Annotated in this window: 49 protein-coding genes, 2 rRNA genes and 6 pseudogenes; 8 read left to right on the top strand and 49 right to left on the bottom strand. The window is 37.8% G+C overall.

The window, feature by feature from the left end:
- The 10 genes from AC1TO6_RS20100 to AC1TO6_RS20055 all read right to left on the bottom strand — a co-directional run.
- Window positions 1-90, bottom strand: a 16S ribosomal RNA gene (locus AC1TO6_RS20100); the annotation flags it as partial.
- A 767-nt stretch (window positions 91-857) separates the two neighbouring features.
- A complete protein-coding gene (locus AC1TO6_RS20095; RefSeq protein ID WP_482103374.1) occupies window positions 858-1,115 on the bottom strand; it encodes a DUF3006 domain-containing protein in 258 nt (85 codons plus the stop codon).
- Window positions 1,112-1,186 (bottom strand): excalibur calcium-binding domain-containing protein, encoded by a 75-nt coding sequence (locus tag AC1TO6_RS20090; RefSeq protein ID WP_482103375.1) that lies wholly within the window; start codon window positions 1,184-1,186, stop codon window positions 1,112-1,114. Before AC1TO6_RS20090 ends, AC1TO6_RS20095 begins: the two co-directional genes overlap by 4 nt.
- Before the next feature lie 353 nt (window positions 1,187-1,539).
- Window positions 1,540-2,145 carry a M15 family metallopeptidase gene (locus AC1TO6_RS20085; RefSeq protein ID WP_482103373.1) on the bottom strand — a complete coding sequence of 202 codons (606 nt, stop codon included), beginning with the start codon at window positions 2,143-2,145 and terminating at the stop codon, window positions 1,540-1,542.
- Window positions 2,146-2,710: 565 nt separating this feature from the next.
- Window positions 2,711-3,196, bottom strand: coding sequence for a hypothetical protein (locus AC1TO6_RS20080; protein WP_482103372.1), 486 nt, complete (start codon window positions 3,194-3,196; stop codon window positions 2,711-2,713).
- A gap of 981 nt (window positions 3,197-4,177) precedes the next feature.
- On the bottom strand, window positions 4,178-4,660 hold the full coding sequence (locus AC1TO6_RS20075; RefSeq protein WP_482103371.1) for a nucleoside deaminase: 483 nt from the start codon (window positions 4,658-4,660) through the stop codon (window positions 4,178-4,180).
- 527 nt (window positions 4,661-5,187) lie between these two features.
- Window positions 5,188-5,346: a hypothetical protein gene (locus AC1TO6_RS20070; protein WP_482103370.1), complete on the bottom strand. Its 159-nt coding sequence runs from the start codon at window positions 5,344-5,346 to the stop codon at window positions 5,188-5,190.
- A 121-nt stretch (window positions 5,347-5,467) separates the two neighbouring features.
- Entirely contained in the window at window positions 5,468-5,764 is a 297-nt protein-coding gene (locus AC1TO6_RS20065; protein ID WP_482103369.1) for a DNA-binding protein, read from the bottom strand.
- 653 nt (window positions 5,765-6,417) lie between these two features.
- Complete coding sequence (locus AC1TO6_RS20060) at window positions 6,418-6,519, bottom strand: DUF3986 family protein (protein WP_482103368.1); 102 nt, start codon at window positions 6,517-6,519, stop codon at window positions 6,418-6,420.
- 1,405 nt (window positions 6,520-7,924) lie between these two features.
- Window positions 7,925-8,059: a hypothetical protein gene (locus AC1TO6_RS20055; RefSeq protein WP_482103367.1), complete on the bottom strand. Its 135-nt coding sequence runs from the start codon at window positions 8,057-8,059 to the stop codon at window positions 7,925-7,927.
- A 264-nt stretch (window positions 8,060-8,323) separates the two neighbouring features.
- On the opposite strand from AC1TO6_RS20055, the pseudogene AC1TO6_RS20050 reads away from it, so the two are divergent.
- A pseudogene (locus AC1TO6_RS20050) lies at window positions 8,324-8,425 on the top strand (SMI1/KNR4 family protein); the annotation flags it as partial.
- A gap of 396 nt (window positions 8,426-8,821) precedes the next feature.
- Window positions 8,822-8,962, top strand: coding sequence for a hypothetical protein (locus tag AC1TO6_RS20045; RefSeq protein ID WP_482103366.1), 141 nt, complete (start codon window positions 8,822-8,824; stop codon window positions 8,960-8,962).
- Between the two features lie 814 nt (window positions 8,963-9,776).
- Here AC1TO6_RS20045 and AC1TO6_RS20040 read toward each other — a convergent pair.
- Together AC1TO6_RS20040 and AC1TO6_RS20035 are read right to left on the bottom strand one after the other, a co-directional pair.
- Window positions 9,777-10,031: a hypothetical protein gene (locus AC1TO6_RS20040; RefSeq protein ID WP_482103365.1), complete on the bottom strand. Its 255-nt coding sequence runs from the start codon at window positions 10,029-10,031 to the stop codon at window positions 9,777-9,779.
- A 317-nt stretch (window positions 10,032-10,348) separates the two neighbouring features.
- Window positions 10,349-10,480, bottom strand: a complete 132-nt coding sequence (locus AC1TO6_RS20035) for a hypothetical protein (protein ID WP_482103364.1) — start codon at window positions 10,478-10,480, stop codon at window positions 10,349-10,351.
- A gap of 181 nt (window positions 10,481-10,661) precedes the next feature.
- Between AC1TO6_RS20035 and AC1TO6_RS20030 the strand changes: the two genes are divergently transcribed.
- Window positions 10,662-10,907 (top strand): helix-turn-helix domain-containing protein, encoded by a 246-nt coding sequence (locus AC1TO6_RS20030; RefSeq protein ID WP_482103363.1) that lies wholly within the window; start codon window positions 10,662-10,664, stop codon window positions 10,905-10,907.
- A gap of 115 nt (window positions 10,908-11,022) precedes the next feature.
- Here AC1TO6_RS20030 and AC1TO6_RS20025 read toward each other — a convergent pair whose 3' ends face one another.
- From AC1TO6_RS20025 to AC1TO6_RS20015, 3 genes are all read right to left on the bottom strand, one after another.
- Window positions 11,023-11,688 carry a hypothetical protein gene (locus tag AC1TO6_RS20025; protein ID WP_482103362.1) on the bottom strand — a complete coding sequence of 222 codons (666 nt, stop codon included), beginning with the start codon at window positions 11,686-11,688 and terminating at the stop codon, window positions 11,023-11,025.
- Window positions 11,689-11,756: 68 nt separating this feature from the next.
- Window positions 11,757-11,990 carry a hypothetical protein gene (locus AC1TO6_RS20020; protein WP_482103361.1) on the bottom strand — a complete coding sequence of 78 codons (234 nt, stop codon included), beginning with the start codon at window positions 11,988-11,990 and terminating at the stop codon, window positions 11,757-11,759.
- Between the two features lie 642 nt (window positions 11,991-12,632).
- Window positions 12,633-13,184: a tyrosine-type recombinase/integrase gene (locus tag AC1TO6_RS20015; RefSeq protein WP_482103360.1), complete on the bottom strand. Its 552-nt coding sequence runs from the start codon at window positions 13,182-13,184 to the stop codon at window positions 12,633-12,635.
- 713 nt (window positions 13,185-13,897) lie between these two features.
- Between AC1TO6_RS20015 and AC1TO6_RS20010 the strand changes: the two genes are divergently transcribed.
- Complete coding sequence (locus tag AC1TO6_RS20010; RefSeq protein WP_482103359.1) at window positions 13,898-14,239, top strand: STAS domain-containing protein; 342 nt, start codon at window positions 13,898-13,900, stop codon at window positions 14,237-14,239.
- 449 nt (window positions 14,240-14,688) lie between these two features.
- Window positions 14,689-15,513, top strand: a complete 825-nt coding sequence (locus AC1TO6_RS20005; RefSeq protein WP_482103358.1) for an STAS domain-containing protein — start codon at window positions 14,689-14,691, stop codon at window positions 15,511-15,513.
- Window positions 15,514-15,804: 291 nt separating this feature from the next.
- On the opposite strand, the pseudogene AC1TO6_RS20000 reads toward AC1TO6_RS20005, so the two are convergent.
- The 10 genes and pseudogenes from AC1TO6_RS20000 to AC1TO6_RS19955 all read right to left on the bottom strand — a co-directional run.
- A pseudogene (locus AC1TO6_RS20000) lies at window positions 15,805-16,665 on the bottom strand (IS3 family transposase); the annotation flags it as partial.
- Window positions 16,632-17,201, bottom strand: coding sequence for a transposase (locus AC1TO6_RS19995; RefSeq protein ID WP_482103357.1), 570 nt, complete (start codon window positions 17,199-17,201; stop codon window positions 16,632-16,634). The pseudogene AC1TO6_RS20000 and the gene AC1TO6_RS19995, both read right to left, overlap by 34 nt.
- Window positions 17,202-17,683: 482 nt before the next feature.
- The gene (locus AC1TO6_RS19990) at window positions 17,684-18,229 is read right to left on the bottom strand and encodes a DUF2441 domain-containing protein (protein ID WP_482103356.1); all 546 of its coding nucleotides are present in this window, start codon (window positions 18,227-18,229) and stop codon (window positions 17,684-17,686) included.
- Between the two features lie 132 nt (window positions 18,230-18,361).
- Window positions 18,362-19,492, bottom strand: a complete 1,131-nt coding sequence (locus AC1TO6_RS19985; RefSeq protein WP_482103355.1) for a Gfo/Idh/MocA family protein — start codon at window positions 19,490-19,492, stop codon at window positions 18,362-18,364.
- 236 nt (window positions 19,493-19,728) lie between these two features.
- Window positions 19,729-20,730, bottom strand: a complete 1,002-nt coding sequence (locus AC1TO6_RS19980) for an LLM class flavin-dependent oxidoreductase (RefSeq protein WP_482103354.1) — start codon at window positions 20,728-20,730, stop codon at window positions 19,729-19,731.
- A 150-nt stretch (window positions 20,731-20,880) separates the two neighbouring features.
- Window positions 20,881-21,540 carry an SDR family oxidoreductase gene (locus AC1TO6_RS19975; protein WP_482103353.1) on the bottom strand — a complete coding sequence of 220 codons (660 nt, stop codon included), beginning with the start codon at window positions 21,538-21,540 and terminating at the stop codon, window positions 20,881-20,883.
- 230 nt (window positions 21,541-21,770) lie between these two features.
- Window positions 21,771-21,941, bottom strand: coding sequence for a hypothetical protein (locus AC1TO6_RS19970; protein ID WP_482103352.1), 171 nt, complete (start codon window positions 21,939-21,941; stop codon window positions 21,771-21,773).
- Between the two features lie 485 nt (window positions 21,942-22,426).
- Window positions 22,427-23,551 carry an NtaA/DmoA family FMN-dependent monooxygenase gene (locus AC1TO6_RS19965; protein WP_482103351.1) on the bottom strand — a complete coding sequence of 375 codons (1,125 nt, stop codon included), beginning with the start codon at window positions 23,549-23,551 and terminating at the stop codon, window positions 22,427-22,429.
- Between the two features lie 197 nt (window positions 23,552-23,748).
- The gene (locus tag AC1TO6_RS19960; protein WP_482103350.1) at window positions 23,749-24,033 is read right to left on the bottom strand and encodes an ArsR/SmtB family transcription factor; all 285 of its coding nucleotides are present in this window, start codon (window positions 24,031-24,033) and stop codon (window positions 23,749-23,751) included.
- 598 nt (window positions 24,034-24,631) lie between these two features.
- Window positions 24,632-26,176: a hypothetical protein gene (locus tag AC1TO6_RS19955; RefSeq protein ID WP_482103349.1), complete on the bottom strand. Its 1,545-nt coding sequence runs from the start codon at window positions 26,174-26,176 to the stop codon at window positions 24,632-24,634.
- A 407-nt stretch (window positions 26,177-26,583) separates the two neighbouring features.
- On the opposite strand from AC1TO6_RS19955, the gene AC1TO6_RS19950 reads away from it, so the two are divergent.
- A complete protein-coding gene (locus AC1TO6_RS19950) occupies window positions 26,584-27,321 on the top strand; it encodes a hypothetical protein (RefSeq protein WP_482103348.1) in 738 nt (245 codons plus the stop codon).
- Window positions 27,322-27,951: 630 nt separating this feature from the next.
- On the opposite strand, the gene AC1TO6_RS19945 is transcribed toward AC1TO6_RS19950, so the two are convergent.
- The 14 genes and pseudogenes from AC1TO6_RS19945 to AC1TO6_RS19880 form a co-directional block, all read right to left on the bottom strand.
- A complete protein-coding gene (locus AC1TO6_RS19945) occupies window positions 27,952-28,131 on the bottom strand; it encodes a hypothetical protein (RefSeq protein WP_482103347.1) in 180 nt (59 codons plus the stop codon).
- Window positions 28,132-28,410: 279 nt separating this feature from the next.
- Entirely contained in the window at window positions 28,411-28,596 is a 186-nt protein-coding gene (locus AC1TO6_RS19940; RefSeq protein ID WP_482103346.1) for a hypothetical protein, read from the bottom strand.
- Between the two features lie 392 nt (window positions 28,597-28,988).
- Window positions 28,989-29,243: a hypothetical protein gene (locus tag AC1TO6_RS19935; protein ID WP_482103345.1), complete on the bottom strand. Its 255-nt coding sequence runs from the start codon at window positions 29,241-29,243 to the stop codon at window positions 28,989-28,991.
- Between the two features lie 30 nt (window positions 29,244-29,273).
- Complete coding sequence (locus AC1TO6_RS19930; protein WP_482103344.1) at window positions 29,274-30,164, bottom strand: acyl-ACP desaturase; 891 nt, start codon at window positions 30,162-30,164, stop codon at window positions 29,274-29,276.
- Window positions 30,165-30,449: 285 nt separating this feature from the next.
- Window positions 30,450-31,114, bottom strand: a pseudogene (gene radC, locus AC1TO6_RS19925) (RadC family protein).
- Window positions 31,115-31,233: 119 nt separating this feature from the next.
- On the bottom strand, window positions 31,234-31,596 hold the full coding sequence (locus AC1TO6_RS19920) for a hypothetical protein (RefSeq protein WP_482103343.1): 363 nt from the start codon (window positions 31,594-31,596) through the stop codon (window positions 31,234-31,236).
- Window positions 31,597-31,611: 15 nt separating this feature from the next.
- Window positions 31,612-31,860, bottom strand: coding sequence for a hypothetical protein (locus AC1TO6_RS19915; RefSeq protein ID WP_482103342.1), 249 nt, complete (start codon window positions 31,858-31,860; stop codon window positions 31,612-31,614).
- 682 nt (window positions 31,861-32,542) lie between these two features.
- On the bottom strand, window positions 32,543-32,998 hold the full coding sequence (locus AC1TO6_RS19910; protein ID WP_482103341.1) for a PaaI family thioesterase: 456 nt from the start codon (window positions 32,996-32,998) through the stop codon (window positions 32,543-32,545).
- Between the two features lie 336 nt (window positions 32,999-33,334).
- On the bottom strand, window positions 33,335-33,529 hold the full coding sequence (locus tag AC1TO6_RS19905) for a hypothetical protein (RefSeq protein WP_482103340.1): 195 nt from the start codon (window positions 33,527-33,529) through the stop codon (window positions 33,335-33,337).
- A 14-nt stretch (window positions 33,530-33,543) separates the two neighbouring features.
- Entirely contained in the window at window positions 33,544-34,542 is a 999-nt protein-coding gene (locus AC1TO6_RS19900; RefSeq protein WP_482103339.1) for an NADP-dependent oxidoreductase, read from the bottom strand.
- Window positions 34,543-34,628: 86 nt separating this feature from the next.
- Window positions 34,629-35,702, bottom strand: a complete 1,074-nt coding sequence (locus AC1TO6_RS19895; protein ID WP_482103338.1) for an alkene reductase — start codon at window positions 35,700-35,702, stop codon at window positions 34,629-34,631.
- 92 nt (window positions 35,703-35,794) lie between these two features.
- Window positions 35,795-36,640: an alpha/beta fold hydrolase gene (locus tag AC1TO6_RS19890; RefSeq protein ID WP_482103337.1), complete on the bottom strand. Its 846-nt coding sequence runs from the start codon at window positions 36,638-36,640 to the stop codon at window positions 35,795-35,797.
- 114 nt (window positions 36,641-36,754) lie between these two features.
- Window positions 36,755-37,330, bottom strand: a complete 576-nt coding sequence (locus tag AC1TO6_RS19885) for a TetR/AcrR family transcriptional regulator (RefSeq protein WP_482103336.1) — start codon at window positions 37,328-37,330, stop codon at window positions 36,755-36,757.
- A 132-nt stretch (window positions 37,331-37,462) separates the two neighbouring features.
- Window positions 37,463-37,705, bottom strand: coding sequence for a helix-turn-helix domain-containing protein (locus tag AC1TO6_RS19880; RefSeq protein ID WP_482103335.1), 243 nt, complete (start codon window positions 37,703-37,705; stop codon window positions 37,463-37,465).
- Between the two features lie 197 nt (window positions 37,706-37,902).
- Between AC1TO6_RS19880 and AC1TO6_RS19875 the strand changes: the two are divergent.
- Window positions 37,903-38,497 (top strand): annotated as a pseudogene (locus AC1TO6_RS19875) (toprim domain-containing protein); the annotation flags it as partial.
- 620 nt (window positions 38,498-39,117) lie between these two features.
- Here the strand turns inward: AC1TO6_RS19875 and AC1TO6_RS19870 are convergent.
- From AC1TO6_RS19870 to AC1TO6_RS19835, 8 genes are all read right to left on the bottom strand, one after another.
- Window positions 39,118-39,558 carry a PD-(D/E)XK nuclease family protein gene (locus tag AC1TO6_RS19870; protein ID WP_482103334.1) on the bottom strand — a complete coding sequence of 147 codons (441 nt, stop codon included), beginning with the start codon at window positions 39,556-39,558 and terminating at the stop codon, window positions 39,118-39,120.
- Window positions 39,559-39,636: 78 nt separating this feature from the next.
- Window positions 39,637-40,104: a single-stranded DNA-binding protein gene (locus AC1TO6_RS19865; RefSeq protein ID WP_482103333.1), complete on the bottom strand. Its 468-nt coding sequence runs from the start codon at window positions 40,102-40,104 to the stop codon at window positions 39,637-39,639.
- Between the two features lie 72 nt (window positions 40,105-40,176).
- Complete coding sequence (locus AC1TO6_RS19860; protein WP_482103332.1) at window positions 40,177-40,962, bottom strand: hypothetical protein; 786 nt, start codon at window positions 40,960-40,962, stop codon at window positions 40,177-40,179.
- A 2-nt stretch (window positions 40,963-40,964) separates the two neighbouring features.
- Window positions 40,965-41,750: a hypothetical protein gene (locus tag AC1TO6_RS19855; RefSeq protein ID WP_482103331.1), complete on the bottom strand. Its 786-nt coding sequence runs from the start codon at window positions 41,748-41,750 to the stop codon at window positions 40,965-40,967.
- Window positions 41,751-41,783: 33 nt separating this feature from the next.
- Window positions 41,784-42,242: a recombinase RecT gene (locus AC1TO6_RS19850; RefSeq protein WP_482103330.1), complete on the bottom strand. Its 459-nt coding sequence runs from the start codon at window positions 42,240-42,242 to the stop codon at window positions 41,784-41,786.
- A gap of 587 nt (window positions 42,243-42,829) precedes the next feature.
- A complete protein-coding gene (locus AC1TO6_RS19845; protein ID WP_482103329.1) occupies window positions 42,830-43,690 on the bottom strand; it encodes an amidohydrolase family protein in 861 nt (286 codons plus the stop codon).
- 933 nt (window positions 43,691-44,623) lie between these two features.
- Window positions 44,624-45,004 carry a hypothetical protein gene (locus tag AC1TO6_RS19840; RefSeq protein WP_482103328.1) on the bottom strand — a complete coding sequence of 127 codons (381 nt, stop codon included), beginning with the start codon at window positions 45,002-45,004 and terminating at the stop codon, window positions 44,624-44,626.
- A 21-nt stretch (window positions 45,005-45,025) separates the two neighbouring features.
- The gene (locus AC1TO6_RS19835; protein WP_482103327.1) at window positions 45,026-45,439 is read right to left on the bottom strand and encodes a hypothetical protein; all 414 of its coding nucleotides are present in this window, start codon (window positions 45,437-45,439) and stop codon (window positions 45,026-45,028) included.
- Window positions 45,440-45,569: 130 nt separating this feature from the next.
- Here AC1TO6_RS19835 and AC1TO6_RS19830 point away from each other — a divergent pair.
- Window positions 45,570-46,469 (top strand): annotated as a pseudogene (locus AC1TO6_RS19830) (IS110 family RNA-guided transposase); the annotation flags it as partial.
- A 230-nt stretch (window positions 46,470-46,699) separates the two neighbouring features.
- On the opposite strand, the pseudogene AC1TO6_RS19825 reads toward AC1TO6_RS19830, so the two are convergent.
- A pseudogene (locus tag AC1TO6_RS19825) lies at window positions 46,700-46,849 on the bottom strand (VOC family protein); the annotation flags it as partial.
- A 407-nt stretch (window positions 46,850-47,256) separates the two neighbouring features.
- A 5S ribosomal RNA gene (gene rrf, locus AC1TO6_RS19820) occupies window positions 47,257-47,348 on the bottom strand; the annotation flags it as partial.

The raw sequence follows: 47,348 nt of genomic DNA, 5'->3' as shown, positions 1-47,348 counted from the left end.
AGAGAGCAAGCTCTCTAACTTTCGCTCGACTTGCATGTATTAGGCATGCCGCCAGCGTTCGTCCTGAGCCAGGATCAAACTCTCCATAAGAACTATTTCTAAAAAGAAATAGTTTTCCATAAAGAAATCGAATAGCTCATTTCTGCTGACTTAGGAGGAATAGAATTGCATTCCTCCCTGAATCCGTAGATTCTTGTGTGTGTTTCTATTCAACCAACCGAAGCTAGCTTACATTAGAAACGTTTAGCTCAAGTGCGTTCACACTCTCGCGATATCTCATTGATGTTTTGCTGTTCAGTTTTCAAGGTTCATGTCAGAAGAATCAACTTGCATCCTTCGTCTTTAGTAGTTGTCGTTTTTTTGGAGACAACTTTTACATCATAACATTTCGTTCATTTCGTGTCAACAACTAATTTCACTCTCTATTTTCGTTGTTTTCATCGTGTCGCAAAAGCAACTTTATAAATATATCATTTCATCTCATGAAATGCAAGTCTTATTTGAAATAGTTTTCATTTCTATTTCAACGGTATTGAGGTGTACTATCTCAATCCTTTTTATCATTAAAAATTAAACATTTTCTATTCCAATACCTTCCAATAGCAAGTTGACGATTCCTAGTCAAATCCAATGATCCATCTACACTCTTCTTTACCATTGGACGTAATCTTCATCAAGCGGCAGCTTCGCCATCAACCCAATTTATGTTTTGGTCTTATTACTTTCGATATACAACAAAAATACAATCGAGCATACCTGAATCTAATCGGAGTCCAATCTAGTTGAAGTATGTTAATGAATAAGTTGTACAGAGCATTGATAACACCATTCTTCGCTATACAAAAAACAACCATCCGCTAAATCGAGATGGTTGTTTTTTTATTCAACTTTTCGAGCAAGCTGCTAACTTTATCTCGCATGTCTTCAGTTTCTTCATCTATTATCACTATTGCATGAACTGAATCTTCGTTGCTGATTAATACGATGTCACCTTCCGTAACTTCGGCTGGGACTTCATTCTTTGGAATGAGGAACTGATTTTCTTCGTTAGGATATTCCAGGAATACATACTGACCATCTTCGATTCTATCAAGTGTGTATTTTACTTTTGTCATTCGCAAGCCCACCCATCCTTGTCACGATCCATTTTCGACTGGTATGCAGCATGACCATACGGGACGCCGATGGGATGTACTGTCTTTAATTTTGTACAGTTTTTAAAATTAATGGAGCTTTGATAGATAAGGGATTCGAGGATTCAATTGAACTACACCATTATATTTTGAGTTCCATCAATAATCATTCGAAATTTCTCTACCTCTATAGAAGAAAGATTTTACAGGATGACCGGAAATGATGTCCACCGAGGGCAAGTGCGGTTGTTGCAGACTAATAATAAGAGGGACTATTTTTACGACAATACAGAAAAAAAAACGGTGAAACGTAACATGGAAATTGTGAAATTCGAGGAGGTACAATTCTGCAATCGTTATTTTTAGGCATAAAAAATTTAAAAATCGTCTATTTTTGGTATGGCTATTAAGATTCGTTAAAAACCGAACGTTTTTCAGTGCCCTCTTTTATTAGCTGGGGTGTTTTGGGACGTTTTCCTTCTTGCAGATTGTTAATGGTTAAGCCAAAATCCATCTGAAGATGAGGATAATCTTTAAAGCCGTGCCAGTCTCCTCCCCATTGAAAGCCCAGCTCCTTTGCAATTTCTGCAACCTCAAACCAGTCTGATTGACCATTTCCGTTCCCATCATATTCAGTATCCCAGATCACATTACCATTCTTAAGCTGAAGAGCAAAATCGACTGCAAGGCCAAAGTTGTGATAGGATTCGCCTCCCTCCGAATGAGTAACCACTTTTCCGGGAGTTCTTCTGCCCTTATCATAAAGCTTGTCTTGCTCCTCAAACGAACGATAATCATCTGTGATTAGGATTGCAATCTCTCTTTCTGCTGTTTTTTCTAATAAAATCCCCACTTTCTCTGCTACAACGGGGTGCAGTTCAGTTGGTAGAGTCTCTGCATTTACTTCGTATTCAACCTGGTCCGATGAACCAGGATTTCCCTTTAATAATAAAGATTGATAGGCAACAAATGCAAAGAGGAATAACAGCATTAATTTCAGTAGTTTCTTCACAAGTTGTTATCCACTCCTTCTTAAAGATTTTCGATAAAATCTATGTTTAATTTAACATGAAAAGGACAAAAATTGCACGAACTTAGTCGCAAAAAGGTAAACTACCATACTGGTAAAGAGGGTTTATCAACGCTAGTGTCAATGGTGTTAGTGACGTTGATGAAACTTTACCTGTTACATCTTAGAATGACGTTTTGAATTCACCATTCACTTTTGCTACAGTGATCTCGATAACTTTGTAGATGTGGTTCAAGATGAAGAAGATGTAACTCAAGAAGAAGAGACTGGGCCATTGAAGTTGTTGACAAACAATTAGAGAATAAAAGATTCAGATAAAATAAACAGCCATTGGCTCTCTTCCCCCCACTTACTGACTCTAACGTCCGCAATACTGAGTTTTTGTGTTGGACTGTTATTTTCTCTTTTTTCACAATCGGCCGAGTAGGTAATATTTCATAAGTATTTATTCTCATTATAACCTTATAAGTTATAATTATAGGAACGATTTTTAGAACATAGCTTTTAAAATTTAAAAAACCGACTATTAAAGTCGGCTGAATGTGTTTTATTCATAATATTTATTAAGAATTTCAATTATTTCATCGTTATTTTTATTCAGTAGCTCTTTCCCGTTAAATACCCACTTAGTTACTTCGACAATGTTATCATCATTAATACCAGTAGCTCCAGGATCTACTTCTAATATTTTTTGTATTATCGTAGTACCTTCAATCACTTTATTCTTAAGTTTTTTGGTATCATCATATTTTAGTTCAAAACCAGGTATTGTTAATTTGATATCTTTAATTTGGCTTTCAATGTCAGCTTTATTGCATTTAAATTTTTTATCTGGTGGTGAAGAATAAACGCAACTGTATACTTCCTCCTGAACAAGGAAGAATGTCTTGTCCAAATGCTCGCGGAATGCCCACATTTCTTTTGTTTTATTACTATCGTTAATAGCGCAAATTACAAAAATAACAATAGCTAATACAACAGCAAGTATGATGCCTAAAACAATAGGTCTTTTTTTTTTTTTCGAAACTTCCAAAATAAAGCTCTCCTCTGCTACTCTCTGACGTCTTCTACTAATACATAACTTTATAGTTTTCGGATAAATATGCTAATAATTTTTGCAATTCTTTGCACGTTGGTGATTTTACTTCATACTACGGACTATGACAATACCAATAAGTTTCCATCAAAAGAAAAAAAGCTCAAAAAGAGGTATTGTTACCTTGACATTTGTTCCCTGAAGTCGACATCTTCCAGTTACCCCTTTGACTTTAATTCCTTTCTTTTGACCATGTGCGAATGATTAGTTTGTAAAAGTACGCCTTTACGAACCGCTTTATTGAAATGAAATACATTAAAGAATCTCGTTCGTAAATATATAAAATCACTTTTCGAACGTTCACTCATATACTAGTAACTTCGCGAACGGATTTATAAACTTTAAGAAACAAACGTTCTAAAAGGAGTATTCTATTTTTGGAGTCACGAAAATTTGTTATATCCGATTATGAACTAAAATCATGTAAATAAAAAAGCTACTCGTGGGAGTAGCAAATCATTTTTAAAAAGTAATTGTGAAAGTTAGGTTTAGTATTTTCAGTGTGTTTGTAAAATTAACAGCACGCGCGTTTCTTGTCGCTATGTGCGATTTCCCGGGAAAAGATTATGTGGACTGCCTCTCAGCAACCTTCACGGCGATTTCGGCATTTGGAAACCCCTTTACTGCTCCTACTGCTGCTCTGATAATTCCTTCAAATACTTTTTATCCATCTAAATTATCCCCAAGTAACTTCTATAGCATTATACCAAGGTGAAAACTTCATTTTTTCTGAGCATCCATTCCCCTATTCTGCTCCGCTTCCATACATAGTTACATAGTTCTTAGCCGTTTCGTTTTCGGATAGGAATGGGATGAATTCAATCTTCTTATCCAACGTGATAACTCCCACTTCCCTATTACTTTAGTGCAGTGGGAAACTGATACTATGACAGTTTTAAACATCAGGGTCCGATATGTTCAACGTCTCCTTGCGTAAAACTGACGATGGAGTTGACGAACTTGCTCCGCTAGTTCAGGAACAGGGCCCTCTATTGTGGTATCACGAATAACATCATGAATGGGAAGATTTCGAACGCGCGATGGAGTAGCCCCCATTTCATTCAACCATAGTACCAACTGTTCAGACGAACTTGCAAAAACGATCCGACCTAAACCAACCCAACCATGGGCCGCAGCGCACATAGGGCAATGTTCGCCGGCGGTATATACTGTCGCCTTTGTTCTTTCTTCGGGTGTCATGTTACTGGCTGCCCATCGCGCCAAAGCAAATTCTGGATGTTGAGTATGGTCACCACCCGCAACGTGGTTATGGTCTTCTGCAAGCACCTCTCCTTTGGGTGAGACAAGTACTGAACCAAATGGCTCATCACCTTTCTCCAGTGCAGTTTTTGCTAATTCAACACAACGTCGCAGGTGCTTCAAATCTGAATCACTTATCATAATTGTATCCTCCTCGCCCTTTTCCTTCAAATTTGCTATTTTGACTTTCAATAAATATATTAGAAGTCCTTAATCCTATTTTTTGTGTAACAATTGTATTAATTAATTCTTATCCATCATTTGGATTCAACTCCTGTTTTTTGATTAATCTGTTTCAAAGTTACATACCGATTTAAATTTAGGCTAGGTTAAAGTTATTGGTTGATTTTGAATAAAGTATCATTTGTAGTATCCTGACTGTATTAATAACAAAAGGGGCAATTCAAACGACTTTAGCAAACAATACTGACGGTTAATTAAACAAGGAATTAGATCGCTGAACGAGTTTTTATAGGATATACACACCAGGTTAACATAACTCCAGTTCACGGCAGTAGTTTACTCCATTATTCAATAAGAAAAGCTGCCCTGTAAAGGCAGCTGATTGTTCAACTATGCACCCGTTTGTTGAATAATCTCTGGTTATAATCTCAATTCTATTAAGGTAAGAGAATTATAAAACCAAATCTATCTACTTTAATATATGATTATTTTAAATTACCTGGATTGATATATTTCTTTAATATACTTGGGTTTACGAACCTTATTGAAACTACCTCCCCACAATCCAAACAGACAGTTAGTACTTTTTCAAATTCTGGTACTTTTACAAATGAATTTCCACCACAGTTTTTACATTTTTGCATTTCATATCTCCCTTGTAAAGTTAATTGTCTTTCGTTAACTAATAAATTCGATATAAAAAAGACCGCCAACAGACAATCCCCTGTTGTTCAACTAATGCACCCTTTTTTGAACAACATAAGTTCACTCCCCAACATTCAATAACCATTTACGCAATTTCGCCTTCGGGTAGTACACTTTACTGTTTATAATAATATGTGGAATATCTGTATGCTCTTGAATTAAAGATTTTGTATCTTCTTTCGATATACCCATAAAATAATGCACATCATTTTCTTTAATCATTTCGTGTACATCTTCTTCGTTTAAAGAATCAACAAGATTTTTTGCATTTGGATTCTTAAAATTTTTTAGTCCATCTCCAATAAAATATCCTGCGACTGCAATTCCTACGCCTAACCAAATAAAAGACCAATCCATTATTTTCTCCCCCTAAAATAAATGTTCATTCTATCTACGATTAAACACCAAAAATGTATTCAATATTCCTTCTGTTTTTTAACTAACCCGTTAGCCATACATGTAGCGCAAAGTCAGCGCTACACCACAGAGGATGAAAATATATGCAGAACGGGTATTGGATACTACGGCTGGCGAAGAAGGTCGATGAACTATGGTGCCATAGAGCCCATCCGTTAGTCTGACTCCAACGACCACGGTGCATCACAGACTGTCGCACTCTATACGAGTAGCACTCATGGGAGATTAATCCTACTCTGGTTATTGCACCAGCCTGCCTTTATTCTATGAAGAATGGAGTTGGTTACTGATTAACTTTCAACTTAATATAATCATTTTGAAGGCTCAGCCTTTTTTTAAAAAAACTTTTTCTGAGCTTTTTTTGTTATGCAGTTTTATAGATTTTGAGCGTTTTTTAATTTTCATGGGAGTTCAACAAGAAACTAGATTCTATCACTTTTAAAAGAAAAGAAATTATATTACATTTTCTTTTTCTAAAAAAAGTTTTAAATATAATGTGCCTTTTTGATCAATCATCTCTTCTTCATTTAAATCGTACTTACCAACAAGTGTTCCAAATTCACCAGTTGATGGGTATGAGCTTTCTGAAAGAGTTATTTGATAAAAATCATTTTCAAAAAATAAACACCTTCATAATCACAATTGTTTTCATAATAACCTACATGTAAATGATATCTTTCATCGAAATTAAACATTAAATCCAACATACTTTCATTATAATATTTTTAAATTTAATAACATGATGGTTTTTAAGATTTGGGGGAACATGATAATGTAGATATGATTTTCCACCGTGCTTAACTGGAAAATAATCTAATCAATTACAACTTAATTCTTTCAACTAATTGATTCGCTTCAAAGATAGTTTCATTATTTTTCAATATTAAGCCTCCCCAAACTTTATTTGTTCTGTTTATGTGATTTTCCTTATTCATAGGAATAGGTAAGGCTTTGAAGTTATCGCCACCTTTTCCCCTCCTTCACACCGTACGTGCGACTTTCACCGCATACGGCGTTCCAACTAATCCAATTCAATTAATCATCGACACTTCTGATATAACAATATAGCCCAGGTGTCTCAATTCTTCCGTTTCAATAAGTCGGTGCCTCCCTTGGGAGGTGAACCTCTTTTAGTCTCACGAGAACCTTATTAACCGGTAAAGATTTGCCTTGCATGATTAAGTGATTCTTCATTAGTCTAGTGGCTATCCCTCCATGTGTATTAGACATTTCATCGGTACTGTACCACCACTTTCACTGATATAAAAATAAGTTATACAATAACTAGTCTCATTATTGTTTTCCTTATTACCGTTTCTTCGGGAGTAAGCCCTCCGCGTTATCAGCTTACAACGTTGAATTATATCTATTATAGAATGAACTTAGATGTTTCCTGTGAGCCTGTTAGCTATGCATATGCCTGTAACATAAGGTGGATTTTCATATTAGTTATTCTTACTCGTCCACAACTAACCTCACATTAAGTGAGATACACATTTCTATGTATTGCAGGTCTAGACCCGTACATTCGGAAATTCGTCAGCTTACCAATATCTTGTTTTGTGGCATATAGCATTCTCACCATATTCATTCAACTCAAGCATCATGATTTACACCACCCCCTCGGGTAGGATTTCGTCAGCCGTTACACTGTTACGGTAAATTCTCACGCCTTTTTGCCGAGCTTATAACACTATTATCCTTACTAAATCCAGTGCTAATCGACTAAGAGAGAGCCCTTCAAGACGTTACTCTGTCATTTGACTCTTCGATATAATCCTTCAGTTCCAATGGAACTGTCTAGCCTTTACCTGAGAGATGTGACCATCCCCAATTTAAGCTAGAAACATTTCGCACAAATAACCTGCCTCGTTAGTTGAATAACATTATTTCGCAATCTTCAATATACTTCAGCATAGATTTCTCAACTTCCTTCTATATTTTTCTTTCCAATATCCAATTAGTAAGTGTTTTAACAACGAAATTAACAAAGGCACATATATTTATGCGCTGCTGTTAATTCCTGTGCCAATTGTGGTACCAATTCATCAATATAAAGCATCTAAATGCTGATACAACAACAAAAACAGGGACACCAATTCATATGTGAATTGTGTCCTTGTTTTTTAATGTTTTCTCCCCATCTACCGAACCCGTTAAATAATTATTACTACTTTTTATTAGCAGCACATCTCTAGCATCGAGTTTTAATTCAGTTGCTTGCTCTGCTTTCATACGTTCGATTTCTCTTTCCCAATTAGGTACATCACATCAAAAAAGAAAAAGGATGCATCCGAATAAAGCGGTGGAAGAGGCTTTTGATGAGTCGAATGAACTGACTGAAAAACAAAGGCGTTTTTGTATTCAATACATTAAAGCTTCAATGCTACAAAGACTTATCAGAAGGCCGATGGATGTGCTTATTCGACCACCCTCCACGTAGTAAAACCTTTTGTGAAATTGCTATCCAAACGAGGTTGTTACACTTTCTATCCTACATACGTATCTATTGCAGAAAATGGTGGAGGTGATTACCTTACCATTGATACAGAACCATCTGAATCAGGCGTGGTAGGACAAGTTATAAATTATTGGCATGATTAGGGAAATCGTTCTGTTGAAGCAAAGAACCTCTATTAATTCGAAGTACTTAAATTAACCATAAACTAACAGTGTTGACCTTTCAATCACTTGGATTCTAGCAATCGCGGTCAGTATGCGGGTGACGATGATATCAGAGGAGTGGTTATTGTGGAGTAGTCCTGTTCGACTCGTGTATAGTGATATTGTTGCTGTGGTTGAAATTACAGTAAAGGAGGTGGGTCATTTTGCTTCACGGATATATTGTTAAACGCAATTATATTTTAGGGAGGAAGTGATCCGCTATCTCGGTTCCTTGTCCCGTTATGCAACTGGTCTTTGAGCACAGACCTAAAAGACGCTTATTTATTTTGCCCTTATAGGTGAGAACTATAAGGGCAAAAGGAGGAATTATCAATGAATTTAGAAGAAATCAAAGCATGGCTCTTAGCCAGTAAAGACAACATCGATGTAAAAACGTACCTCGGAGAACTTTCAACGCCTACAGTTGAGGGAGCGGAAGGGTATTTCCAACGAAGTATTAGATTATCAGCGTAATAAAAGGCATTTGCAGCTTTCGATTAGTGCTAAAAGACTGCTATTAAATGAATACAAGGTTGAACAACAAGAAGAAGAGGAAACTTTAGAACTTCATTCGCCCCGAAATTTTTCGTAATTGCTACATCGGATTACAACTACCTATTACGTTCTGTGTAATAAATCCGTAATTCGGACGACTTATTATTTACCCACAGTAAAAACGTGAATATGGGACATTAGATTTTACCGCCTCACATTAGAAGGGGGCACAGCAAGGGAATTCGGACCAACTATTACATTCACACAGTAAAACTCTGAAATTGCAACATCGGATTTTACCACATACTATACACGCACCGGTAAACGCGAAATTCGGACCACCGAAATTGCCCCCTTACTATATTTGCCCCTAAACTTCTGAATTTGGGACATCGGATTACAACTTCCTATCGTATTATATACAAACGAAGCCAATTCCGCACACTTTTTTCGCCTCCCTACTTAGGTATAGACACTAGAGGCGACGAATTCGGACCATCTATTTATAAGTACGACCAGAAAATGCGAAATTACAACATCTACTGTCTTATATACAAGAAAAGTAGATTTCACACGCTTTTTCACCTTTCTATTAATCAATACATAAATGAAAACGGTAATTGCGACATTTCTCGTATACTTTAGAAGGGGACGGTCTCCCTGGCAATCGGGACAAATCCACCGAATCTTTTCCGCCCCTCATTACTAATAACGTTTTAGAAAGCAAAGTGCGGAGTATTTCGGCATACAAAAATGCGAACTCGTTAAAGTACACCCCTGTTCTTTCGTTTTATTAAAGACTTAATTTAGCTTTTTCGTAAAATTCTTCGAAGCTTGGCAGACCATGAAACCACTCTTTCAAACTAATGTTATAAGCACTTCCGTCGTAGCCAATTTTAAATTCATACGCTTCATGTGGTTCATATAAGCCCGAATTCATAATTAGTATTGTCATATCCGTGACATAATGGATTTGGCAAAGACGTAAAAAACCATCCTTGATATCGCCAGAAACTAAATTTAGATATCTATTTTCAAATTCATTCATCGTACAATCCACCCTCGTATGTAATATCGTAAATAGCGACCATCGCGAAATAATCGCCCTTCTACGGAATCTGCACCGACAGACCCCGTTATATATATGTAAAAACCATTCTCCCTACTGCCCGCCGTCACCGTTCCATTCTGCCACGATTTCCTTTAAACGGATCGCAGTCATCGAGTCTCCCAAACCTTCCGCCTGCATCCGCTCAAAGTATTCTCGACCGCCCACCAAATATCCGCAGCATTTTTTCGTGTGCATACAATCGTTACCTCATTATCGCCGGTAAATAATTGCTTCATATAATCGCCCCATCCCGATTAATAAACTGATAGTACCGTAAATAGCGTAATTATGATAGGGACGCCGTAGCCTACAGTCATCCATACATAATCCGACGGGCATACTGCTTCGTCATCGTCGGCCATGAAGTAGCGACGCAAGGCCATCATACGCGAACCCTCCCGAGTTCGTCGAAATTGTGAATTACGCTAGTGCCTGCTGCTTTTAGTCGTTCAATAGCGCTGATTTCTACTGCGATTGTCATAATATACCCTCTCCATTCCGTATAGTTTATTACGTAATAAGTCTTACTTTCAACGTAATACATAATATGTAGAACGGAGTGAAACGATGCAAGCAAACGTAAAAATAACACTCGGCCAAACGCTCGAAGATGCGGGCATAACGCGCAACGCCGTAGCTGTCGAGGGCAAGATTCGCCCGGCAACGATAAGCGAGCTCTGCAACGGTGGTAGCAAGTCGATTAGCTTCGACACACTAGAACGGATTGTAAACGCCTTGAATACGCTCGATAAGGACGACAACGGCAAGCTGTACGGAATACAAGACGTAATGATAATTGAATACGGAGAATAACCGAAAAGGGCTGGCGCTTGATTGCGCGGCTCTTTTTATGTTGTGCGATATCCGGCTAAACGTAAAAAAGACCCAACGCTAATTTGCGCAAGGCCTTCCGATTCCTTCTATATAGTTACCGTTTAATATCGTAACCTCCGAATACCTTTTCCTTCGCAAGCACTTTATCGTAAGCATCGTAGAAATGTACGAGCATCGCCTCGCCGTTCGTCGCAAGCTTAACCGCGCCGCCCACCGTTTCAGCAAAGCGTTCCTTCTCGTGTTCCGCCGAATTGTACCACGCGTCGGATACGATCACCCACGTTGTTTCAAAACTGCCGTCACCGTGCGGACTCGGCATAATATCGGTTACAACGCCGTCTAACAACGCTATGAGCGCTTTCAAATCTACGAGGACAGTTTCAGCCGCAGCCGCCTTTTCCGCTATCTTCTTAGCGGCAGTCTCCGCTTTCTTTGCATCCGCAGCTACTTTCGCTTTAGCGTCAGATTCGGCTTTAACCTTCGTCGCTTCGGCCGCCTTGACCGCGTTCTCTTTCTCTATCTCGGCAATACGTGCGACATCTTCCTCCGCTGCCGCAATCTCTTCCGCCGACTTAACCGCGACCACTGGCGCTTTCTTCTCCACCTTCGCGACTTCCATAGACTTCTCAATTTCCGCAGGAAATTCCGGCTCAATCTCTTCCGGCGAAAACATTCCGATTACCACAATCACCGCAAACGTACCGCCCCATACTTTCCAACGCTTATACAATGGCTTTTTCAATAAAATCCCCCCCGACAAGATTATGTTTCCTGATTATTCCAACTATATACGTTTCCAAATATTTCCGCTATAACAAAATAACTATTTTAATAAACTGCAAATTCAACCGGCACTTTAAAGCATGGCTGAACGTCGAACTCTTTGAATAAATTGCTAAATAACGCTTTGTCGATTAATTCGCGAAGCACTCCGTCGTAATATCCAGTTAAATTACGTTGCTTCTTCCTCTTAGTTGCTTGCGTGGTAATATGTAGCGCCTGCATTGCTAAATCCTCGGATAAATCAACTGCGACCGAAAGCGCCGGCTTTTTCTTCGACACAAAAAACGCCTCCTAACTCCGTAGTGGAATCGGTGATAATACGGATGTTGACCGTATCACTCTACGTGTTAAAAGGCGTTCATATCGGGCTTTATCACCCTATTTCGGTATATCCCAGGAGGACGTGTAAATGTGTTGATTAACCTTGTAGATATCACATTTCTAAATACCATGTGTTGTATTTGTGTTGTGTTTGATTAAGAACCAAGGCTTCCAACAATCTATTATGCTGGACAGAAATTAAAATAGAGTTCAATTTACGGGGTTATATGGAAGTTCGTTAACAAAGACAGATACTGAGTTTTCATGGAACAAAAACACAGTTTACAATGTAATTTTGATACGGCGAATATTTTACGGGTGGGAACGGTTATTGCTATTGACGCCCCGAGTTCAAAAAGTTGTACGCTAATTTGTATCGGGTTAGATGAATAGGTATAAAGCCCTAAACATTAAATTATCGCGCGTAAGTAGCATTGACCAGCCGCGGCGATATTGAAGGGGGCACTTGGGGGTAGCCGGATTCCCCCGTCGTACCTATCGCCATGCACGTAAATAACGGCTATCAATACGCTTTGTTTCAAGCGTTAATAACGGCGTTGTTTCGTCTGCTTATATACGTTACATCGAGGCGCTGTCCGCTCAGAACATGTCTAGACCACGGACAGACTCGCGTATCTCTTCATCACGTATACCGATATAACGGCGCGTCATTCGCTGCGATGAATGATTAAGTATTTCCGATAATGTTACGATGTCTTTCGTCTTCTTATAGTAGAAATAGCCGAATGTTTTACGTAGAGAATGCGTTCCGATGAAATCCCAGCCGAGCAAATCAGCGGCCTTGGCGAGCGCCCTATAGCCCTGTGTAGTCGATATGTGCCCACCCTTGGCCGACGCGAATAGGTAGCCCTCCGACGGCTGTCCGTCTAGGTAGTCGGTTATCTCCGGCATGATGTCGTCAAGATAGACCTCGCGCATCTTCTTCGTCTTACCTTCCTTGACGAGAACGCTACTACGCCCCTTAACGTCTTCGATACGCATCTGTACGATATCGCCTATTCGTAGCCCCGTTGTTATTCCGAGTTTGAATAGAAGAACGTTGCGATCCGCTGTCATCGGTGAAGCTAGAATTATTGCCTTGATGAATTTCTCGATATCCTCGGTCGTTCTAATCGGCTGTACTTTTTGCATGAATTTCGCTCCTCTTTAGATGTACGGTTATGTATTTTTATTGACTATACCATACGTCTAAATGGAACACAACTACTAAATGCGATATCTACGCGATTTCCGATGTATCCTTTTGTCTAAAGCTTACATCAGCGATTAGCCAAAAGATATGCGATTAATCGGAAGTAAACCCAAATACAAATACAAATACAAATACAAATACCGCGAAGTCTGAATGACCTAACACCTTGCTGACGAGTTCTAAGTCGCCTTTGCTACGCTTGTATATGTCTTTTGCGAAGCCTCGACGTAGCCCGTAAGGATTTATGTTTCGAATTCCATACGTCCGCTTATAATAATTTAGATGCTACGCTATTGCGTTGGACTTCGGCGCATTAGGATTAATAATGCCCTCGGCCTGCTGCGTGATAAATACGTAATCATTAACTACACCCTTCTCTTCTCGGATGATCCGGTTCTGCTCGAATAGTACCTCGAGTATTTTCTGTAACCGTCCGTCAATAGGAAGTAGAATGACTTTTAAAAGAGGAGGGAACGGATGTGCGTGTTGAATTGATTAAGTCGATGGATCGGAATTATGCAGAAATTTTAATCTCATTTAGACGTGCATTTTCTAAGATATAATTATTGAAAAGGTTTAATTTTTATAATAATGGATACCCTATTTCATAGTATGCGTTATCATAAAAATAAAGAAATTCGGAGGTATGAATATGGATTTGCAAGTTGAGTTATTAGAAGAGAATAGTGTTCAGCGTTTCAAAATTGTCGGTGAGATTGACGCCTTCACAGCACCAATGTTAAGAGAACGTCTTGCAACTGTTGAAAAAGCAAAAGATACACAAGCTGAATTAGATTTGTCCGAAGTTAATTATATGGATAGTACAGGACTGGGTGTTTTTGTTGGTTTTTATAAAGTTGTCAAGGCAAATGGAGGACATGTTAAAATTGTTGGCGTTAACACACGTCTGAAAAGGCTTTTTGATATAACTGGCTTAGGAGAAGTTATGGATATTGAAATGGAAGAAAGCGGGAACGAAGATGCAACCGTATGATTATATTGAAATTCGAGTTCCCGCAAAAGCTCAATATGTTGGTGTAGCCCAAATTCGTCTTTATTGTTAGTACTTGGATTGTTATATTTCCAATTAATCGCTGCTGCGAACAAATCCGCAAATTGTAAAAATATACTCTTATGAGACTCCATCCGGATTAATTGATCCATTACTAATTGATCTTCATTATGAAGTTTAAAATTATCAATTTCAATTCTCTTAAAAGTGCCTGTGCATCAAACAAAGACAAACAACTCACGCATCTGAATAAAAATACAAAAAAGCAGTAATTAGCCAAATTTTCTGTCCTTTATTCTGTTATTATACAATTTTAGTTAATTGCCTGATGTTCAGATAGCGTTTTAATTGTTGGTATAAATATTTTTTCAGTTTAAAGTGTACATATATGGAAAAAAATTCGGTGGATATCAATCTTAGGGGGAAGAGTTTTGGATAAGGCATGGATAGATGAGGAAATTAAACAGTATATTAAAGATCATAAAAAAGCTTTCGAAAACCAATTATTAGGTCAAGCTGGAAATGTAAGAGATAAAATTGACGATATCTTAAGATTTGGGGAAGTTGACCTCATTAACAATGCACATAAACTAGTTAATTATGTCATTGATGGCGATAAACTTACGGAACTTCAGTTATTTGCTAAACAAGAAGGAATAGCATGGGCTACCCATTCCATTGCTTTAACTTTTAAACTGGAATGGGTACAAGCGATTCGCAGGACTCTTTGGAACTTCATACAAGAATATAACAAGGATGAGAAAAAGTTCACGATTGATATGGTTTTTATATTGGAAAAACAATTTAATAGTCAAATTGATGACTTTTTAAATTCATTCTTTATTAGCTATTCTACATTTAAAGATTCATTGATTTCGGCTCAAAGGGAAATAGTTGCAAACTTATCTGTCCCTATTATTCCAATAACACCAAGCATATGTATACTTCCCTTAATTGGCGCAATGGACTCATTTAGAACAACTATCCTAGAGGAAAAGGTTTTAGAAGAGGTTAACAGACTTCATGTTCAAACATTAATCATTGACTTATCTGGCATAGCAAGTATGGAAAGTGATGGAATTGAATATCTTATGACAACGATTTACAGTACTTCCTTGATGGGATGTCGCACAATCATTACTGGTTTGCGTCCAGATGTTGTTAGACAGTTGAATAGTTCAGGTATTAATTTTAATAAAGAAACGAAAACCTTTGGTACTTTACAACAAGCATTAAATGAATTCTTACTAAAATAATAAAGTTAGAAAATCGAGGACGACTAAGAAGAAAGTAAGCTTCGCACAATAATTCGCTTTCTTAATAATGGAGATGCTAATAATGAGCACAGAGTTTATATTAAGTACAGGTAGTATTGATGGTGACGATTTACCTTTTGAAATCAAGATAAAAGGAAATGAAGACAGTGATTTAGATACGGTATTAAAGTAAATTAATTCAATAAATATTACACTACCAAAAACAAAAAAAGCGACCTACCAACAATCAAATCTGTGGATGTTGTGACCCCTTAAAGTTAGAGTTTTATATTATGCAGCTAATTGGCTGGTATGCAGACGGTATTGAACCGGACTCATGCCAGCTAATTTTTTCTTGATACGCTTGTTATTGTAATAATTGATGTAAGTCTCAATATCTCTTTTTAACTCCTCGTATGTGCGAAGCGCTACCCCATAATACATCTCCTGCTTCAAAAGACTAAAGAAGTTCTCCATTGGTGAATTATCTAGACAGTTCCCTTTACGGGACATACTTTTGAACACATGATGTGCCTTAAGGGTCTTCACCCAATTCCTATGCTGATAATGCCATCCTTGATCAGAATGTATAGTGGTCCGGTATTTTGAGTCTTTTACGATTTGAAGGGCGTCTTCTAACGGTTTCATCACAAAGTCCAGCGTTGGATGCATATGAATGCCGTATGAGAGAATCTCTCCGTTATACATGTCCATAATTGGGCTGAGATAAAGTTTAAACCCATCTGAGCACTTGAATTCTGTAATGTCTGTTGTCAGCTTTTGATAAGCCGTATTTGTGTAGAAACGGCGATGAATAAGGTTCTTCGCAACAGCACCTACGGTGCCTTGATAGGAACTATAGCGACGAGATTTCCGAGTGAATTTCTCTACTTTGAGTCCGAGCTTCCTCATGATACGCTGAACTTTCTTGTGGTTCACTGAAATACCTTTGTTTTTCAACGCCAGCTGAATTCGACGGTAACCATAGTTTTCATCATTCTCTTCAAAAATAGTTTGAATTTCTTCTTCCAACTCCTGGTTAGGGTTCTCCGTCATCATTCCTTTCAGATGATAATGATAAGAAGATTCGGGGATGCCTACGACTTGAAGGATGTCCTTTAGTGGGAAGTTTTCTTTGAGTTCGAATGATAACGCTGTTTGTGCTTTTCGAGATAACCCTCCGGATCCATCTGAAAAGCTTTTAACTTTTTTAAATAAGCTACCTCCAAACGGAGTAGTTCATTTTCACGTTCTAGTTTCTGTTCACGCGTCATCTCATCCTGTTGTGTGGGCTGCTTATTTTTCTTGACGCTCTTGGCTTTGTCCGACATGGCTGGCCGTCCTTTCGGTTTGTCCAGGGCTTCAACACCGCCTTCAAGGAACTTTTTATTCCAAGAAGAGATCATCGGTGGGTTCGTTAACCCAAAATGAAGAGCTGTTTCAGTTCGAGAAGCGCCTGTCCTATCCATAAAGCTTAGTACATCCAGCTTGAATTGAACAGAATAAATTTCATGTTTCTTTTTTATAGATAGCCCTATTGCGCCGTATTTCTGGTAAACGTTCACCCAATTACTAAGCTGCGTATGTGATTTTATATCGTATTTACGCACTAGCAACTTTAAACCAAGTGGACCATCTAGATACTCTTTCACAACCATCAACTTAAACTCATCGCTATATTTAGCCATAATAAAACACCCCAAAAGTTAGATTTTGACTCTAACTTTTGGGGTGCACAACAGGATGGGTCGCTTTATCTTTGGACTTATTTAACCTTCTCACGGATAACTGGACAAATAAAAAGACCGACAATTGACGATCTCCTAACGATTCTCACCGTATTTAGTTTTTCAGCCATCCGGCATATCCATTGGCATACCTTTTCCGTAAGGAATAGCTTCAGCCTTTGTTCTGCCGACTTCACCTGGCTTCATACGTTATAACCTGTCAGTTATAACGCATGCAGGAGTATTAACGGGATGGTTTTAGGAAACGTGGTTCCTTCATTCCCATCCTCCATTGTAAAGTTAAGATTTTAAATCATATAATCTCCTGCATTTCACGCTGTAAGCGTTTATAACAGAACTTGTCGCGCGCACCCGTTAGTTAAATAAGGATTGCACCTGTATCTCGGTAAAATGAAAACAATCTTTTATTAACAAATTTGATTTTAAGCAGTGAAATCATCAATAACTTCAACCACTTCTATTTTTCCATCAATTAAGAGTTCTGGAAGCTCGTTTTTCACATTACCCTGCCAATATTCTCTAGCTTGTTCAATTTTTTGAGAGAATGGAACTCCATCTTCTTTTGGTAATAGGTTTCCATCCCCCTCAAAAGAATTTCCAGTAACTCGAAGTTTAACTATCTGCAAAACATTCCGATTATGTGAATCAAATAGTTCTTTCCATTTCAATACGTCTTCATAGTTTTTTGTAGCGTATAAACAAGACATTCTTGAAGGGGATTCTGGATATTCTTGTAGTCTGACCATTTCTACTATCACTTCTCTGATAGCTCTTATTGTTTGGTCTGCATACTTAATGGCAACATCGGCATTTTCTTTATTCAAGTACAAGCCTTCATTTGTATAATGTTCTAGTAAAATCCGAAAAAAGTCTTCTCCTTTAGAATTCAATTGTTCTCTTTCAAAAAAGAAGCTATATAAGGTATTTCTATGGTTCTTGTCAAAGATAATTATTTGACCTAGACTCATTTTATTTCTAGTAACAATGTGATAAACATACAGCTCATTTTCAAGTAGATAGTCTTTTTAATCTTACTTTTTATCTTTTTTATTTATAAAAATTAGCTATGTCATATAATTTTTTTCATTAGTTAAAGAGCTTTAGTCTAATTTCTGTGCCATTCCTGTACGTGAAGATGTTTCAATTGCATCAAGAAGCTGATGGTGAGCTAGCGCATGGGCGAAATCTGGCGTAAGTTTGGTGCCTTCACGAATATCCTTTGCAAACTGCGCGTATAGTCTTCCAGTGCTCCCCAGTCCACCAATTGCTAGACTCTTACCTAATTCATAATAAGAAGAAGGAATTACCATCTCGCTGACCGTTGTATCTTCCCCGCGACCACCTTCCAATGTTAAATCCGTTAACTGAACTTGTCCAATTGGAGCAGTTAAGACCAAGTCACCTTTACTTCCGTTAATTTCCCAACGCATATTATCTCCACGAGAACTACCGCCCCGATAAAATACAGAAATTGCTGCACCACTATCTACTGTACCTATAATGGAAGCATAATTTGGCGAAGTAACAGGGATCCTTTTATTTTCTTCCGCTAACAGAACTTCTTGTTGATTGGCTACAAGCTTAGCTGCAACATTTGTAAAATCGCCCAGCATGTAAGATAAAGCATCTAAGGCATGAAAAACTGGAATCGATAGGACCGTTGCGCCGTTCGTTGCATCATATAAATATGCACTGTTACGATCTGTAACATTCCCCCAACCCCCGCCTGATCCAACTAGGATTGATCCTTGCACCTCACCAATATAACCCTCTGCAATTAAATCACGCACGTAACGAATAGCTGGTTGGAAACGTGCTTGCAAGCCTACCGCAGTGCGAACACCAGCTAGCTCAGCACGTTTAGCAAGATCTTCTGCTTCTGCTAGACCATTACCAAGTGGCCATTCTGAAAACACCATTTTACCTGCATCTAACGCAGCAGAGACAAGTTCATGATGGTCAGGTACTTTTACTGTTACGACGACTAAATCCACATCAGGGTGATTAACCAAATCCTGATGATTATCAAAAGCTGGCACTCCAAATTCTTTTTTGGCTGCTTCTGCTGATTCACGGCGACTCGTACTTACTGCTCTCAGTTCATAATCTTCAGACAGGGCTTTAATAGCTGGAATATGTGCGTTCACTGCCCAACTACCAGGGTTTAATGGGCTTGCTCCAATAATGCCAACACCTATTTTCTTTTTACTTACTTGTTTTTCAGTTGTCATGTTAACACTCCTTCTTAAATTCTATAAGCTTGTTATTTTTTATAATTTTTTCACATCTTTAATAACTTTTAATTTAATTGGCTTGCTAATTTAATAACTCTAAAAGATATAAAATATCTGCAATTAATTTCTTGTAATCTCACTTTTCGTACAGGTAGAGAAGCAAGAGATACATAGCCCTTGTTTTATTCAATTATAATATGATCAACAGATTACTCGGATCCGTAATAACCGATTTAGAACCAGAGATCAGCGAGCATCTCCATCGATCGCTTCCTATCTTCCGGATCGTAGGCGTATGTCACAACAATCAGTTCATCGGCCCCACTACGTTCCGCAAATTCTTCCAATTTCTTACGTACTGTTTCCGGAGAACCGACCGCTTTGAGACTGAACATCGATTCTATAAGTGCCCTTTCCTGTTCTGTTCCTAATTCTTCAGGATCCACAGGTGGCTGCAATAAGCGCTGTTTTCCAGTTTGCATATCCAATAAAAATTGCTGTGTCGTGGTCCAAATTCTCTGCGCTTCCTCATCCGTTGGAGCAACAACCACGTTAATGCCAGCCATGACATAAGGTTCGGCAACTTGTGCCGTTGGTGCTGTCGATTTAAATGCCGAACGATACAGGTCAATCTTCTCTCTATAATTTTCCGGGGTAAAATGCGTGGCAATAGAAAAAGGCAAACCCAGTTGACCAGCAATCGAGGCGCCATTCACACTTGAACCTAAGACCCATATTGGTACATTCGTGCCTGTCCCTACATTAGAAGTTACAGGTACACTATGCGCCAAGCCCTCATCACTGAACCATCCAATGAGATCATAAATAGAATTAGCAAAAGATTGTGGGTCACTACCGGAACGACTAAGTAGCTGAGCAGTCTGAGCATCGGTGCCTGGAGCCCGTCCAAGTCCTAGATCAATTCTATTAGGATACAATTGTGCAATTGTGCCAAAACTCTCGGCTACCTGCAGCGGAGCATGGTTGGGCAGCATAATACCGCCAGAGCCCACACGTATTTTTTCCGTCACCTGTGCAGCCAGTCCAATAAGGTTGGAAGTTGCCATGGATGCCAAAGTTTTCGTGTTATGGTGCTCTGCAAACCAAAGTCTCTTAAAACCAAGCTTATCTAACAGTTGAGCCGATTCTAAAGCTTGCTCCAATGCTTCCTTTATCGTTTGACCTTCTGATATACTGACCAGTTCAAGCACGTTTAATGGTATATTTTTCGTCATTTTATGCACCTCTATATTTTTTTGTATTGTCTATTCGCTTCCTACTACATATTATTGTAATAGGTAACCTTGTTCTTCTAAATTTATTAGCATGCTAATTTTATAATTATCCTTTTTATCTACTAATTTTCATAGCTTCATGGATTAACGCTATTTAATCTTATCCAGCGCATCTGAAATCGTATCTTCTCCAGATATAAGGTCAAAAGCGCGGTGGTACGTATTTTCTTTTGTTAACGTTGCTTCAATTGTTCGAGCCACATCTTCACGCGGAATTTTCGGCAAGTTCTTCATATCCCAGTCTGTTTTTTCTATAGTAGCAGAAACCTTTGCAAGACCATGATCATTCGTTAATACGCCAGGGCGGATAATTGTATAGTCTAAACTGCTAGCCTCCAGAATCTTATCTGCATAATATTTCGCCGCCATATAATAACTTCCCGACCATTTCTCACGGTCATTTGAAAGTAAGGAACTGACCATCACAAAACGCTTCACTCCAGCCTTTTCAGCAGCTTCTATTGTCTTTGCAGCGCCATCTAAATCAATAAGAATTGTTTTATCTGCACCTGTGTGCCCGCCAGATCCTGCGGTAAAGACAACAGCGTCACATCCTTTGGCAGCTTCAGCTATAGATTCTACACTTCCTTCTAAATCTGCAAGCGTTGCTTCTACATCTAGCGTTTCAAAAACAGTTACTTGGCTTTTTGTTCGTACCATTACTCTCACTGTATGTTCCTCACTATTTTTCAGTATATCGACGAGTTTTTTTCCGATTTGCCCATTTGCACCTACAACAAGTACCTTCATGAATAATCATCCCATCATTTAATGAATTTCAATTGACTTCGAACAACCTTTTTCCCGTGACTACAATCTAATTGAGTGTACTTATTATCCATTTTATAAATACTGGCGTTTTCCAATTTTCGCTGCATCATAATGTTCCTTTACGTTAATACTGACGACTACCAAATCCACATCAGGATGTTGAGCCTAATGAAAACATAAAATCTGCAAACACCTTGACGTCATCAGGATTATGAGAAGACATATCTATTCTCTGGAAAAGGTAGGCCAAGGTTTCCTCGCAAAGTATCAGATTCATCCTCTTTTCGGAATATTCCTTTCTCCTGCAAAATAGGGACGACCAAGTTGATAAAATCATCAATTCCAGAAGGATGTTCCTGTCTTAGGAGCAATAAGTCCATCGCCCCCGCCTAACGCCACTGCTCAATCATATCGGCGACAGTCTCTGCCGATTCGAAAAATGGAAGCTTAGGAATACCGTATCCTGGAGGTAATAACCTTTGTAACTCCTGAAACTTTTCATTCGCCTCGGCTTCTGTTCTTCCAACGATGATTTACTGTGTTGGCATAATCAAAATCATCCCCATTTACAAGTACTCCTGCACCTATAATTCCAAATTTCATTATTATTCCCCTTAGATATAACTTTGTTTAATTATGATTCAATATCAGCTATGGATTTTCCCAATAGCCTCAGCACGAAATTGTCTACTTCAGTGGTAAATCGTGTGGGAATTTCTGTACAAGAAGCTGTTCATTCTTATGGCCTTAATCGTTCCACTAATAAAATGAGCAACGAGATATTCTTTTTCCTCACCCGCATGTATCTTTGATATTGGAATATTAGTCTTTAAGGAAAACTGCTTTTAATCCCCTATTTTCACTTTCAAAAAAATCCGCGTTCTGGATTAGAAATTTCTAAATTTCCTCGTAACGTATTAGACTCATATTCTGTACGGAAAATACCTCTATCCTGTAAAATCGGAACGACTAAATCAGTAAAATCCTGTAGTCCTGTTGGATACTCTTGTTTTATTAAGAACAGGTCCATTGCACCTGCTTCATACCATTCCTGAACTTCATCGGCTACTTTTTCTGCTGAACCCAATAGTCTAGGTTTTGGTATTCTATAACCGGGCATTAAACTTTCCAATTCTCTGAACTTTTCTTCTGCTTCTTTTTCAGTTCTACCTACGATTGGGTTTTCAACCATTGCAACAACAAAGTCTTCTGGTGATCGCCCTTCTGAGGCTACTCGTCTTTTCAGCTCTCTCGCCATTCCCACGCTTTCAGCAATGGTATTATTATGAATAAGGGCTGCGTCCGTATACTTTGCAGCATTTTCCATCATCTCGGAAGAAGTACCCGCTGTGAAGAGTACCGGTCTTCCTTGGACTGAACGACTAATACTTAATGGACCATCTACCGAGAAATAATTTCCTCGATAATTTAAAGCGTGCATCTTATTTGGATCTAAAAATACCCCACTTGCTTTATCCCGGATAAAAGCATCATCTTCATACGTATCCCATAATCCTAAGACAATTTCCATAAATTCCTTTTGCATGGGATATAAATCTCTTTTTGACAAGTGCCCACGGCTAAAGTTAACCAGGCCCCCGGGATTTGAAGTTATCAAATTTACAGAAGCCCTTCCTTTACTAATTTTATCTAGTGATAAAATTTGTCTTGCTGCTGTATATGGATCTCCATACGAACTAGCAATTGTTGCTGAAAGACCAATGTTTTTAGTAGCCATACTAAGAGCCGACATAAGACTGACACCTTCAAAAAAACTCAAGTAATGTGGAATATTCCCTGGTCCAATATGGCTTACATCGATTAAAAATAGCGTATCAAATTTTGCAGTTTCTGCTATCTTTGCCTGTTTTACATAGTGATCAATATTTTCACTCGCATCGGCAGGCATTTCTGGATGTCTCCATCCCATATAGTTCCAGCCAACACCCTCAAGCACAGCACCTAATTTTAATTTTTTTCTATTATTCATTTGGTTAACCCTCTTTCATAGTTGTAATGATTAATAATCGATTGGACAATTCAATGATTTGGCCCAAAGTTATATTCAATTCTTTTACTCCGTTGTTACTCGTATTTTATATTTCTATACTTCTATATATATCGAAATATAGAGCATAAATAAACTTACTGAAATTCTCTATTTTGATACTTCTAGAAATATCAAAATTATAGTACACTCTGTTTACCAGAGATTATAGTCGGTGCATATTCTTCTATTAGTTCACGGTTTAAACTGTAATAACGGTAAGTACCTTCTTTTCTAATTGAAACTAACTCACAATTAATCAGTATTTTCAAATGATGAGATAATGTGGAGTTAGAATTTATTTCAAGTTCATCAGTCATATCCATACAAGCCATATGCGGTTCATCCACCAACATTTTAATAATTTTTAAACGAGTAGGTTCTCCAAGTGCCTTAAAAATTTGTACTAGCTTTTCATCACTCATGTAAATTCCCCCCATTCATTCTTGTTTCGATATTCATAGAAACAACCGTATGATTATTTCATATTTTTGTCAACAATTTTAACTTAAATGGTTCTTATTTCACAAACCTTCCCCGTTAGCCATACATGTAGCGCAAAGTCAGCGCTACACCACAGAGGATGAAAATATATGCAGAACGGGTATTGGATACTACGGCTGGCGAAGAAGGTCGATGAACTATGGTGCCATAGAGCCCATCCGTTAGTCTGACTCCAACGACCACGGTGCATCACAGACTGTCGCACTCTATACGAGTAGCACTCATGGGAGATTAATCCTACTCTGGTTATTGCACCAGCCTGCCTTTATTCTATGAAGAATGGAGTTGGTTACTGATTAACTTTCAACTTAATATAATCATTTTGAAGGCTCAGCCTTTTTTTAAAAAAACTTTTTCTGAGCTTTTTTTGTTATGCAGTTTTATAGATTTTGAGCGTTTTTTAATTTTCATGGGAGTTCAAGTAGAAAAATGATCTCCCTAAGAAGCTCCCGTTAGTTGATTAAGAAGCTCTCAGTGTAATATTGTATAAAAAACTTCTTGTTATTTTTCCACAAGAAGTTACTTTCTGTTATCTTTTATATCTTCCATGATTGTTGGAGTATTAGATAATTGCTCACTTTGTGATATAAATTGAAAAGCTTCTGTGTACCTCTCCCCATTCATCAAATTATGATATTGAGAAATTTCATCTAACCATTTCTGATAGAAATAAACATCTTCATAAGTCTCCTTTTCCGCCAATTCTAAAGCGATTTTTGCAGTGTCTACAGCTTCTTCTGTATCTATTACAGTTAATAAATATGATGTGTTTAGAAAACCAGGAGCATTCTGTGGATCTATGCTATTCACCTTACGTCTAGCACTGAGTGCCTCATCCCATCTCTTTTGCTTTTCAAGCATCATTGCGTATTGATGCCAAGCTAGGAATTCGCGAGGGTGCTGCTGAGTGATTTCTTCATAAAGCTTTTCAGCAGTTTCAAAGTCTGATTCTTGCCAGGCGTTGTAAGCTTCGTCCAAATCCCATTCCACCGAATAAATTCTTGTGTTTAATGTCGCCAATTTAAATCCTGTCAGTTGTTCAAAGGATTTCTCAAATGAGCCTGTTTCTTTTTGATGCAAAAGAATGTCCGTTAAAATTCTCGTATCACTTTGGCTTCCTACAACATATTCAATTGCTTTTCCGGCTAAGAAATACACATCTGAATGTTTAGATGCCGCATTCCATTCTCCAAAAGTTTGAAGGTTGATGAATTTTAATTCGGGGTCTACATTTCTAGGTATTCGTAAGTTACCCGTCACTTGCATGCTTATATACTGACTGATTCCCTCACGATACCAAGCAGGTACACCTTCAAAATTTATTCCTTTTTCGGCTAAAAATACATCTAGCAGGTAGTGGCCATATTCATGGCTAAATATACCCGTCAGAAAAGACTCATCGTCATGAAATCCTTCTTGTTCCAGATAAATAAGAGCTCTTTTATTCTTTCTGGTATATGAACCTCCTTCTATTTCACTGGCTAACGGCTCCATTTGTATGTACTCTTTAAAGCTAGGAAGAACAATAACTTCTAAATTCTCAGTCTTAGTTATCTCGTGACCAAAAATTTCCCTTTCAAGTTGGGTAAGCTCATCAATTCTACTAATCATCTCATGAATTTTCTTCTCCGCATTAGGATGATACTTAAATGTGATGTGATGATGTTTTAATATCAGATAGTCCTCTGTGAATTCATTGACTACTTTATCATTTACATCGGACATCCTTAACATAAAGTTCAGTTTATCAGTCACAGACAACTCTCCCAACTCGTCGTTAATCACAAAGTTGAACATCCATATAACAGTAAGTAGCATACCGGTTATCATTAAGTATGAGAGAGCAAATGATAGTTTTAATCTACCATTCAATTTTAAGAACTTAATCTCCCCATTTATTAAACCTATGAGTGTAAAGATGAACAATATGGATAAACTAATTAAACCAACAAACAAAACAATAGTTCCAAGAAAATTATCTACTAATAAGTAGGTGCCAAACAATAATGTGGCTGTCAAAATTATACTTATTAAAGTGAAAAAAATGTATCTAATTACCTGCAATTTCGTTCCCCCTTATCACTCAACTTAATAGAATAAAAAAAGAAGTGAATTGTTCATTTCCTTTTTTATTTTAACCTCACTAGCTATTCTGTTAGCACAATAAGAATTCAGCATGATTACTGCTAACCTGCCAGGTAGTTCAACAAAGAATTCGATCGCTAACCTCGTTTGTATAGGTTACACACCAGCGTTACATAACGCCAGTTCACGGAAGTAGTTAACTCTATTACTCAATAAGAAAAAAACTGCCATGAAAGGCAGCCGAATCTTCACTAAAGCGCCCGTTAGTGGAACAGGGAAAGTTGTTTGCGGACAGGCTATTATTTGGCAGTGATTTGTGAACGTTATGTATTGTCCATTCTAAATTGGAAACCCTAAACAAAATTATCGTTTAGGAGGTTCTAATAATGAAAAAGTTTTATTTGGCTATCTTATTCGGCATGATTATTTTGCTTATCCAACCACATTTGTTTAAAGCCAGCCTTGCTTTTACAAAAGATGAAGCAATTATAACTGAGTATGATGAAATTGCTAAGTCAGATAAAGGGGATATTATACTTTATGCTAAAAAGATGAATGTAAATGATGTATATACTGATTTTAAAATTGATTTTAAAGGTGTTATTATGTCAAGACCATTCTGGATAAACACAACAAGTCCTGCATGGCTTCCTGAAATTATCTATGAGGACATCAATGGCGACGGAAAGAAAGAGTTAATCATAATTTTAACTAGAGGTACTGGTACTGGAATAATAGAAAGAGAAGTTCATGTTTTCAATATACAAAATCAACAATTGGGTAATGTGCATTATGAGGGACTAGTCGAGGTGCTTGTTGATGACCCAATTGCAATAGTATTAAAAAATGTAAAGACCGAGATATCATCCAACAAAGCTAATGTAATTATTGGAGACAAGAAATATACAATTGATATAAAATCTTTAGGAATTCAACCTGAAGTCTTATTCAGTGATATATACTTTGGTAATTTTATTAACTTTGAAATAAAAGACAATCAGCTTGTTGCAAAAGTTGAGGGAATCATTTCTCCATCTGGATATATAGGGAGTATTCAAATTACGTATATGTTTAAAGATAAAATGTATCAAGCAAAATCAATTGAATTTAATCCAAATGAATAATGTATTGTTCAAGTTGGAAATAATCATAAGAAAAATCTGAAAACCATCGATTCAATCGCTGAATGACCTTGCATACGACATACACAACAGGTTTACATAACACCGATTCTCGAAAGTTAACAGTAACCCCCCACCCCTTACAAACACTCAGTTCGACTCCTATTATTCTTGGCGTTCTTTATGCATGGAAATCTATACATCGTTGAGTTAACGGGCTTTATGGTGAACGTCAGGCCTGTCTAAACGAATAAATATGCAGGTTCAATTGAACGACAAGAAGACGAAAAAACCTACCTGTGCAATACGCATGGGTAAGTTTTTTGTTGTGATAAAAGCTAAAGCCTCGCTTGTTGTTCAAATTCTGCCCCTTTAGCTTAATTAGCTTTTACAGCTAACTTAACCTACTTGCTTCGAACTCCAAATCCTAAAAGTTATGACACTACCGTGGTTATAAAAAAGCCATGCGATGAGGTCGGGACTATTGATAGTGCCTAAACCCTCGTCCTTGCTCAACCTTGTTATCGCTATCAGTTGTGTTTATTTTTGATAGTGCTATAAGGAAAACGTCTATAAGAAAGTAAAGAGAAATAATATCGGTTTACCAAACGTCCCTATAGAAACCTATGTATATCATTTCATAAGCGAACCTCGTTCATATAAGTGAGTCAATGAGATACCTTTTTTGGCAGCTACCCGTTTAATTAGATTTATTTCATGGTACATGGCATTAGATAAAATTCCATTATCCACGTTTTTGTTAATATGGTAATAAAAACCTGCTAACAATTCTATTGGTATGCTATTGTACAAAGAAAATCCCCCATCATTCATTTGCAACAACTACCCTTCCAAAAGAGTATACAGTCTATTTGGATTATTGTTAAGCACTTTTGCAAATTACGTTGATTTGACGGAGCTGATTATCTTTTGGCACAACCATATCGTAAATCACCATAAATGGGCTGAGGTTGAGCCTTTCCCCAAATTCATCGGGGAAAGGCTCGTTTTATTGTACTATTTATTTTTTAGTGAATCAGTGGAATACTTAGGTAGAACCAGCGTAGGCATCAGCTAAGCGCCGAAGCGTTTTCATTGGAAACTTAACATCTCTTTGATGGGCAGCATTTCGTCCCCAGTGAATTTCCCATGAATAGCATGTGAATCCGTCGTGACTATTTTGGTAATCGGTTGTGAATAAGGTTTCTCGACCGATGATTTGGATTTCACGAAATCGAAAATACTTTTATCAAGTGGTTCATCGCTGTCACCAAACACACAGTCTGAATACTCTTGAAGTCCTAAGAGTGTTCAAACCATTTTCTATCAAGTTACGACATTCCGGTCTTGTCTATAGTAATATTTTTAAAACGTAAAAAGCCACCCTCCGAAGAAGATGGCTTTCCATTTTCCGACTCCTGTATCCTCGGTTCCTCATATATAATGAAGCAATTAATTATTCTTTGTTCCATATGGCATTCCTATATCAGGTGCCTTAACGTGTTAATATCATTGGAACCTAGTTGGATTTTCTTTTCACCAATCCAAATTTCATCTATTTCACTAAAGTGATGCATCTTTAATTCATTACGTACTTGTAATACTGTTTAAAGAGATTCAATTTATTGCTCATATGCTTTCAACTTAGGTTAATAAATATAGTTGAGTAATTAATTTTCGATTTCAAGAATAGCCTCGATTTCTTCTAGAATCTCTCTATTCACCAAAAGAGAACGTTTTTTTCTCAATTCAAGATCCATTTCTTTGTCAATGAAATTATTCGTATGTTTGTCAAAACAATTAAAACAAATAGAGTAAAAGTCTTTTTTCTCTTTCTTTAAAAAATCAAATTCCCACGTTTCAAGTTCCAAATAACTTACTTTATCTTTCGTTTCTTTTTCACATAATTCGCAAGTTGTTTTCATTATAAAAAAACCCTTTCATACATCTACCTTTTATTTTTTTCCTAGATGGCGATCTTTAATTCTTTTTAAACGCCCATGATATTTCATTATATTCGCTTGTGATTGTTTGGCATCTTCGCTAGTAGGTTGCAAGTTGGCAATATCCCAGTATTTAATAACTACATCTAATACTTGGTCAAAGTATTCTAGTGGTCCATAATTCGTATCTATTGCAATGGTTTTCATTCTATCGTTAAAGTCTGGCATAACGGCACCTGGCATAGAGAAATTAATAATTACATTCTCAAAATAAACAATGAAATTCGGATCAAGTTCAAGATGTGCTTTCACTGTATCGCGATAGAATGCATAATGAAGCGCTTCGTCTTTCGCTATACGTCGAAGTAATGTTGCTAAATCTTTGTCGTAAAGACCCGCTATCCTAGCTACATTATTATAAAAAACTAGTGTAGCTAACTCTTGCAATGAAGTATAGGCCATTGTTGCTAGAGGATTAGTGAAATCTGGAAACCAACCACTTTCAACTACTCGTTTTCTTAATTCATGCAATCTTGCGGGATTTACGTTTCGTGTCACCAATAAATACGTTTCAAGTAAGTTAGAGTGCTGGTCTTCTTCAGCAGTCCAAGTGCGTACGAAATCATTTATTACTTCCATTGAATTTTTAAATGTATAATCCAAATGCGAAGTATACCAAGGTAAATTTACTTCTGTAAGTAATGCTGTTTCTACCGCAGTAATTACACCTTCTGGAAGAGTTACTTGACTCTCATCCCAAGGAACTCGTTTAAAGGACATGGCCTTGTCCCATGGAATAAATTCGTGATAGCTCCAGTCAATATTTGCAGAACGTTCCTTATGTAATTGATATAATTCTTTAATGCGCGGTTCTAAGCGTATATCCAAATCTGAATTTAACATTATCTATTCTCCTTTAGGTGTTTTACTATCTAATTTTAAACCATTTGAATTTTTTTAACAATTATATTTTTTAAACCACCACTCCCCCTTTAGTTACGACATTCCCGTATAGTCTAAATCTATTTAGCTGCTCTTTATTATGATACCATGTTAAGTTCCGGATGATTTAAAGTGGGGAGTCTAAGAATTGTATTACCAAAATAAAAAAGCTGTTACATATGATTGAACTAATCACATGTAACAGCTCGGTTTCTTAAAGAGCATAAATTAATTCGCCCCCAACTTTTAGATGTATCCTTTTTCTTTAAGGGATATGAATTGATGGTCTCCGATAATTACATGATCCAGGACCTCCACTCCCATAATACTTCCAGCTTCAGCCAGTCTTTTTGTGATTTCAATGTCTTCCGGAGAAGGGGTCGGCTGCCCGCTAGGATGATTATGATAACAAATTATGGAGGCAGCACTCTGTTTAACTGCTTCTTTAAACACTTCTCTCTCGGATGCACTATCGAAGAGTTTAAAGAACCTATAAAAACTGTCTTCTTATGAAGCACTTCATTCTTTATATTCAGATATAGAACAATGAAATGTTCCTGCGTCAGAGCATTCATTTCCGTCATTAGATAAGCGGCTGCATCTTCTGGTGAACGGATAACATAGCGTGTATCAGCCTTACCAGCAGAACGCATCTTCCGTGCTATCAGCATGCCGGAATGAATCTTCAAGGCTTCGTTATGTGTCATACCTTCCTCTTTCAGTTCGGTTACGGTCATATCGACTAAAGTTTTAATTCCACGAGATGCCAAACGTCCAGTGAATTCTGTTTTTGCAGATGGTCCAATCAATACAGCCAGAATATCTTGCAATTCAATAACGCTTTCTGAACCGATCTCATTATAAGTAGAAACTGCCTCACGAGCAGCTATGATATATTTTTTCATTGTCATTTTTTTGTCCTTTCTCACACAAAGCTAGCGCCGAGTGGCACTAGCGTTCATGTGCCACTCATTCCCTGCCCGGTGGAAGGCTTTTTATGTTATAATAAATCTACAATATTTTTAATAAATCACTTTTTTCGAGATGCGAACCGTCGCGTCTCCTTTTTTTCGCCCATTTTTCCAATTACTGCATCATCCCAGCCCATCTTTTTCAAGTTGGAAGCCGTGATGTTCAACAACTTCCATGGATTTACACCTTCGAGTACCATGTTCTGCGCTACTTCCTTCATTCCCTTTTCATCAAATTGCCACGAAGCAGAAACAGTGTAATCCCAAATAACATCTCCTGTATCAACTGGACCATTGTTGTCGACGAAGGCCTTTAGTTCAGCTTTCATTGCTTTCAGCGCTGATTCAACACGCTCAATTTCCTTGCCTAACTTAATTGCATGGCCCATACTTTCAATAACCTCTGTTTTTGCAAGTACCATTTTAAAACTCCTCCTTTAGTTTCCTATATTTCCGCTGCCAATTACCTTCACATTCCCGTTTTCAATAGACAAGAAAATATCTTGAATATCGGTAAGCGAATCCATTCTTTTAACATCACCTTTGCCATCCAGTTGGTAGATACCGCCAAACTTAAAGACAAGGAATTTCCGCTCTCTTTTTTCATCCACATAGCAGATGAATGACTTCTTAGCACTCCCCTTTTTGTTGTTAGAAACTAGACGATCTAATTGTTTACCAACCATTAAAATCACTCCATTCCCTTTTTATTTTTGAAAACAAAAAAAGCCGACCGTATCCCGAAGGATTCAATCGACTTTTAATATATATCACGCAAAAATGCGTAAATACCCTGTGTGATTATGCCCGAAAGCAATTTTGTGACGTGCAATTACATCTGCCTAGCTTTTCCCGAAACGAGAATTCATAGGCTACTACGTTCATGTCGAATCTCCTTTTAGATAATTAAAAGGTATAACGACTTTCATCAAAATGATGACTTGAAAAATAATAGAATATAGATTAAGGTTATCAAATCTTAGTAGCAGTCGCAACACTTCGGAAAATTTGTAGCTAGGAAACCCCATAGTTATTTGTTGACTAATGACCTTATAAGGAAAAGGAGCAAACTGAATACTTGGCGATCAATACGAGGATGGCTCATATGTTTTTAAAACGGCTTTAGTTTTAATTAAAGACAAATAAAAAGCCCCTAAGTTACTAGAAGCCTCAAAGATTATTCAATTTTCTTTTCCCTTGGTTTAATCCATTCAGATACGACTTGGACATTTACTTCAGCTCTCCGATGCTAAGGATTACGATGAAAAAATGGCAAGGTGGGGAAGATCATCCATACTTAATTGTTTAATTTCTAACTTTGTTTGATCATTTACTTTATCTAATACCATTGCTTTAAAGTTATTCATTTTATTTACCATTTCCTCTCTCTACTCTTTTTTGTTCAGAGTTTCCTTTTAAAATCATACACGTACTAGTTGAATGAGCAACAAGACTCTCTTTTTCATCATATACATGACATTCCAGTAGTCCAACAGAAGTTCCTTTTTTAATTATTTTTCCCTCAGCTCGAAGTTTCGAATCAAATATTGGTTTTAGGAAATTTAATTTAATTTCCACTGTCGTAAAAACTTCATCATCTGCAAGCGTGCTAGCAAAAGTATATCCCATCGCAGCATCTGCTATATCGCAAAGTATCCCACCATGTAGCGTGCCCATTGGATTATGCAATCTTTCAGAAGCTTCCATTTCTATAACAACTCTACCTTCTTCAACTTCTACCACCTTAAAACCAAGTACTTGTGCAACTGGGGGTTCAGGTATTTCACCCGTCATCATTTTCTTTAAGTTTTCTAAGTGATTCATTATCCACGCCTCCTAAATAATAAATTTTAAGTGTATTTTTCAACGACGCAGGTGAAGATGCCCATCGAAGGTGCAGCTCAATTGTAATTTTGGCTGAACCCATCTGAGATTACGCATCAAGAAAAAGCTTTACATGTTCGGCAAACAGTTTGGGATATTGGAACAGGTGTCCATGTCCGCGTCTGGGTAAATGATAAGCTGTGCGTTAGGTAGTTGCTGAGCAAGAATATAACTGTTTTCGGTAGGAACCATGATATCCTCAACACCGTTGGTTACAAGTACTGGTTGCTTAATCTTATGTAACCACTCATAGGATTGGTTATGCGCCCGATCAGCTCACTGGGATATCGCCTTCAATTGTGCGTTGCGTACCTGCAACGAACTATCAATTTTTTTCTGGGCCATAATACGTTTCAGCGAAGCGGCTCCAGCTGCACGACCAGTTTCAGTCGGAGGATAAAAAAGGAACATGAATCTATCGTGGGCGTCATCAGCATCTTCAGAGCTAGCCGCCATATATACGTCGTGCATAATAGAAGCATCCCTTAGAAAGTTAGAATAACTTTACCTTCTGAGTGGCCAGTAGAAACTTTATGTAATGCCTGATTAATGTCGTCAAATTTATAAGTTGAATCAATTGAAGCCGTAATATCCTCTTTTTCAATAAGGCTAGTAATCTCTTGCAACTGTCTTCCATTGGCTTGCACAAATAAAAAGTGATACTCTTTTTTATCTTTTGCTGCTAAACGGTCTATACGAGCACCCGCTAAACCAAACAACATTCTTTTCCACATTGGAAAGTTATTTTCAACGGCAAATCGATAATTGGGTGTAGCCTTCAATGATACTAATTTTCCTTGAGGTTTTAAAATACCAAGTTCCATTTTTATTTCATTTGTACCTAAGGTGTCTATCACATAATCTATATTGGATAGAACCTCAGCATAGTTTTCTTCCTCATAATTTATAAATTGATCTGCCCCAATCGACAGTGTACGTGATCGACCTCTTTCACTACCACTTGTAATAACATATAATCCCATTGATTTAGCAATGGGAATCGCCATAGCACCAAAGCCACCGGTTCCTCCAGGAATAAATAGCTTTGTATTAGGCTGAACATGAAGTACGTCCTTCAATGCTTGATAAGCTGTTAAAGCTGTAAGGGGGATCGTAGCCGCTTCTATAAAGGATAGATTTTCAGGCATTTTAGCTATAGCATCATCTTTGACCGCTACATATTCAGCGAAAGCTCCTATTTTATTCACCGGCAACCTCGAATAAATTTGGTCGCCAACCTGAAAATCAACAACATCTTTACCAACTGCCTCTATAACACCAGATAGTTCATTGCCTAATGTTAGTGGGAACTTATAATCAGCAACCATTCGGACACTGCCATTCAAAATAAGAATGTCTAATGGATTTACACCTGCTGCTTTTACTTTGACTAGTACCTCGTGATTATTGATTTCCGGTATTTCCACATTATTTATTTCCACTTGAATTCCTTTTGAGTATTTCTGCATTTGAGCAGCTTTCATATTTTTCTAGCTTCCCTTCTATTTGAAAAACTTATGGCAAACAATTTTTAGTTGTACGCCATAAGTCATTTTACTTATTCTTACTGCTATTGAGATTTTAATTTTTCCATTGTAGGATAATCTGTATAACCCTGTGCACCACCAACATAGAGCTTAGTTACATCCGGTTCATTTAGGGGAGCGTTTTTCTTTATACGTTCAATGAAGTCTGGATTTGCTAGTGCCCAAATCCCTACTGTTGCAACATCTGCTAGATCATTATCCAAGTCCACAGCAAGTTGTTCAAGCGGGCGTCCCGCTCTATTTACCAATAGTGGTTGCGTCCATAACTGGCGTATTTCTTGCAATAAGGGTTCATTGCCAAAGTGCATAATATGAAGATAAGACAGATTAAGCTTATTTAATTCCCCTATTAAATAACGATACATCTCAATATTTGTATCACCTTCCTCAATTCCGTTCAATGATCCTTGAGGAGAGAACCGAATTCCTGTTTTTTCTGCACCAATTTCATCAATGACCGCTTTAGTCACTTCAATTGCAAATCGAGCCCGGTTTTCAATTGAACCACCATAGGCATCTTGACGATGATTTGAATTCTCACTAAGAAATTGTTGAATTAGATACCCATTCGCTCCGTGAATTTCGACTCCATCAGCTCCAGCTTTTATTGCCGAAGCTGCGGCTATACGAAATTCTTGAATGACTTCTTTTATCTCATTTTGACCTAATTCCCTAGGTGTCGGGATTTCTTTCATTCCCTCAGCTGTAAACATTTCTGTGCCAGGTGCAATAGCCGAAGGTGCAACCGCTTGTCGATGATGGGGCGTATTGTCAGGATGTGAAACACGCCCTGCATGCATGAGCTGAATGAATATGCGGCCACCTTCATTGTGTACACGACTCGTTATTTTCTTCCAACCTTCTATATGAGATGGTGTATAAATCCCAGGTGTATTTAAGTACCCTTGACCATCATCTGAAGGTTGTGTACCTTCACTTATGATTAAACCGAAAGAGGCACGTTGACCATAATATTCAGCCGCTAACTCGCCTGGGGTACCATCAGGTAAAGCTCTATTTCTCGTCATTGGTGACATACCTAAGCGGTTTTTCAATGTAACGTCTCCAATACGAAGCTCTTCAAATATTTTTTTCATTTTCATTCTCCTTTATTGTTCTCATGTACTTTAACCATAAGATAGTTAGTAGTAATTGATTACCTATGACTAATTGTCCTCTACCCTCTTAATTACTTAGAATCGAGAAATAGGTTTACATCTCCAGCAAACTGTTCTGGATACTGGAATAGATGCCCGTGTCCAGAATCCGGATAAATAATGAGTTGGGCATTAGGTAAGTTTACGGTAAGAATATAACTGTTTTCAGTCGGAACCATGATGTCTTTAACGCCATTGGTCACGAGTACCGGTTGTGTAATCTTCTGCAACCAGTCGTATTTCTGTTCAGAATCCCGCTCAGCCCATTGGGAGATTGCCTGTAATTGTGCATCACGCACTTGAGTTGAACTTTCCACCTTTTTCTGGTTCAGGATTCGTTTCAATGAAGATATTCCAGCCGTACGACTCGTTTCGGTCGGACCGTAAAATAGGAACAAGAAATTCTCCAGAGCATCATTTTCATCTCCATCAACTTGAGTCATCGCTTTATACACGTCTTTTCTAGGTTCATTGACACCAGATTGTGGACTAGTTCCCGCCAAGACGATGCATCGTACCAAATTTGGCTGTTGCAATACTAACTCCTGTGCAACAAATCCACCAATTGAGAAACCAAGGATATCGACTTTCTCTAAGCCAAGTGCTTTAATAAAAGTTGCTGTATCCTTTGCCATCTCAGCTATAGTAGTCGGAGTTTCACCACTGGATTCACCGACACCAGCATTATCAAATAGAATAATTGGTCGACTTTCAGCTAAAACACCAATCATATTAGGATCCCAGTTTTCCATTGTTCCGCGGAAGTGAATGAAGAAAACTAGCGGAATTCCTGTTTCTTGGCCGAACTTTCTATAGGCAAATCGGATCCCTTCAGCTTCGATATAACTTGATTCAGTTGGAATTGTAAATTTTGACATCATTTTTTCTCCTTTCGAACGGTGAGTTCTGTTCGATTTGATTAATTATAAATTAGTTGCAATTTTATCTGCATTACTAGAATGCTCGTTCTAAAATGGTAAAAAAAAAGAAGGTTAGTCTAACACTGAAAGTGTCATGTCAACAATGCTTTCTAATTTCTTTTTATCAGCTTCAATCTTCACTAATACGCGTAACCCTACAAGTGAATTATGAAGATAAAGAGACAATACTTCAGGATCATGACTCTTAGATATTTCTCCGTTTTCCTGCCCATGTTTCAGCAGCTCATAAAAGAGAGCTTCTGTCTTTGTAAACATTCCTGCAATCTTTGTTGCAATTTCCTCATCAATCAAAGATAATTCAACAGCTGCATTTACAGACAAACATCCTTTTGGCAAATTAAGATTCGGGTAAATTATCATGTTAAACACTTCTCGTATCCCTTGTTTTACCAGTAAGTTTGAAACTACTCTCTTCTTCGTTTCACTAGTAATTAACTCATCATAGTGAGATAAAGCACTCAAAAACAATGTACGTTTATCGCCAAACGTATCGTAGATGCTTCTACGATGAATGCCCATATAGTCTACCAACTCTTGCATAGACGTTTTCTCATACCCTTGTTGCCAAAAAAGCTCCATAGCTTTTCTTAACACTTGATTTACATCAAACTCTTTACTTCTAGCCATAATTCCTCCCTAAATACGAACACCTGTACAAGAATGAACATTCTAATTATAGGACATTTAACTGCAACTAATTTAATACTTTTAGAATATCATTTCTAGAACGATTAGTAAAGAATTAAATGGATAGCCGTTTTAATTCTTTATAAACCCTTTATCCCAATTTCTTTCAGTTGCCGAAACAAGGAAGCTTGGTAATACATTTAAACCCGACGCTAATGCAAAGATAGTATTAATGATCGGCTTTCTCTTCCCTCTCTCCATTAAGCTAATATAAGTGCGGCCCAAACCACAAATATACGCCAACTCTTCCTGTGAAAACTTCTTTTCTAACCTAATTTTTCTAAGTACTTTCCCAAAAACCTCTTCTATTTTCATCCACTATAGCACCACGCTCTTTTTCTCCATATAATTTTACCTAGAATTCTAAATCGTCTATCCATAACTTTCAAATTAATTATTGCTCACATGACACAACACTAATTGAATTCGTAAACCTCCCCAATTTATGCGATAATAATAGAACTAGCGTTTCTATTACTAGTGGAAAAGAAGTGTTGTTATGAAAACCGTTAATTTTCGCCGAAAAACCATCACAGGCCAAAGCATACGCAGATGCTTTTTCAGTAAAAGCCCGTCACAAAACACATATTGAACTAAATCCATGTAGCACATTCCCTTCAGGTGCCGTCATCACATGGGCTATTGGACATTTAGTTGAGCTAAAAGAACCCAAAGAATATCGAAAAGATTGGGCGTCTTGGAACCTCTCCTCACTGCCAATTGTTCCAAGTAAGTACGAATATAAGGTTTCCTATGATAATAAAATCCAGTTCAACTTTATCAAACGTGTTCAATGATCCTGCCATTACCACTATTTTGAACTGCTGCGATTGCGATCGTGAAGGATCTAATATTTTCTACTCCATTTACTACATGACAGGTGAAAAGAATAAGACGATTAAGCGACTTTGGATTAACTCTTTGGAAGTTGATGAAGTACGAAAAGGTTTTAACAACCTTCAAGACAACAAAAAAGACCTATTGCTTTATTATGAAGCGAAAACACGACAAATAAGTGATTGGCTTGTTGGGATGAACGGTAGTCGCCTCTACACCCTCCTACTTCCGCAAAAGGGATTTGGGGAAAGTCTTTCAATTGGACGAGTAAACCCCATAGATATTTGTTTTCTAATGACCTTATAAGGAATAGGAGCAGACTGAATACTTGGCGATCAATACGAGGATGGCTCATATGTTTTTAAAACGGCTTTAGTTTTAATTAAAGACAAATAAAAAGCCCCTAAGTTACTAGAAGCCTCAAAGATTATTCAATTTTCTTTTCCCTTGATTTAAACCAATCAGATACGACACGGTAGCAATGCCTCCGCCTGCACCAATAATTGCGACTGCTTCGATTATTGTAAGCATAGTCATGTAAATACCTACCTCCACTATTTGTTTGACAAGGAAAAAAACCGATGAGAATAATCCACATCGGTGATACCTTTGTTATGTTTTCAACTTTTAATAACTACTAAACTTTCGATAGCATTCAATGACAAACGGGCAATGCCTACAATGGCTAGAAGGCGTTGACACGAATAAACTTTCCGCTTCTTCTGGCAGCATATCTAAAATCTTTCGTTTTGAATTGATTTCATTTGCTAAATCCAAAGCCCACTGTCTGGAACATTCCATATCAGCCTGATTGAAAACGTGTTTGCTCGCTCTTCTAAATCGAAGAAAATACAAGTTGCCTTCAACCCAGGTTCTGTTCTTTAATTGACCTACAGCCCACGCATACAACCTACTTGATGATTGAATCGAACATCATATCTAACACGATTCGTTTTCCAATCGACTATTTTACTTCCGTCTGGTGAAACAAGATCTATATAGCCTTGTAAAATCGGGGCTGAATCTTCATCAGAAAGAGGTAGCTGAAAATGAATCTCCGTTTCACCCATGTTCTCTTTAATCGGTGCATGACTAACCAACTCTGACATTTCATCCATTGTCACATCTGGATGAAACTCAGCTTCAATCATCCCGTTTAAAACGGCTTCTGAATGAAACACCCCATTAATTTTGTCCTCCACTGCTTTATGAACTCCCTTGCCCAAAGCTAAAGGGTATGTGGTCGGTTCTTCGAATCCTTCAATGTACTTCTTAAAGAATCGAAAGGGACATGTTGTGTAAAGGTTTAAACGCGAAAAAGAGTAAATCAATATGATCTCTCCTGTCTTCTTTCTGTTTTCAATAAACTAAAGGAGACCGGATGCTCAATCTCCTTCAATTAAATTCCATCAGAATGGCAGGTCATTATCGCTTACCGCAATAGGACCTCCACCAGTTTCGAATTGATTACCATTTTGATTTTGAGTGTTACCAGCGTAAGGATTAGGCTGTTTCTGATAGTTCTCCTGCCCCTGTTGTTGTTTATTGCCTTGACCTTGTGGTTTCGGATCAAGGAATTGTACAAAGTCAGCTACAACCTCAGTAACGTATACACGGTCTCCTTTGTCATTTTCATAATGCCGTGTGTTTATACGACCATTCACCGCAGCTTGACTGCCTTTATTAAGGAAATTGGCCGCATTTTCAGCGGGCTTCCTCCAAACTTGAACCATTATGAAATCAGCTTCGTTTTCACCATTGGCATTTTTAAATGGACGATTCACTGCCTGCGTAAAGTTGCAAACAGCTACACCATTTTGCGTGTATTTTAGTTCTGGCTCTTTCGTAAGACGACCTACCAAACTCACATTGTTCATAGTGTTCTCCTTTTCTCATGACTATTTTTCAGCCATGTCCCTTATTTCTCTCCGTATAAGGTGACGGATATTTTAATTAGCCAAAGACACCTTACCGTTTGTTTTTATATTACTTTTGCGCATTTCAATCTTTCGTTTTCGATTTTTAGCCATCTTCCACATGTGAGATAGAAAGGCCACATTCAGGACGACTTTATTCATTTCAAAGTCATAGGTGGACAGTGAGACTATCCATGCAGCCCTTCCAATCTCAGCACCTTCTATAGCCCATCCAGCACGTTCATCTTCATCTTTCACGTATTCAACCAGTAGTCGATTGAACATCAAATGAATTTGCGTATCGTGACAAGACTGCATGACATAGTGAAGCAGCTCATTTTGACGTTCTTCTTGATTCTCTATATGAGCTACCACTATGAACATGGCAAAGTGCTTTGCAAGCTCTTCGTATTCATAGTTCTGCCAGTCATTTAATACCATTTCTCTATTCTCTTTGAATGCAGCTCGGTTTTTCCGTTTATATTCAGCCCAACCAATGGTTCGAAGTTGATGTGTATTCAAGCTTTCCGCCGGATGTAGGGGCTTCTTCCTAATCCCGAAATACTTTTTACGTATTTCAGAGTAAGGTAGTTCCGATAACTTAACTTCAAAGTCTAATACGCCACCTGACACTCCACAAAACCAACACTTAAATACTTGATCATGCGTGTTGAGCGACAAATAGTATTTGTGTCCTTTACCCGGTTTGGAGTCCTCTTCGCAAAAGATACATTTGCAAAGAGTCTCTTTTTTTCCGTGAGAGCGAGGATTGAACGTAAGCCCATATTCCTCTGCAACTTTCAATATTTCTGGAAGCATGATTAAGCTGCCCCCTTATCTGCATCTCCTAATTTCTCGAAAAATGTAAATCCATTTTCCGTACGGGTCTGCATCGTAAACTTTTCACCTTCAATAAGGTGTTGTGTTTTTCGAACCGCAACTTCTCCTTGTGCAAACACCATTGATTGAGTATTACTGGCAACACTCTTTACATACATTTTTGCGAAAGACACACAGCCGGGATTTGTTCCCTGTTCATACTTTTCCATGATGAACGCATCAAGTGGTTCAGAAGCTGTTTCCTTTTCCTGTTGAACAGGCTCTTGAATGGATTCATTTTGAATCGATTCAGATTGTACTGGCTGCTCATTCACTTGAAGATAACTGAACTCTTCAAGGAAATTGAAGCCACTCTCTTTCTTAATGACCAAAGCCAACTCCTGACCCATTTGAATATGGCTAAGAGAATCGATTACGTCCTGTTTCCCTTTTACTAGAACAAGACTCACTTCATTGGTTGCCTTATCCATGACATTCAGTTTCGCGAATGGGACATTTTGTGGACTTATCCCTTTTTCAAAACTTTGTAGGATGAATACCCCTTCAATATTTGTATCATTTGATTGCTGAGCATTCGGCTCGGGAATTTGTTGATTCCCTGCAACCTCGTCTTGTTTATTGGGGGCTGGATTAGATTTCATTGGTACATCCATTTTTCCGCTATTACCGTTATCGTTTTCTTCGAGCGACATTTCCTCACGAGTGTACAATCCGCCTAGAGGGAATTGGCGTCGAAGTACGAAAACCTCGGCTATTTTTTGAATCATAGCGGAAGGCATCTTGTCCCAAGTGTTTTTATTTCAATACTTCGAGTTAAGTTCACCTGAGTTTGCTTGAAAGTATTCCTGGAAATCTACGAATACGGCAACGGGTCTAAAACGTTTATGATGCATGACAGCATAAGCACCAAGTATTGGACCACGCTTCTGACCAAACTCATGTCGCACACTTCCTTCTGAAGGGATAAACTCGAATGTATCTCCTTCTCTCACTACGTTAGCGTTAGGAGGTCCTACATAGCCTTCTTGCGTTGTGGCTACACGAAGTAATCCATCGCGAGTAGTAATGAAAGATGTATTCGGTCCGCTCTTCGTTTCATAACGCTGAAAAACGATGTCACCGAGCAATGGATTCAAACCGAATGTCTCACAGACTTCAATAAAATGGTTCGCCTCTTCTTGAGTTCCTTTTGCTGGCTCAACAAACCGATTCCAAATCAACGACTTCTGCTCGTTTGTAAACGTAAGTACTTTTTCCACTTAAACCATCTCCTTTTGTATTTTTTATAAATAAAAAAGCCGACTTCACCCATAAGGGATCAATCGACTTTTATGTAACCCACCGAAACAGAAAACGAAAGTTGTTTTGTTTTCATATTATTTCATTGCAGCACTCCTTCCAGATTTTTTGAAACAAAAAAAGCCTATGTCACCCACAGTGGGATCAATCGGCTTTTAAAATATATATCACGCAAAAGATGCGTAAGTATCTGATGTCCTTACATAAATTTTGTAACGTAAAACGTCTGCCTAACTTTCTCAAAAGAGAATGAAAATACTTAGGCTTAACATTTGTGTCGAATCTCCTTTAGAAATGAATAAAAGGTTTAACGACTTTCACCGGGGTAAAATGGTGACGTAAAAACTAATGAAATATGTATATATTATACCCAATTCAAGAAGACCTCGCAAATCGAATGAAAATCAGTATCTACGTTATTGCGAAGAAGAAAAGCATCTTAACTAAAGATGCTTTTCGATTTCCTTAGTTTTAGGTGAAGCCAACGAGAATGTTCATTTGACTTAGCTAAGTAATCTTTTAACTGATCTGTTGATAGATTTTTGAATTAATCAATCAATCCTAAAAAGTTTTTTCCAAGTATATATTCCTTTTGGTTATCAGGAATTTGAAGTGAATCAATCCAACTTTTCTTTGCCGAATAGTCATATTCATTAAATTTTGTCATTCCATATGGTCCGTCGCAACCATAAAGAACTTTACGATATCCTAAATATTCCACTGCCTTCTTTACAATAGATGGATTAAGATAATCACTTGATGTGTCAACAAATACATTTGGTTGATCCTTAACGTATTTCCAAAGTTTTTTCCAAAAAGGAAGACCGGCGTGAGCATAAATTAATTTAAGTTTGGGGAAATTTTCAGGTAAATATTTATAGGAGTCTGGTTCTGAAGATAGATGAATAATCATAGGTATACCTTTTGCTTCACACATAGTCGCAACTGGAGCAAGTGCCTCAATACTATATTCATGCATGAACGGATGAGCTTTCACTCCAATAAAACTAGGTTTATTAAGATATAATTCTACTTCTTCCACTGATACAGGTATCATTGGGTTCACTGTTACCCAGCCTAGAAATCGGTCTGGAAATCTATTAATTGCAGTAGCAACAATATCATTGCTCGGTTTGGTAAAAATCTTGAATGAATTGCCATAAAGTTTCAAATAGCCATCCTTTACTAGACCATCATAAATTCCGAGCCCAATTTGAGGTGCATTTAGTATTAGAAATCGGAATAAGCATTGTAAATTATGTTGAAAAGTGCTATCCAATTCAAACATTTTTTCGTTCATAGGGGCAATTAGCGCTGTTTTAGTTACATCATTTTTATCCATACCCTCTATCATTTTTTCTAGAGTCAACATTGTTTCATCCACATGAAAATGGCAATCAACAATCAATTTAATCCTCCCTTTCGAATTACTGTCTTATTTGTATACCAAACCACTTAACTGCAACTCACCTCTAGCAGAGTTAGATAACATCCCGCTGTTAAAAATTAAATAACAAATCTGAGACTAAGTGGATACACAGGAAAAAGAACTTATAGATTACCATCTCATTTCATTAGTTCAACATAAACATCTATTTAAGTATATTTCTTCACTCGTTTCATATATACCTTCATCCAGAAACACCCTGCCCCGTTACTTGAAAGATGAAAGTTTCCGAGTTAGCTTTCCCTATCGAATTCCCACACCCGTTATTTTAATAGGTGTAACCCCTTGTAAGATCTGATTTAAAAATGAATTCCTCTTCTCCAAGGGATTACTCATTACAATTTACTTATTCTATTGTTATTTTGTTTCGTACAATACTTCCGATACTGGGTTAGGAACAGTTAGCTTTTCTTCTTGAACAGGATATTTAAAATCTGTTGCTGAGTTGTCTTATTATCTTGCTGTTTTTTTCTTATTTGCATCTGACATGACTCAGCTCCCTTCCTATAACAAGTATTCAGAGTTTTATATCATACATTTAAACCATATTCTTCCGCATCTCCTACTTCGCTAATAAACTCTCCGGAATCATCTAAGAAATAAAAGAGCTTTTGAAGCTCTTTAATGCCATCCCGTAAATCCATATCTAGGGCCATCCCTACTTTAAGCGTTTAGTAGTCACCTTTAGCGGTTACAAGGGCCTAATTGATTCAGTAATTATAATAAGTCGTTCATTGAAGTGATTACCGCTACATTTCAAATACATAAGCAAATCAATGCCGTCCCGATGCTTCAGTTCCGATACCTTTTGCAGCAAGACATTCTGATCACGCAATGTGTTCATTACATCGACAATATCCATGTTGTTTCCATGCAGTTCTTTAAGTAGCTTCGTTACTTACGTGCTGATAGTTCCTGAACGGTTGCGAAGAATGCATCCTGCTTTCCGAACAAACCTTTTAATACATCGACCGTCGCTTCCGCTACTGTATCCGTGTCACCTTCCATTGGATTGAAACATGCGGAATTGGGTTTGTCAGGATCAACATGAATACATGGGATATCCATTTCGAAACACATTTCATTTACCATTGCTGCAACATCACCTTTTGGTTCGACAACGGGTATACCTAATGGTACCCCTCGTTTCTTCTGCAGCAGTAATTGATAAATCATCGGTTTTAATATCGTTGCCGTTTTGCCACAACGTGTTGGACCTACTGCAAGCATATGTGTGAAACAATCACTCCCTTGCCATACAATCGGCATACCCATCTGCCTCACCTCCTATCAGTTTCATTTTTTTATCCAATCCCACTTGCTGAAGTTCTCATGGATTTGATCAATTTTGAATGGTGCACGATAACCTTCTTCAAAGCTGAACAACGTCAGGATGGTTCTCAATATTTTATATCTGAGTAATCCCAGGTGCTCTTTGTTCTGTTTTTTTAACATTAGTTGATTTGCATGTTCACCTTCTTCCCATAATAATTCGAGTAACGCATTGGAATTTTGGGATATACGCTTTCCCCAAAAACGCATATCCTTTTTGAAGGTTTGGGTATCCATCATCCTCAACAGTAGAAGGGATGTTTCAAGGACGACAAAACCCAGCTCGATTAGATCGGCTGGGCTTTGTTTTGCTACATGGGCTTCGACTTCAGGGTAGATATATAGCTTATTTCTACAGACTTTAGTTTTGAAAAACACTTTGCGACTTCCCCCTTTCGAAAAAAATGGAAATAAAAATAACACGTTCCATTCAATGGCTGAATGAAACGTGTTTTGTGTCAAATAGATTATTTTAAATCTTACTTCTTCAGGTAATGGAAACCCAGTAGGCGTCTTTTGGAAGCCTATCGTTAACATACTAGAAGCTGAGAATATTGAGTTTCTAGTCGTGAATGCCCAACATATGAAAGCAGTGCCGGGTCGCAAAACCGATGTGAAGGATGCCGAATGGATTGCCAAGTTACTTCGTCATGAACTACTCAAAGCGAGTTTTATTCCTGATCGAAATCAACGGGAACTTCGGGAGTTGGTTCGCTATCGTCGCAGTATTATTGAAGAGCGCGCAAGACAACATAATCGGATTCAAAAAGTGTTAGAAGGAGCGAATATCAAGTTGGACTCCGTTGTCTCCGATATTATGGGTGTTTCAGCTCGTGACATGCTTAATGCCATCGCAGATGGGGAGGATGATCCTATAAAACTTGCGAGCTTCGCTCGTCGTACAATGAAAAAGAAAAAAGATGATCTTGAACGGTTGGATTCTATTCCTGGCGTTGCCACTCGTATGGCTGAACAAATCCTAGCTGAAGTCGGAATCGATGTCGGGAATCAATTTCCAAGCTCTTCCCATCTATGTTCCTGGGCAGGATTAGTCCCTGGCCATAATGAAAGTGCTGGCAAAAGGAAATCCACGAATATGAAAAAAGGAAACAAATATCTAAAGTCGGCCTTAGTAGAAGCCGCTCACTCTATAAGAGGGTCGAAGACCTATCTTGGAGCAATGTATAGGCGCACAGCTGCACGAAAAGGCAAAAAACGTGCAGGTATTTCTGTCGCTCATGCCATTTTGAGGATTGCCTATTATCTCTTAACACGCAAAGAAATGTATGTAGACTTAGGCGAAGATTATTTTGACAAACAAAAGCAACAATCTATTGTACGGTATTCTGTTCGAAGGCTCGAAAACTTAGGATACAACGTTACAATTACTGAACCGCAAGTCTTCTAATCCAACAAATAACTCGATCCAAACCCAGGCGCTGCATTTTTTTAAAAAAACATGAGTTGCGTCTTCTTTAGTGTTGCCATTTTTACGAAGTTTTGGCATTTAATTTTCATGGGAGTTGAATAACAACAGAAACGCTTACGGAACAACTTTATCGACGTGATTACATATTTCAGTGGCGGTCTGTCAAAATTCATCAATTATTGGACCGATAACTATTAATTACCCATAATTTATTTGATTTTCTCCGCCAAATCTAAAATAATTCCCTCTGGCCCACTGCAGTAGCATAACTTATAACTTTCTTCATAGTGTAGTATCTCACTAAAGATTTTCGTACCTTTCTTTTTCAACTTGGCAACAACAGCTTCAATATCTTCGATGGTCGTTAAAAGTAAGATTAAATAGTTCATTTTCTTTTTCATTTTAGAACTCTCCTATAATAGTTTCATACTGTTCATTCTAAATATCTGTTAATGTTAACCTATTGATAATAGTACATTCCAAGATTAACTTTATTTCAGTGAATACTTTGTTCAAAGTCTGCAGTATAAAATTTCAATAGGTCGCGAGAATCTAAGCCCTCCGACATACCGACACCATTAAGTTGCGCCGATGTAATACCATCCTCGCCAGAAATACTAACTTATATGCGGACGAGCACTTCGTACCAGCCCGTTACTTCATATTTACAACTAAAACTTCTTATAGATATATCAAAGTTGTAGAGCTTGACATTAAAATAAACACAAAAAAGGCCATTACCTATAAGGCAATGACTTTTTAATGAGACCGGCGACGTCCTACTCTCACAGGGGGAAACCCCCAACTACCATCGGCGCTGAAGAGCTTAACTTCCGTGTTCGGTATGGGAACGGGTGT

The sequence above is a fragment of the Sporosarcina sp. Y352 genome, assembly GCF_056786535.1.
This window is presented reverse-complemented; position numbering and strand designations above follow the sequence as displayed.

Bases quoted from the DNA above. Each gene is read 5' to 3' on its own strand.
- AC1TO6_RS20095 (WP_482103374.1), bottom strand. From the start codon at position 1,115: ATGACAAAAGTAAAATACACACTTGATAGAATCGAAGATGGTCAGTAT.
- AC1TO6_RS20075 (WP_482103371.1), bottom strand. From the start codon at position 4,660: ATGATAAGTGATTCAGATTTGAAGCACCTGCGACGTTGTGTTGAATTA.
- AC1TO6_RS20070 (WP_482103370.1), bottom strand. From the start codon at position 5,346: ATGCAAAAATGTAAAAACTGTGGTGGAAATTCATTTGTAAAAGTACCA.
- AC1TO6_RS20065 (WP_482103369.1), bottom strand. From the start codon at position 5,764: ATGGATTGGTCTTTTATTTGGTTAGGCGTAGGAATTGCAGTCGCAGGA.
- AC1TO6_RS20060 (WP_482103368.1), bottom strand. From the start codon at position 6,519: ATGTTTAATTTCGATGAAAGATATCATTTACATGTAGGTTATTATGAA.
- AC1TO6_RS20055 (WP_482103367.1), bottom strand. From the start codon at position 8,059: ATGAAAGCAGAGCAAGCAACTGAATTAAAACTCGATGCTAGAGATGTG.
- AC1TO6_RS20045 (WP_482103366.1), top strand. From the start codon at position 8,822: ATGAATTTAGAAGAAATCAAAGCATGGCTCTTAGCCAGTAAAGACAAC.
- AC1TO6_RS20040 (WP_482103365.1), bottom strand. From the start codon at position 10,031: ATGAATGAATTTGAAAATAGATATCTAAATTTAGTTTCTGGCGATATC.
- AC1TO6_RS20035 (WP_482103364.1), bottom strand. From the start codon at position 10,480: ATGATGGCCTTGCGTCGCTACTTCATGGCCGACGATGACGAAGCAGTA.
- AC1TO6_RS20030 (WP_482103363.1), top strand. From the start codon at position 10,662: ATGCAAGCAAACGTAAAAATAACACTCGGCCAAACGCTCGAAGATGCG.
- AC1TO6_RS20015 (WP_482103360.1), bottom strand. From the start codon at position 13,184: ATGCAAAAAGTACAGCCGATTAGAACGACCGAGGATATCGAGAAATTC.
- AC1TO6_RS20010 (WP_482103359.1), top strand. From the start codon at position 13,898: ATGGATTTGCAAGTTGAGTTATTAGAAGAGAATAGTGTTCAGCGTTTC.
- AC1TO6_RS19995 (WP_482103357.1), bottom strand. From the start codon at position 17,201: ATGGCTAAATATAGCGATGAGTTTAAGTTGATGGTTGTGAAAGAGTAT.
- AC1TO6_RS19990 (WP_482103356.1), bottom strand. From the start codon at position 18,229: ATGAGTCTAGGTCAAATAATTATCTTTGACAAGAACCATAGAAATACC.
- AC1TO6_RS19985 (WP_482103355.1), bottom strand. From the start codon at position 19,492: ATGACAACTGAAAAACAAGTAAGTAAAAAGAAAATAGGTGTTGGCATT.
- AC1TO6_RS19980 (WP_482103354.1), bottom strand. From the start codon at position 20,730: ATGACGAAAAATATACCATTAAACGTGCTTGAACTGGTCAGTATATCA.
- AC1TO6_RS19975 (WP_482103353.1), bottom strand. From the start codon at position 21,540: ATGAAGGTACTTGTTGTAGGTGCAAATGGGCAAATCGGAAAAAAACTC.
- AC1TO6_RS19970 (WP_482103352.1), bottom strand. From the start codon at position 21,941: ATGGACTTATTGCTCCTAAGACAGGAACATCCTTCTGGAATTGATGAT.
- AC1TO6_RS19965 (WP_482103351.1), bottom strand. From the start codon at position 23,551: ATGAATAATAGAAAAAAATTAAAATTAGGTGCTGTGCTTGAGGGTGTT.
- AC1TO6_RS19960 (WP_482103350.1), bottom strand. From the start codon at position 24,033: ATGAGTGATGAAAAGCTAGTACAAATTTTTAAGGCACTTGGAGAACCT.
- AC1TO6_RS19950 (WP_482103348.1), top strand. From the start codon at position 26,584: ATGAAAAAGTTTTATTTGGCTATCTTATTCGGCATGATTATTTTGCTT.
- AC1TO6_RS19935 (WP_482103345.1), bottom strand. From the start codon at position 29,243: ATGAAAACAACTTGCGAATTATGTGAAAAAGAAACGAAAGATAAAGTA.
- AC1TO6_RS19930 (WP_482103344.1), bottom strand. From the start codon at position 30,164: ATGTTAAATTCAGATTTGGATATACGCTTAGAACCGCGCATTAAAGAA.
- AC1TO6_RS19920 (WP_482103343.1), bottom strand. From the start codon at position 31,596: ATGGTACTTGCAAAAACAGAGGTTATTGAAAGTATGGGCCATGCAATT.
- AC1TO6_RS19915 (WP_482103342.1), bottom strand. From the start codon at position 31,860: ATGGTTGGTAAACAATTAGATCGTCTAGTTTCTAACAACAAAAAGGGG.
- AC1TO6_RS19910 (WP_482103341.1), bottom strand. From the start codon at position 32,998: ATGAATCACTTAGAAAACTTAAAGAAAATGATGACGGGTGAAATACCT.
- AC1TO6_RS19905 (WP_482103340.1), bottom strand. From the start codon at position 33,529: ATGCACGACGTATATATGGCGGCTAGCTCTGAAGATGCTGATGACGCC.
- AC1TO6_RS19900 (WP_482103339.1), bottom strand. From the start codon at position 34,542: ATGAAAGCTGCTCAAATGCAGAAATACTCAAAAGGAATTCAAGTGGAA.
- AC1TO6_RS19895 (WP_482103338.1), bottom strand. From the start codon at position 35,702: ATGAAAAAAATATTTGAAGAGCTTCGTATTGGAGACGTTACATTGAAA.
- AC1TO6_RS19890 (WP_482103337.1), bottom strand. From the start codon at position 36,640: ATGTCAAAATTTACAATTCCAACTGAATCAAGTTATATCGAAGCTGAA.
- AC1TO6_RS19885 (WP_482103336.1), bottom strand. From the start codon at position 37,330: ATGGCTAGAAGTAAAGAGTTTGATGTAAATCAAGTGTTAAGAAAAGCT.
- AC1TO6_RS19880 (WP_482103335.1), bottom strand. From the start codon at position 37,705: ATGAAAATAGAAGAGGTTTTTGGGAAAGTACTTAGAAAAATTAGGTTA.
- AC1TO6_RS19865 (WP_482103333.1), bottom strand. From the start codon at position 40,104: ATGAACAATGTGAGTTTGGTAGGTCGTCTTACGAAAGAGCCAGAACTA.
- AC1TO6_RS19860 (WP_482103332.1), bottom strand. From the start codon at position 40,962: ATGCTTCCAGAAATATTGAAAGTTGCAGAGGAATATGGGCTTACGTTC.
- AC1TO6_RS19855 (WP_482103331.1), bottom strand. From the start codon at position 41,750: ATGATTCAAAAAATAGCCGAGGTTTTCGTACTTCGACGCCAATTCCCT.
- AC1TO6_RS19840 (WP_482103328.1), bottom strand. From the start codon at position 45,004: ATGGGTATGCCGATTGTATGGCAAGGGAGTGATTGTTTCACACATATG.